The 45,642-nt window shown below is 35.4% G+C and carries 46 protein-coding genes and 1 riboswitch (1 of these 47 cut by a window edge); of the genes, 27 read left to right on the top strand and 19 right to left on the bottom strand.

Going from position 1 to position 45,642, the window contains the following annotated elements; translation table 11 throughout:
• From B9T31_RS06140 to B9T31_RS06115, 6 genes are all read left to right on the top strand, one after another.
• The coding region (locus B9T31_RS06140) for a host specificity factor TipJ family phage tail protein (protein WP_171264702.1) at positions 1 to 2,386 on the top strand (2,386 nt) is incomplete at its 5' end.
• Positions 2,387 to 2,442: 56 nt separating this feature from the next.
• The gene (locus tag B9T31_RS06135) at positions 2,443 to 4,098 is read left to right on the top strand and encodes a M14 family metallopeptidase (protein ID WP_086181071.1); all 1,656 of its coding nucleotides are present in this window, start codon (positions 2,443 to 2,445) and stop codon (positions 4,096 to 4,098) included.
• 3 nt (positions 4,099 to 4,101) lie between these two features.
• Entirely contained in the window at positions 4,102 to 4,863 is a 762-nt protein-coding gene (locus B9T31_RS06130; RefSeq protein WP_086181070.1) for a hypothetical protein, read from the top strand.
• A 73-nt stretch (positions 4,864 to 4,936) separates the two neighbouring features.
• Positions 4,937 to 5,323 carry a hypothetical protein gene (locus B9T31_RS06125; protein ID WP_086181069.1) on the top strand — a complete coding sequence of 129 codons (387 nt, stop codon included), beginning with the start codon at positions 4,937 to 4,939 and terminating at the stop codon, positions 5,321 to 5,323.
• A gap of 61 nt (positions 5,324 to 5,384) precedes the next feature.
• Positions 5,385 to 5,999: a lysozyme gene (locus B9T31_RS06120; protein WP_086181068.1), complete on the top strand. Its 615-nt coding sequence runs from the start codon at positions 5,385 to 5,387 to the stop codon at positions 5,997 to 5,999.
• Complete coding sequence (locus B9T31_RS06115; protein ID WP_086181067.1) at positions 5,996 to 6,478, top strand: hypothetical protein; 483 nt, start codon at positions 5,996 to 5,998, stop codon at positions 6,476 to 6,478. The genes B9T31_RS06120 and B9T31_RS06115 overlap by 4 nt, the downstream gene beginning before the upstream one ends.
• 41 nt (positions 6,479 to 6,519) lie before the next feature.
• On the opposite strand, the gene B9T31_RS06110 is transcribed toward B9T31_RS06115, so the two are convergent.
• From B9T31_RS06110 to B9T31_RS06090, 4 genes are all read right to left on the bottom strand, one after another.
• Positions 6,520 to 7,245, bottom strand: a complete 726-nt coding sequence (locus B9T31_RS06110; protein ID WP_086181066.1) for an outer membrane protein — start codon at positions 7,243 to 7,245, stop codon at positions 6,520 to 6,522.
• Between the two features lie 415 nt (positions 7,246 to 7,660).
• Complete coding sequence (locus B9T31_RS06105; RefSeq protein WP_086181065.1) at positions 7,661 to 8,437, bottom strand: alpha/beta hydrolase; 777 nt, start codon at positions 8,435 to 8,437, stop codon at positions 7,661 to 7,663.
• Between the two features lie 59 nt (positions 8,438 to 8,496).
• Complete coding sequence (locus B9T31_RS06100; RefSeq protein ID WP_086181064.1) at positions 8,497 to 9,852, bottom strand: MFS transporter; 1,356 nt, start codon at positions 9,850 to 9,852, stop codon at positions 8,497 to 8,499.
• Positions 9,853 to 10,319: 467 nt separating this feature from the next.
• A complete protein-coding gene (locus B9T31_RS06090; protein WP_086181063.1) occupies positions 10,320 to 10,883 on the bottom strand; it encodes a LexA family protein in 564 nt (187 codons plus the stop codon).
• Between the two features lie 813 nt (positions 10,884 to 11,696).
• Here B9T31_RS06090 and B9T31_RS06085 point away from each other — a divergent pair.
• A complete protein-coding gene (locus B9T31_RS06085) occupies positions 11,697 to 11,906 on the top strand; it encodes a cold-shock protein (protein WP_054582050.1) in 210 nt (69 codons plus the stop codon).
• Positions 11,907 to 11,998: 92 nt separating this feature from the next.
• Here B9T31_RS06085 and B9T31_RS06080 read toward each other — a convergent pair whose 3' ends face one another.
• Both B9T31_RS06080 and B9T31_RS06075 read right to left on the bottom strand, forming a co-directional pair.
• Positions 11,999 to 12,718 carry a UDP-2,3-diacylglucosamine diphosphatase gene (locus tag B9T31_RS06080; protein ID WP_086181062.1) on the bottom strand — a complete coding sequence of 240 codons (720 nt, stop codon included), beginning with the start codon at positions 12,716 to 12,718 and terminating at the stop codon, positions 11,999 to 12,001.
• Between the two features lie 118 nt (positions 12,719 to 12,836).
• On the bottom strand, positions 12,837 to 13,346 hold the full coding sequence (locus tag B9T31_RS06075; RefSeq protein ID WP_086181061.1) for a peptidylprolyl isomerase: 510 nt from the start codon (positions 13,344 to 13,346) through the stop codon (positions 12,837 to 12,839).
• A gap of 166 nt (positions 13,347 to 13,512) precedes the next feature.
• Between B9T31_RS06075 and B9T31_RS06070 the strand changes: the two genes are divergently transcribed.
• Positions 13,513 to 15,237 carry a glutamine--tRNA ligase/YqeY domain fusion protein gene (locus tag B9T31_RS06070; RefSeq protein WP_086181060.1) on the top strand — a complete coding sequence of 575 codons (1,725 nt, stop codon included), beginning with the start codon at positions 13,513 to 13,515 and terminating at the stop codon, positions 15,235 to 15,237.
• Between the two features lie 66 nt (positions 15,238 to 15,303).
• Here B9T31_RS06070 and B9T31_RS06065 read toward each other — a convergent pair whose 3' ends face one another.
• Positions 15,304 to 16,017: a glutamine amidotransferase gene (locus B9T31_RS06065; RefSeq protein WP_086181059.1), complete on the bottom strand. Its 714-nt coding sequence runs from the start codon at positions 16,015 to 16,017 to the stop codon at positions 15,304 to 15,306.
• A 179-nt stretch (positions 16,018 to 16,196) separates the two neighbouring features.
• On the opposite strand from B9T31_RS06065, the gene B9T31_RS06060 reads away from it, so the two are divergent.
• Positions 16,197 to 18,167, top strand: coding sequence for a gamma-glutamyltransferase family protein (locus tag B9T31_RS06060; RefSeq protein WP_086181058.1), 1,971 nt, complete (start codon positions 16,197 to 16,199; stop codon positions 18,165 to 18,167).
• A 132-nt stretch (positions 18,168 to 18,299) separates the two neighbouring features.
• Here the strand turns inward: B9T31_RS06060 and B9T31_RS06055 are convergent, their stop codons facing one another.
• Positions 18,300 to 19,811, bottom strand: coding sequence for an aldehyde dehydrogenase family protein (locus tag B9T31_RS06055; protein WP_086181057.1), 1,512 nt, complete (start codon positions 19,809 to 19,811; stop codon positions 18,300 to 18,302).
• Positions 19,812 to 20,083: 272 nt separating this feature from the next.
• On the opposite strand from B9T31_RS06055, the gene B9T31_RS06050 reads away from it, so the two are divergent.
• A complete protein-coding gene (locus B9T31_RS06050) occupies positions 20,084 to 21,262 on the top strand; it encodes a transcriptional regulator (RefSeq protein WP_086181056.1) in 1,179 nt (392 codons plus the stop codon).
• A 72-nt stretch (positions 21,263 to 21,334) separates the two neighbouring features.
• Here B9T31_RS06050 and B9T31_RS06045 read toward each other — a convergent pair whose 3' ends face one another.
• Complete coding sequence (locus tag B9T31_RS06045) at positions 21,335 to 22,297, bottom strand: alpha/beta hydrolase (RefSeq protein ID WP_086181055.1); 963 nt, start codon at positions 22,295 to 22,297, stop codon at positions 21,335 to 21,337.
• Between the two features lie 301 nt (positions 22,298 to 22,598).
• Between B9T31_RS06045 and B9T31_RS06040 the strand changes: the two genes are divergently transcribed.
• Entirely contained in the window at positions 22,599 to 24,314 is a 1,716-nt protein-coding gene (locus tag B9T31_RS06040) for an AAA family ATPase (RefSeq protein WP_086181054.1), read from the top strand.
• A 28-nt stretch (positions 24,315 to 24,342) separates the two neighbouring features.
• A complete protein-coding gene (locus B9T31_RS06035) occupies positions 24,343 to 24,714 on the top strand; it encodes a 5-carboxymethyl-2-hydroxymuconate Delta-isomerase (RefSeq protein ID WP_086181053.1) in 372 nt (123 codons plus the stop codon).
• 24 nt (positions 24,715 to 24,738) lie between these two features.
• Here B9T31_RS06035 and B9T31_RS06030 read toward each other — a convergent pair whose 3' ends face one another.
• Positions 24,739 to 25,278, bottom strand: coding sequence for a PadR family transcriptional regulator (locus B9T31_RS06030; protein WP_086181052.1), 540 nt, complete (start codon positions 25,276 to 25,278; stop codon positions 24,739 to 24,741).
• A gap of 129 nt (positions 25,279 to 25,407) precedes the next feature.
• On the opposite strand from B9T31_RS06030, the gene B9T31_RS06025 reads away from it, so the two are divergent.
• The 3 genes from B9T31_RS06025 (at position 25,408) to B9T31_RS06015 (ending at position 29,051) form a co-directional block, all read left to right on the top strand.
• Positions 25,408 to 27,432: an FAD-dependent oxidoreductase gene (locus B9T31_RS06025; RefSeq protein ID WP_086181051.1), complete on the top strand. Its 2,025-nt coding sequence runs from the start codon at positions 25,408 to 25,410 to the stop codon at positions 27,430 to 27,432.
• Positions 27,433 to 27,487: 55 nt separating this feature from the next.
• Complete coding sequence (locus tag B9T31_RS06020) at positions 27,488 to 27,889, top strand: nuclear transport factor 2 family protein (RefSeq protein ID WP_086181050.1); 402 nt, start codon at positions 27,488 to 27,490, stop codon at positions 27,887 to 27,889.
• Between the two features lie 70 nt (positions 27,890 to 27,959).
• The gene (locus B9T31_RS06015) at positions 27,960 to 29,051 is read left to right on the top strand and encodes a YheT family hydrolase (RefSeq protein ID WP_086181049.1); all 1,092 of its coding nucleotides are present in this window, start codon (positions 27,960 to 27,962) and stop codon (positions 29,049 to 29,051) included.
• A gap of 82 nt (positions 29,052 to 29,133) precedes the next feature.
• Here the strand turns inward: B9T31_RS06015 and B9T31_RS06010 are convergent, their stop codons facing one another.
• Together B9T31_RS06010 and dkgB are read right to left on the bottom strand one after the other, a co-directional pair.
• Positions 29,134 to 30,303 carry an MFS transporter gene (locus B9T31_RS06010; protein ID WP_086181048.1) on the bottom strand — a complete coding sequence of 390 codons (1,170 nt, stop codon included), beginning with the start codon at positions 30,301 to 30,303 and terminating at the stop codon, positions 29,134 to 29,136.
• 3 nt (positions 30,304 to 30,306) lie between these two features.
• Entirely contained in the window at positions 30,307 to 31,110 is an 804-nt protein-coding gene (gene dkgB / locus B9T31_RS06005; protein WP_086181047.1) for a 2,5-didehydrogluconate reductase DkgB, read from the bottom strand.
• Between the two features lie 111 nt (positions 31,111 to 31,221).
• Between dkgB and B9T31_RS06000 the strand changes: the two genes are divergently transcribed.
• Positions 31,222 to 32,112 carry a LysR family transcriptional regulator gene (locus B9T31_RS06000; protein ID WP_086181046.1) on the top strand — a complete coding sequence of 297 codons (891 nt, stop codon included), beginning with the start codon at positions 31,222 to 31,224 and terminating at the stop codon, positions 32,110 to 32,112.
• 78 nt (positions 32,113 to 32,190) lie between these two features.
• Here B9T31_RS06000 and B9T31_RS05995 read toward each other — a convergent pair whose 3' ends face one another.
• On the bottom strand, positions 32,191 to 32,637 hold the full coding sequence (locus B9T31_RS05995) for a hypothetical protein (RefSeq protein WP_086181045.1): 447 nt from the start codon (positions 32,635 to 32,637) through the stop codon (positions 32,191 to 32,193).
• A 225-nt stretch (positions 32,638 to 32,862) separates the two neighbouring features.
• On the opposite strand from B9T31_RS05995, the gene B9T31_RS05990 reads away from it, so the two are divergent.
• The 9 genes from B9T31_RS05990 (at position 32,863) to B9T31_RS05950 (ending at position 42,055) form a co-directional block, all read left to right on the top strand.
• Positions 32,863 to 34,503 (top strand): CTP synthase, encoded by a 1,641-nt coding sequence (locus B9T31_RS05990; protein WP_086181044.1) that lies wholly within the window; start codon positions 32,863 to 32,865, stop codon positions 34,501 to 34,503.
• 31 nt (positions 34,504 to 34,534) lie between these two features.
• Positions 34,535 to 35,392: a 3-deoxy-8-phosphooctulonate synthase gene (gene kdsA, locus B9T31_RS05985; protein WP_086181043.1), complete on the top strand. Its 858-nt coding sequence runs from the start codon at positions 34,535 to 34,537 to the stop codon at positions 35,390 to 35,392.
• A gap of 44 nt (positions 35,393 to 35,436) precedes the next feature.
• Entirely contained in the window at positions 35,437 to 36,726 is a 1,290-nt protein-coding gene (gene eno, locus B9T31_RS05980) for a phosphopyruvate hydratase (protein ID WP_086181042.1), read from the top strand.
• A gap of 14 nt (positions 36,727 to 36,740) precedes the next feature.
• Complete coding sequence (locus B9T31_RS05975) at positions 36,741 to 37,130, top strand: septum formation initiator family protein (protein ID WP_086181041.1); 390 nt, start codon at positions 36,741 to 36,743, stop codon at positions 37,128 to 37,130.
• Positions 37,093 to 37,827 (top strand): 2-C-methyl-D-erythritol 4-phosphate cytidylyltransferase, encoded by a 735-nt coding sequence (gene ispD / locus B9T31_RS05970; RefSeq protein ID WP_228145989.1) that lies wholly within the window; start codon positions 37,093 to 37,095, stop codon positions 37,825 to 37,827. The genes B9T31_RS05975 and ispD overlap by 38 nt, the downstream gene beginning before the upstream one ends.
• Before the next feature lie 92 nt (positions 37,828 to 37,919).
• Positions 37,920 to 39,059, top strand: a complete 1,140-nt coding sequence (rodA, locus tag B9T31_RS05965; RefSeq protein ID WP_086181039.1) for a rod shape-determining protein RodA — start codon at positions 37,920 to 37,922, stop codon at positions 39,057 to 39,059.
• Between the two features lie 132 nt (positions 39,060 to 39,191).
• A riboswitch (glycine riboswitch) is annotated at positions 39,192 to 39,279 on the top strand.
• 131 nt (positions 39,280 to 39,410) lie between these two features.
• Positions 39,411 to 40,652 (top strand): D-amino acid dehydrogenase, encoded by a 1,242-nt coding sequence (locus B9T31_RS05960; protein WP_086181038.1) that lies wholly within the window; start codon positions 39,411 to 39,413, stop codon positions 40,650 to 40,652.
• Between the two features lie 150 nt (positions 40,653 to 40,802).
• The gene (locus B9T31_RS05955) at positions 40,803 to 41,561 is read left to right on the top strand and encodes an SIMPL domain-containing protein (protein WP_086181037.1); all 759 of its coding nucleotides are present in this window, start codon (positions 40,803 to 40,805) and stop codon (positions 41,559 to 41,561) included.
• Between the two features lie 137 nt (positions 41,562 to 41,698).
• Complete coding sequence (locus tag B9T31_RS05950; protein WP_086181036.1) at positions 41,699 to 42,055, top strand: SseB family protein; 357 nt, start codon at positions 41,699 to 41,701, stop codon at positions 42,053 to 42,055.
• A gap of 24 nt (positions 42,056 to 42,079) precedes the next feature.
• Here B9T31_RS05950 and B9T31_RS05945 read toward each other — a convergent pair whose 3' ends face one another.
• From B9T31_RS05945 to B9T31_RS17985, 6 genes are all read right to left on the bottom strand, one after another.
• Positions 42,080 to 42,391 carry a TusE/DsrC/DsvC family sulfur relay protein gene (locus B9T31_RS05945; protein WP_086181035.1) on the bottom strand — a complete coding sequence of 104 codons (312 nt, stop codon included), beginning with the start codon at positions 42,389 to 42,391 and terminating at the stop codon, positions 42,080 to 42,082.
• Positions 42,392 to 42,403: 12 nt separating this feature from the next.
• Positions 42,404 to 42,682: a hypothetical protein gene (locus B9T31_RS05940; protein ID WP_086181034.1), complete on the bottom strand. Its 279-nt coding sequence runs from the start codon at positions 42,680 to 42,682 to the stop codon at positions 42,404 to 42,406.
• Between the two features lie 17 nt (positions 42,683 to 42,699).
• The gene (locus B9T31_RS05935) at positions 42,700 to 43,050 is read right to left on the bottom strand and encodes a hypothetical protein (RefSeq protein WP_086181089.1); all 351 of its coding nucleotides are present in this window, start codon (positions 43,048 to 43,050) and stop codon (positions 42,700 to 42,702) included.
• Positions 43,051 to 43,092: 42 nt separating this feature from the next.
• Positions 43,093 to 43,461 carry a sulfurtransferase complex subunit TusD gene (gene tusD, locus B9T31_RS05930; protein WP_086181033.1) on the bottom strand — a complete coding sequence of 123 codons (369 nt, stop codon included), beginning with the start codon at positions 43,459 to 43,461 and terminating at the stop codon, positions 43,093 to 43,095.
• A gap of 386 nt (positions 43,462 to 43,847) precedes the next feature.
• The gene (locus B9T31_RS05925) at positions 43,848 to 44,045 is read right to left on the bottom strand and encodes a helix-turn-helix transcriptional regulator (RefSeq protein WP_086181032.1); all 198 of its coding nucleotides are present in this window, start codon (positions 44,043 to 44,045) and stop codon (positions 43,848 to 43,850) included.
• A complete protein-coding gene (locus B9T31_RS17985; RefSeq protein WP_228145988.1) occupies positions 44,042 to 44,251 on the bottom strand; it encodes a hypothetical protein in 210 nt (69 codons plus the stop codon). Before B9T31_RS17985 ends, B9T31_RS05925 begins: the two co-directional genes overlap by 4 nt.
• A gap of 474 nt (positions 44,252 to 44,725) precedes the next feature.
• Here B9T31_RS17985 and B9T31_RS05915 point away from each other — a divergent pair, with 474 nt between their 5' ends.
• Both B9T31_RS05915 and B9T31_RS05910 read left to right on the top strand, forming a co-directional pair.
• On the top strand, positions 44,726 to 45,394 hold the full coding sequence (locus B9T31_RS05915; protein ID WP_086181030.1) for a response regulator transcription factor: 669 nt from the start codon (positions 44,726 to 44,728) through the stop codon (positions 45,392 to 45,394).
• Positions 45,385 to 45,642 carry the 5' end (the start) of a sensor histidine kinase gene (locus tag B9T31_RS05910; RefSeq protein WP_086181029.1) on the top strand. 1,035 nt of this gene lie beyond the right edge of the window, so 258 of the gene's 1,293 nt are visible here — the first part of the coding sequence; it begins with the start codon at positions 45,385 to 45,387; its stop codon lies beyond the right edge, outside the window. Before B9T31_RS05915 ends, B9T31_RS05910 begins: the two co-directional genes overlap by 10 nt.

The raw sequence follows: 45,642 nt of genomic DNA, 5'->3' as shown, positions 1-45,642 counted from the left end.
AAATGGGATTGAAATTGAAGAGTGTTTAATGGTCATTGGTCGTGGCTATTATCAAATTCATAACTGTAAAGATGGTGATACAGCCATTGAAGGGATTGAAGGCACATCGGTCAGTATCTATGATCCAAATAAATCTATTACTGGCAATGAAACTATTTATCGAACAGGTACTGCATTTACTTCAGCACCTCGCGCTGTCAGAAAATCAGATGCCATTAATGGACAGTCTTTGGTCAAGCCAAATGATTTAAGTCTTGAATCTAAAGCCCTCTATTTCATGACAGGTGGTGTGATTCGAAATACAGCAAATATCGATTTCACTCAGTCGTTTAAAGTCGGTGATGGTATCGCAATTACAGGCGCAGGATTTGGGATTAATGATGCTATTTTATCAGGTACTGCAGTATTAACACCGAGCTTTCAAGTCATTGTACAAAGCCCATTAGATATTGAAGCCTTTGCAGGATATAAAGGACTGCTTTTGAATGGCGCTTCATTTGAATACATCGTAGAAGAAATAATTGTTGATCCTGAAACAGGAGAATCAACAACAGTTGTTAAAGATCGTTTATTTCGTGATGTCTCTGGACAGTATGAAGTAAGTCGGGTCACACGCACATTGAGCCAAGATATTTACACCTATACGATCCAACTGGTGAATGCTAAGCAAGTGAACTTTAATTGGAATGATGTTGTAGAAGATCAAACAGTTAATGCAGGGATTACCCTGAATTTGAATGCAGATTCAATGACTTTAGATGGAATCTATTCAATCAGTGCGATTAGTTCAGCTCAAATCACTCTAGCGAATGCCAGTACCGTCAATGCGGAATGGTTGAAATTACCAAACATGTTTAATGGTAGCACTCAAGGTAAGTCAACCAATGTTGAACTTGAGATTGTGGCCAACAAGTGGGTGGGATGGTTTAACATTGAATTTGAGCAAGCAACACAAGCAGTTTTTAATGTCTATGCGCCACAAGGCATGTATGCAACAACAGATTCAGGGGGTGAGCGTCAAGCAGGTTGTACCGTCACAGTACAAATTCAAATGCTAGATGAGAATAAAAGACCTTATGGGCCAATCATTAATCATGACTGGAGCATATGGGCTCAAACCAAATCAAGTTTTGGTCGCACTTATCGTTACAACTTACCAGATAAAGGAAGCTTTCGTTTTCGTCTTGCTAAGACCTATGCCAAGGAAAATAACCGACCTGTTACAGAAGTGAAGATTAAGAGTGTATATGCCACCTATGCTTCACAGAAGCGTAATTACCCCGATGTTACTGTGGTTCGATTAAAAACCACGGCAACGGATGGTGCTTTGTCCGTCAAAGATCGAAAGTTAAATTGCTTAGTTACACGTAGACTTCGTGTGGATGGAACAGGGGCGTATGTTGCAACGCGTGATGCAGGACAAGCCCTAATTAACATGGCATTAGATCAATACATTGGTCGGCGTTCTGCGTCTGAGCTTGATATTGTTCAGATCAAAGCTGAAATTCAAAAGGTTAAAAACTATTTTGGGTCGGATGCTGCAACAGAATTTAATTACACCTTTGATGATGACAATCTGAGTTTTGAAGAACAGGCAGGCATGATTGCTTCAGCATGTTTTTGTGAAACACACCGTTATGGCAATAAACTTCGTTGGAAGTTTGAAGGGCCACAAGATCATTCTGTCTTGTTGTTTAATCACCGCAATAAGGTACCGGGTAGTGAGAAACGGACGATTAATATCGGCATCAATAAAGACTATGACGGTGTAGAACTTGAATACACTTCACCTGATGATGACATACGCACCACTTATTCCATTCCTGAAAATGGTTCGGCACGTAATCCGATGAAAATTACAACATCGGGTATTCGTAATCATGCTGTGGCTAAAACCAGGGCATGGCGAGAATGGAATAAGTTGCAGTATCAGAGTGTTAGTTGTGAATTCACTGCTTTGGATGAGTCTAATTTATTGATCAGAAATGATCGTATTTTAGTGGCTGACAATAGAAAGCTCAGAACCCAAGACGGGCAAGTTGAAGATGTGAGTGGTTTGACCTTAACACTCTCTCAAGATGTTGAATTAAAACCAAAGACAACATATTTCATATGTCTGCAGATGGATAGTGGCACGGTTGATATGATCAGTTGTGTGATGGGGAATAACCCTAATGAGGTTATTTTAAGTCGTGCACCATTGAAGCAACTGGTTGTGGATGAAGATCGATCTATCACGACTACTTATTTGATTGTCGAGGAACAAGATGCAAAGAAACAAGCATTTCTACTCACCGAACTCAGTCCAAATGATGAGCTGACGAATAATCTCACCTGTATCAATTACGATGCACGTTATTACGAAAAAGATCATTCATTTATCTAAGATTTAAACCGAATCAGGCACTCGAAAGAGTGCTTTTTTTATGCCTGGGGAAAAGCATGGCGATTATTACGATAGAAAAGCTTGAGAATGCTGATAAAGATGCGGACTCATTAGATGATTTTGTCAGTGGCAATGGCAAGAAAAAGGTAAAAACAAGACGTGGAGCTGAATATTTAACAGCACCAGGTGTTGAGCAAACATTGCTAGATAATGGGCTAAAGCGAGGTTTCGCTAATAAAGCTGCACTTGATAAATACAAGCCAAGCATTGAAGGTAGTCTTGCACAGGACATGGAAACCAAAAAGGTATGGCTGTGGGATGGCGCTAAGTGGAATGACACTGGGGCAAGTGATAAGGATTTGGCAAATCAATATACAGATGAAAAATCACTGCAGTTAAATAAAAAAATTAGCGATATTCAAACATTTGATTTTCATACTCAAGTAAGTGCGAATCAGGATAGTTGGCAAGGGCTTGATGCTATTGGGAATGTTTTAATTGCAGTAGATGCTGAAGGAAACTTCCAGCAAAACTACCATTATGATTTTCATATCAAACCTGAAAGTCCGTCATTTCAAATTGTAGATCGGAACTTAAACCTAATATTTGGAAATAGTGACTTATATTTACGAGACTTTTTCACTAAAAAAAATGAAATAGCATTCATTACGGTTGATCAAAATCTCAATATTCTTAACTCAAATAATCAGCAAGATACTGATCTAGATTTTTCCGAATTAAATTATAGTGCATTAAATCCGAATGCCTTAAAAAACAAAGAGCCATATTTAAATTATAGCAAGTTATGTGTACAGCAAGATTTTACAGATGATCTCTATATTAAAGATTCATTTGAAATCTTTAAGAAGCATACCGACGTTTATGATTTCTACGATGTATTAAAAGCACAACATCCTGATCGTGTATCTAGTGAAGTACTGGGATATGACGGTTTAAATAATGAAATTCGTCAATACTCATACACCCCCAAGTTGTTTGAAGATGATGGGACAAATGGTTGGACTAGTGCGGAGATGCAGCCAATTAAATTGGTTGTGACAACGGGTGTGCATGGGATTGAAAGAGATTCAGTACTGCAGTTTGCAGTATTGTTTAACGAAATTTTAAATCGTTCAAATGAAATTGAAGAAGCATCATTTTTAAGCCAATTTAGAATTGTCATCGTACCCATGATTTGCCCGAACGGTTATGACGCAAATACTCGAAATAATCATAACGGTGTAAATATTAATAGAAATGCCCCTGCAGGGTGGAGTAAATGGGCAAATGGGGAAGCAGGTCAAAAACCATTGGATCAACCTGAAACACAGGTTGCTTGCAGCCTACCGCAATTACATTCTGATGCCTCAGTATTTGTGGATTTCCATAACTACAACGCAGGAATCTATCGCTCAGGCTGGTATGGGACATCGAAGCTTGAAACGTTGAATGTTGTAAAGCGAATTGCAATGAAAATCCAAGCATCGATTCAAAAAGACTTTAATTACTTAAAGAAGAATCCAATCAGAATAGCAAAAAATACAGGTGGTACAACATGCTTAGATTGGCAGGAAACCTCTAAGAAAAAGGGCTATTTGTTTGAAACACCTCTATTTGGTGGGACTCGTCCACTATATGAAAATCGTCAATATGGTCTATTTGTGATCCGCACCGCACTTACAGAAATTATGAAACACGAGATTGGAGCTTAAATAATGCGTACTATTCAAAAATTATCAAATGTTGCTGTTGGAGCAACTTCGCTGGGTAAAGTTGAAATAACGAAAGTGGGTCAAGCGATTGCTCACATTCCCGAATTTAAAGCTTATTATGATGCTGAGTACTATACGCCAAATGCAAAAGAAATTTTAAATATGGCTAAAGGTACAATGTCTGAATTGCCTAACGGATTTATATCTGTAGTTAATGAAAAAGGGGAAAAAGCTCTTGAACGGATCTATGCAGGGAATAGTGTTTTTTATCCTGGAGATTTCGACATTGATCCAAACAATTTTACTTTCTTTGTTGTTTTGGATCATTATTTTGAAGCATCGCCAAGTGCTGCACGACATTTTAGATTTATTAGAAAGGTGATGGCAGATAGCTTATCTTCTATACATATTTCAATTGATAATGCAGGACCAAATGTCCGTATGCGCGGAAACTCAGAAGCAGATAATAATACGATTTTATCTGCAAATTATGGCACTTTACAAAATCCCGCTCCAAAACCATCTTTATTAGTTATTTCATACTCTAAAGGTATTGCAAAAATTCGAGTAAATGGAGCTCAAACAACAGGTGCTATGATTACACCACTAACTGGTTTAAAAGCAGGTGAGTGGGATTGGTTTAGAAACATGAATGGTAAGATATATGCATGGGGTGGTCTAAATATTGATTTAGCAGCGCCCGAGAATACAGAATACTTAAAGCAATTAGAAAGTTACTATAAGTCTAAATTTGCTATTCCATAACGCCCAACAAAGCTCAATCAACCTCGTTCTTTAATTAGAACGGGGTTTTTTATTACCAAAAATTAGGAAAAATATGGAACCAGTCTCTACAGGTAGTCTTACTGCCTTCTTAAAATTTTATGGCGCAGCGCTTGCAGTCACACTTGCTATCGCACTTGTGGCAACTGTTGTCATTATGATGAGATTTCCACGCTCACCTCAAGAATGGGCAGTGGGTTTGATTTGTACCATCGTTTCGAGTCTAGGAGGTGGAGCATTCATCATTGTTCGTTGGGGGTTGCATGAGTGGGTCACTGATATTTGGGGAATGATAGCCCTTGGGGGCTTTTTTTTCGTCTGCGGTTTACCAGGTTGGGCAATTGTACGGTGGACATTTAATTTTATTGACCGACAGGAAGGTAAAACCATTGTTGAAGTCATTAAAGAAGTTAAAAAAGCCAAAAAAGATATTCAAGGGTAATCCCTACTAATCTTATCAATGCCGCCACTAGGCGGCTTTTTTATATCAAAAGGAAAGTAAAATGAATATTGATCAATCACAACAAATTGCCCAGGCATATTCATGGCTTCGTGCTATATCTGGTGGAAAATTAACACAAGCGCAAGTAGATGCAGGTGATGTGATTATTGCAGCAAATGGACTTGAAGTATTTTCTAACCTAATAGGCTTTAAGCTTAATACTACTGTCACAGGCTTACGTGATATCTCGGAAAAAGGATATGCACTTATTCGTGAGTTTGAAGGCTTCCGAGCAAACGCATACTTAGATTCGGCAGGTATTTGGACGATTGGTTTTGGCACAATCAAAATTAATGGGAAACCCGTTAAAAAAGGAGATACATGCACCAAGGAACAAGCGGAACAATGGTTAAAGCTTGATTGTCTTTGGGTTGATGCGTGTTTAGATAAGTACATTACGATTGTTGTGACACAAAACCAATTCGATGCTTTAGCTTCTCTTGTTTACAATATTGGCGAGACTGCATTTAAGAGTAGTACTTTATTAACTAAATTAAATGCAGGTGATTTCAAAGCAGCAGCAGATAACTTTGATCGTTGGGTCAATGCAGGGGGCAAACGACTACAAGGCTTAGTGAATCGTCGTGCTAAAGAGAAGGAGTTATTTTTAAAATGAATTGGTACCTACTGTGGAAATATAAATACTGGATCGCAATCGCGGTCCTTTCTTTTATCTGCTTTGGTCAACTGGCTTATACCAATCATTTGAGTGGTGAACTGATTAAGGCAGAAGTTAAATACAAAACCGAAGTTGCCGAAGCTAAAGCCTTAACTGAACAAGCCAAAGCCGAAGCGAGATCCAAAGAAAAAGAATGGTCCGACAAACTTTTAGAAGCAGAGAAATATCACAATGCCAAAATGCAAGAAATCATTATTGATGTTAATCATGCTAAGTCCACTATTAATAGCATGTCAAAGCAACTCGATACAGCCACAAAGCGTATGTCCACAGCTTCCAAAGAAACCATTATTGAGTACGCCCATACCAATAGCGACATACTCCAAGAATGCATTGGACAATATCAATACGTGGCAGAACAAGCTGACAAACACGCAGCTGATGCACGGCGATTAAGTGATGCATGGCCTGAGTAAACAAAAGCCCTTAAATGAGGGCTTTTGAATATTAATAGCTATTAAAAATTATAACGAATACCTAAAGAGTAATCATTTGAATGTAATTTAACTTTAGTATCGAAGTTCCCATCTGGTACGTAGTTATTAAATTTAAACTTACCAGCATCTACATATTTATAGCTTAGATCAAGGGCAACATTATCTGTAACATTGTAAGCAATACCAACTCCAGCTGACCATGTGAAGTGAGTATCTGTAGAAGAGACGGAATCATTAACGGAAATTTCTGTCTGCTTGTTTTTTACTCTAGTAGCACCAATGCCTAAGCCCACATAAGGTGTAAATTTAGATGTATTTTTAAAATCATAATAACCATTAACCATTAAGGACTGGCTTCTTAGTGCATTATTGAATAATACAAATCCATCAGGAGCTTTTCCACTAAAGACATTGCTTCCAACTCGTGCAGTCACATTGTCTATTGTTGGTGAGAATGTCTCTTTATCCTTGTAAGTATATTCTAATTCAGCACGAGCATTAATTTTACTAATTTTACTAAAATCAAAACCTACTGCAGCTGAGATATTAGGGTATATAGATTTCGTCTGATCATTATTTTTAGCTTCAAGACTTAAAACTCCTCCATCAAAAACTCTTTTATCTTCACTATTTTTGTATTTAGTATCACTAATCCCGGCTTTTAGTGATGCATAAATACCATTATTTGCATTAGCCAATCCTGAAAATGATAATAAAATAGCTGATGTTAAGAAAAGGTGTTTCATGATTTTTCCTGATTAAATAATTAAATATTAATGTAATATTAATTAATTAAAAAATAAATTAATTTCTGATTAATAAGCAATTTTTTTTAAAATGAATATTTGTTTTAAATAACACAATTATATTTTATTGATAGATTTGTCATATTAATAAATATACTTCAATTTAATTTAGTCAAGGAACTTCTATAAAAGTATCAACTAATATCAATGTGCTGTGTAGGTTATATTAGTGATAAACGATTACAAGGTTAAGTTAATCGTAGAGCTAAAGAGAAGTGGGCTTAAAGTAATATTAAATCAAGACAGTAGTGTATTTTTTACAGAATTAGAAATATGATTCTAATACATTTATTGTGGCGAACTATATAAGCGCTAATAAGCACTTATATAGTTTACTGAATATTTATAATATATATTAGTGAGATGTATCTATGAAGTCTGTCACCAGATTGGTGTTAGTAAAAAGATGATCGAGAATTGAAAAATGATCTTCATTATCAATTATTGATGTCTCAAGCTGCCAATGCTCACTAGCTAAAACTGATTGAGCAATAAATTCAGGTAATTCATTACCACCTACACAAATAAATATATTTTTTTCCAATGATGAAAAGGTTAAACCAGGACTTAAATTCAAATAATCAAGTTGATTAATAAATAATTTTTCATCTGGAACCGTTTCAATAAGTGGCTCAAGATAATATAAACCACTTATTGCAACAATCGATTGAACTAAAGGGTGTTGATGGGACAAAATGGCTAAATGCGCACCAGCAGAATGACCAATCAAACATACAGGCTTAACTAGATTTTCATCAAGTGTTAGAAAGTCTAGAGCACTTTGAATTGATTCATTAATCTTATCAATTTTGTATTCTGGAGATAATGGATATCCCACCATATATACGTCGAAATCTTTATTAATGAGAGTTTCAGCAATGTAACTATAATCATTTTTACCACCTGCCTGCCAAAATCCGCCATGTATAAAGATAATACTACCCTTAGATGTCCCTTTTGCGCGGAATTTATCTATTTTTTGCCGATCATGTATTCCATAACTAAATGTTTCGTAATTATTTTTAAATTCAAAAATTTGACTTTTCTGTTGAAAGTTATTCAATATTTCTACAAAGTTTTCAAATGCTATTTTGTGATTGTAGTGACCAGTTAAGTTTTCATTTAAATCCATTTTAATACCTTCAGATGATCTAGAGTTGCGTAAAGTAATTTTGCTGATTCTGGGAGAGTTTAAGATTGACTATTTGGGACAGATTTTAATTGGAATGCTGATCGTTTATCGTTAACAAATATAATTGCAACCATCGCTATTATTGCTGGTATACAAATAGCTAAGAAGTAATACTCATAGCTTAAATTTAAAACAAGTATCCATCCGATTAAAATAGGTCCAAGGATTGCCCCAAGTCGACCAAAACCTAAGGCCCAACCAATTCCTGTAGTGCGAATATTTGAGGGATAATATTTTGTCATATAGGATGAAATGATGATTTGTGCACCGATAGAGGCCATCCCAGAGCAAGCAATTAAGATATAAAGAGCAATGATAGGGAGTTTAAATGTCATCAAATATAGGGAAATAGCACCTAATAAAAAAATAGTAATCAAAATATATTTTATATTATATCTATCAGCTAAAAATCCTCCTAAGATTGCACCTATCATTCCCCCGATATTTAAAGCAAAAAGAAAATATAAGCTTTTAGATAAATTATATCCTGCTTCAATCATAAGTTTAGGCAACCAACTTCCTAAGGCGTAAACCATTAGTAATGTCATGAAAATAGAAAGCCAAAACATGAGAGTACTAATTAAGCGTCCTTGGCTAAAGAGCTCAGAAACAGGGCTGTTCATTTTGTGGTTAATAGGCGTGTTGAGTATATATTGATGATAATCTTGATATTTATATTGAGGAGATATTTTCTGTAAATACTTTATAACATCACTTCTTTTTCCTTGCCTAACAAGCGACTCAATCGATTCTGGTAAGAATTTGTAAATAGGTATTAAAACTAAAAGAGGAACGCCAGCAATAAAAAATATAATTTGCCAACCATACATTGGAATAAGTGCTGAACCCAGTACAGCACCAAACATTCCTCCAATAGCATAGCCGCTGAACATTAGTGTAACAAAGAAACTTTTAACTTTTTTAGGTGCAAATTCGCCTACATGCGCAATCACATTTGGCATAACACCGCCAATACCTAGACCGGCAATAAATCGATAAATTGAGAACTCAATTGGGTTATCAGAAAAACCACACAGCATTGTAAAAAAACTAAATAACATAATGCAAATTATAATAATTTTTTTGCGAGTTACTCCTTTATGCTCGTATTTATCAGCAAGACTCCCAAAAAGAAAAGCACCGAACATCATTCCAACTAAAGCAACACTCCCAATAATACCTGCTGTAATTGAATCTATGGACCACTCTTGCATTAAGAGGGGTAATGCAACCCCATAAACAACTAAGTCATATCCATCAAAGATAATGATTAACGTGCAAAAAAAAATTAAAGACCAATGAAATTTATTCATTGGCGCTTCATCCACTATTTGACTTACATTTATCATATTCATTATATAAAATCCGTATTCCCTGTCATTAATCTTCATTCAAAAAACAGCAGCATCTATTTAATTTATCTTTAATTCCAGTAAATTAGATCATCAAGCGATAATAGTTTTTACTAATTTTTGACTTGTTTATGATTGAACGTCAAATTACTGAAATTATAGATTAACTACTAGTAATCCAAACTTAAAAGCATATCCCTATGGAGGGCTTGCTTGAATCAAGATAAAAGCATTAAATAAATTTTAGCCCTTAATGTTAAGGTCAGGCTATTTGATTTAAATATCCATATTTTCCTTTTTTTTATCCAAAATAATGTAGAAATGAAATATTTATACTTAGAATTTATTGATAGGCCATAATGAGGGAAAAGAATGACAGACGTTGTTCAGTTTAGGATTGCATACAAGCTCACAACTGACATAACAGTTATTAACATCAATGAGTGCATAGATCTTATTTTTATGTTTCATTATCTAAAATTCTTAATGACACGAGTGACAACACCCCAAATCACAAGTTCCTGACCATCCGTTAGGTGGATATCGGAAAATTCAGGATTCTCAGCTTTTAGCCAATATGTGCCACTTTCAATCATCAACCGCTTGACCGTGAAATCATTATCAAGGAGTGCAATGACAATATCACGGTGTTTTGCTTCTAAGCTTCGATCAACAATGAGTTCATCATTAATATCAATTCCAATGCCTAGCATAGACTGAGAATTAACACGTACAATAAAAGTCGCTTCAGCATTTCGAATTAAATGTTCATTTAAGTCTAATGTTTTATCAACGTAATCTTGAGCAGGAGATGGAAAGCCAGCAGCTACACGCTCATGAGCTAACTGTATTTGAACATGAGTCACTGGATCAACTTGACGAATATCAGATATATCGTCATGTCTTGATGTTTTCTTTAGATAGTTTTTAATTTCAACAATGCGCGACTCTGGAACTCTGAGCACCTTTGTTGGTTCATTGTAAATAAACTTTCTACCAGCGCCTTCGCGCTTTCCACCGTGATTATTTGACATATCATTTATTCGATAAAGTTACTCAATCAAATAGTATATGCTGGTTAAAATAAATTCAAATTTAAATGTTGTGGATAGTTTTTATGAAGTACTAGTAACATTGTTCATGGGAATTGTAAAATTTAGTCTTTCCACCCACTCACAATATCAGCCTCTATTAAGATTACTTCTTATTCGATTCTATTTTTAAATTACCATAATATTCAAATCAAGCTTGCATCATCTTTCTATATTTTAGGTACTTGTTTCCATTAGATGCACGGCGATTAAGTGAAGGGTGCTTGAATAAAACTGATGGTACCTTTATTAGTGAGGGTACCAATAAAAATGTAGACTGATTTGTAGACTGTTGAATTATAAATACAGACTGTTGTTGCTACTTAATGCGAAGTATTGGAAAATATATATACATTTATAAACAATGACTTATATTTATATACAGCCAATACAATTAAATGCAAAGTTAATATCACAGAATTAAGCGTTCTAAGTGATGAGGAATAAAAATAATACTCAATCGGGAAAAAATATATTCTGTGGTAGGGTAATGATTTAGTCTGGTTTTCCACCAAATGCTTTGAACATATGAAAATAGGAAGGTTGAGAAATATAAAGTTCATTTTTAAGGTGTATTTCGTCATAATTTTCTTGTATAAGTCAAAAAAGCCTGTATCATGAAAAATAAGTATAACAATTAAATTTTTGTAACCCAGAATCTTTTTTTCGTTGTCATCCATCTTCGTTTTTTAGATTTATTCCGTTTCAAATTTTGGATTGATTACTTAATTTTAAAAACTTTATTTGGAAATACATATGTCAAATATTTTAACTGGTACAGTTAAATGGTTTAACGAAACTAAAGGTTTTGGATTTATCGCTGTAGATAATGGTCCAGACGTTTTCGCTCACTATAGCGAAATTCAAACAAGTGGTTTTAAAGTGCTTAACGAAGGTCAACGTGTTCAGTTTGAAGTTGTTGATGGTAAGCGCGGTCCACAAGCAAGCGCAATTCGTCCACTATAAGTTGGATGAAAAGTTCATATAAGATTTGATTTTATATGAACAAAAAGAAGAGCTTTTGCTCTTCTTTTTTTATATGGGTAACTATTTAATAACTAATAATCCCAGTCTATCAGTTGTAATGTTGAAATGCCTGCTTCTGATGAAATTTCTAAGATTTTAGCCTGATGCTCTCGCCAATCTCCGAGTACAATTCTTTTCTTTTGATTGATTTGATGTATTTCAGGTCGATGTGTATGTCCATGAATGAGTAAATCAATGTTATCCATTACCTCAAACACAGCTCGTTGATTGACATCCATAATGTCATAGGCTTTAAGTTCTTTAGATTGAATACTTTTTTTACGAAATCCATTAACTAATTTTTTACGAAATGACAGCGGGGTTTTACGTAATATCGCAATTAGGAGAGGGTTTCTAATAATTTTTCTAAACCGCTGATAGGAAATGTCGTCTGTACATAATGCATCACCATGTTCAAGTCGAATGGTGGTTGAGCCAATATGAAGGTTGTAAATATCGGGCAGTAAATGTCCTGAAAATTGATTTAAAAAAGTCTGATTTAAAGCAAAATCACGATTACCCACTTGAAAATAAACTTGATTCCCAGCTTTGGTAAATATTCTTAAATGTTCAATAATTTCATCTAGCCAAGCTGCTGTATAGTCATCACCAATCCATGCATTAAACCAGTCTCCAAGGATATAAAGATGTGTGTTTTTATGCTGATAGCTATTTAATAGCTTTAAAAATCCTCGAATGAGTTGAGGATGTTCAGGCGATAAATGTAAGTCTGAGATAAACAGATAGGTCACAGCGCTCGTCCTTTATAAATCTTTAATACTTCCCCTAATCAATTAGAGGAAGTCGATCCATTTACTCTTTTTTATAAAGTCATACTTTATTCGTTCTAAATGGCAAAGAGAGTCGCTTTTATTCCGAAATAATTTTTGCAGATTCAATCACTACGTTTTCTAAAGGGACATCTGCATGATAACCACGGTTACCTGTACGAACGCCTTTAATTGCTTCTACAACATCTAAACCTTCTACCACTTTGCCAAATACTGCATAGCCCCAACCTTGAGCAGTTTTGCCAGTATGGTTTAAGAAAGAGTTGTTTTTAACGTTAATGAAGAATTGTGCAGAAGCTGAATGAGGTGCTTGAGTACGTGCCATCGCAATCGTACCCTCATCATTGCTTAGACCGTTATCTGCTTCATTTTCAATTGCATCACGCGTTGCTTTTTCTTTGAAGTTTTCATCCATACCGCCGCCTTGAACCATAAAGCTATCAATAACGCGGTGGAAAATTACGCCATCATAGAAACCGTCACGAACGTATTCTAAGAAGTTAGCAACAGTAATAGGTGCTTTTTCGCTGTTAAGCTCAAGAACAATACGACCTTTATTGGTGTTTAATTCAACTTGAGGAAAACTCATTGTGTAATCTCCTGATCATGGACATCAAAGCCATGGGTTTTATGGTTGTGAGAAGAATAAGCAAACTGTAAACTACAAGGCAAGTAAAAACGTTATTTTCTTTGTTAAAATTGAAGAAATGCGTTTTAATTGTCCTAAATATTAATTTGAAAGTGATTTTACTACTATGAAGTCAAATGATGTTGTTTCATCCCTGCCAAACCATCCGACAACCAATAATAATGTCTCTGTCGACGCCGTGCAGCAAGAACAACAACCAGGCTTAGACTTTATTCGCCAAGTGATAACAGATGATTTGGCTGCGGGTCGTACTCAAAAAGTGATTACACGATTCCCACCAGAGCCAAATGGTTATTTACATATTGGTCACGTTAAAGCTATTTGTTTAAACTTCGGTATTGCAAAAGAATTTGAAGGTTTATGTAATCTGCGCTTTGATGATACAAACCCTGATGCAGAAGAACAAGAATATGTTGATGGTATTGCCAATGATGTTCAATGGCTTGGTTTTAACTGGGATGGCGCTCCTCGTTATGCGTCAAGCTATTTTGATCAACTTCATGCATGGGCGATTCAATTAATTCAACAAGGTGATGCTTATGTAGATTTGCAATCTCCTGAAGAAATTAAACTGAATCGTGGTAATTTTAAGGAATTTGGTAAAAATTCACCGTATCGTGAAGCTTCAGTTGAAGAGAATCTTAAAAATTTTGAAGCAATGAATAGTGGCGGTTTGGGCGAAGGCAAGGCTGTACTACGTGCGAAAATAGATATGGCTTCACCGAATGTGCATATGCGTGACCCAATTTTATATCGTGTATTGCATTCAGTGCATCATCAAACAGGTGATCAATGGAAAATGTACCCAATGTATGATTATGCCCATCCATTGTCAGATGCAATTGAAGGGATTACACATTCATTATGTACTTTAGAGTTCCAAGATCATCGTCCATTTTATGATTGGGTTATTGAAAAAGTTAAATCTAATTCAGTTCCTCATCAGTATGAATCTAGTCGCTTAAATATTGACTATACCATTACATCTAAGCGTAAACTTCGTCGCTTGGTTGAGGGTGGTTTTGTTCAGGGATGGAATGATCCACGTATGCCTACAGTCGTTGGCATGCGTCGCCGTGGATTCACGCCAGAAGGTTTAAGAGATTTCTGTAAACGCGTCGGTGTGTCTAAGTCTGATGGTATTGTTGATGTCGCAATGCTTGAATATTGTATTCGTCAGTCTCTAGAAAATACAGCATCACGTGGCATGGCAGTACTGAATCCGCTTAAAGTCACGCTGACGAATTTACCTGAAGCACTTGATTTAACTCATGCACGTCACCCAAATGTTGATATGGGAGAGCGTGTAATTCCATTAACATCTGAAATATATATTGATCGTAAGGATTTTGAAGAAATTCCACCAAAAGGATTTAAGCGTTTGACCGTAGATGGAGAAGTTCGTTTACGTCATGCTTATGTGATTAAATGCGATGAAATTATTAAAGATGCTCAAGGTGAAATCATTGAATTAAAGTGCTCAATTGATCCTGATACTTTAGGAAAAAACCCTGAAGGGCGTAAAGTGAAAGGTGTGATCCATTGGGTTTCTGCTGTTAGTGGTGTACCTGCTGAAGTTCGTATATATGATCGTTTATTTACAGAATCTGACCCTGAAGTTGGGGAAGATTTTCTTGATAATTTAAATCCAGAATCTCTTAAAATTGTGCAAGCAATTGTTGAGCCTGCACTTGCATCTGCAAAACCTGAGGATCGTTTTCAGTTTGAACGTGAAGGATATTTTGTTGCAGATCAGTATGATCATTCACCAGAAAAACTCGTGTTTAATCGTATTTTGGATTTAAAGGATAGTTTTAAACCTGCGAAATAGCATTAACTGAAATATAGGGTTTATTTAAAAAGACATCATTCATTTAATGATGTCTTTTTTATGAATTTAAATTTCTAATTGATACATAAAGTTTTGAATAAGACGTTGCGCAGAAGACGCCAGTATTGGTGCATATTCTAAATTTTCGGCACGTAATTTTGGAATATCTATCTCAGCCTGACGCAATTCAACAGTATGTCCAATTAACCACTTTTCCATACGTTGTGTTTCGACTTCCAGATGAAACTGTAAAGCTAGAATATTTTTTCCAACGTGAAAAGCTTGATTGGGGTAAACGTAGGAGCTTGCCAGTAAAGTGGCATTTTCTGGTAAATGAAAAGTATCACCATGCCAGTGTAATACAGAAATATCAGTTAATGTTGATAGTAGATTATTTTCCGTCGGTAGAATTTTAAGTGCAGACCAACCAATTTCTTTTGCATGACCGGTATAAACTTGAGCACCTAGGGCATGTGCAATCAGTTGTGCCCCTAAACAAATTCCTAAAGTTGGCAGATTATTTTTTAAACGTACTTTAAGTAAGTCTATTTCATTTTGTAGGAATGGATAATCATGTGTTTCATAAACACCGATCGGTCCACCTAAAATAATGGTTAATCCATTGTGTTGGTAGGCTTGAGTTAAATCATCTACACCGGCTTCAAAATAACGAACACGAAAACCCAGCTGATAAAAAGTATCTTCTAAAGTACCTAAATCTTCAAAAGCTGAATGTTGTACAGCATATATCGTATCGGGTAAATTTATTGCGTTATGCATGATGAAAAGATCTCTATAATTTGTAATGATTGTACTGGTTTTTACTTTTCTATTTTATATTTATTCAATAGTATGTTATCTATTTATTGTTTATTTTTAATAATGTGATTTTATATATGCTTTATTAAATCAAAACAAGGATGGTATTGAAAATAATAAAAGAAATCGTGGAGTCAATCATGGAAAATAAAAAATATATTGTCATGGTATCGGTGGCAAGTCTATTTGTCTTAAATGGATGTAATGATCAATCTAATCGAGGTGGTATAAAAGTATCTTCTCAGCTTGAAGTCGATAACAATCCATATAGTTGTACAGCACAAACGAGTAATGGTTCAAATGTGGTGGTTGGTTCAGATCAGCAAGGTGATCCTGCATTTCCAGAACCTGCTTCTGGTTATAGGACAGGAATAAAAGCACAATACTCAGATAAATATATGGTGGTTGCTAATACACCTTTAGCAACGAAAGCAGGATGTGATGTATTAAAAGCTGGTGGTTCAGCTGTAGATGCAGCAATTGCTGTACAGGCCGTTCTAGGTTTGGTTGAACCGCAATCAAGTACGATTGCGGGGAGTGCATTTATGGTGTACTACGATGCTAAAACAAAAAAAGTAACGGCATATGATGGTCGTGAAACTGCACCAGCAGCTGCAACAGAGTATTATCTAATTCGACAAAATCAAGCTGATATAAATTCAGTTGAGCCTGCGCCTAATGCACGACGTAGTGGTCGTTCTATTGGTGTGCCAGGAGTAATGAAAATGTTTGATCTTGCGCATAAAGAATATGGGAAATTAGCTTGGAATCAATTATTTAAAGAAAGTATTTCGTTGGCATCTAATGGATTTAAAGTTCCTGGGCGGTTGGCTGATGCAATTCAAGGCAGTGCTCCATTTTTAAAATTAGATAAAGAAGCCACACAGACATTTTTTAAAGCAGATGGCACAGCATATCAAGTGGGTGAAACATTAAAAAATGCAGCGTATGCCGCAAGTATTCAGAAAATTGCACAGCAAGGTGTTCAGGCAATGTATTCTGGTGAAATGGCAAATAATATTGTCAAGAAAGCAGGGCAAACCGTGGGGGATGATGAAGCAAGAACCCCGATGACACCAAGTTTAATGACCGTACAAGACTTACAAAATTATAAAGCGATTAAAAGAGAACCAGTATGTACAACATATCGCAATCAATACTATGTCTGTACGATGCCACCACCATCTTCTGGAGGAGTTGCAGTGGCGCAGACTTTGGGTATTTTAGAAAATTTTGACTTGGCTACATTAAAGCCACAACAAATGGAAAATAATGGAGGGATTCCACAAGCTGCAGCGGTACATTTAATTTCTGAAGCGGAACGTTTGGCTTATGCTGATCGAGATAAATATGTTGCAGATACAGATTTTGTAGCTTTGCCAGCAAATGGTATTCCAAGTTTAATAAATAAAGACTATTTGAAACAACGAGCAGCACTGATACAAACTAATAAAAGTATGGGCGTTGCACAGGCAGGGAATTTTAATATAAGTGCTGGAAAAGATAAAACAGTTGAATTTGGAACAACCCAATTTACCATTGTAGATGCATATGGAAATATTGCTTCTGTTACTTCTACTGTTGAGTCTAGTATGGGATCTTTTCACATGGTTGATGGTTTTTTGCTGTCAAATCAATTGACTGACTTTTCAGCTCAACCAGTAGATAGTACTGGTTTAGCCATTGCAAATCGTATACAACCCAATAAACGACCAAGAAGTACAATGGCACCAACAATTGTATTTAACGGTACAAAAGCAGGAGATTTCTTTGCTGCGACTGGCTCACCAGGTGGTGGAACAATTATTCAATTTGTTGTCAAAACCTTAATTGGCATGATGGACTGGAACTTAGATGCTCAGCAGGCCACAGCCATGATGAATTTTGGTGCAACGAATAGTGTTATGACCAATATTGATAGCTCAAATACAACATTAAATTTAACTGGATTGATTCAAAATTTAGAATCTAAAGGGCATATCATTAATTTTGGTGCTCAAACCAGTGGTGTTGCAACCATTATGAAGAATGCACAGCATCAGTTGAATGCTAAATATGTCGCAGGCGTAGATCCGCGTAGAGAAGGGCTTGCTTTAGGGGATAGAAAATAAATTCAATTTATTTAAAGTAGATTGTGCGTTTTATTGAGCATAAAAGTTTAGCTAAAATAACTAGCAAATCTTAATTAAAGCAGAGATCAGATAAACGGATCTCTGCTTCATTATTTTATGGGTTAGATTGGATTAAAAGAAACCTGCAGGTTGTGTTGAATAGCTCACCAGTAAGTTTTTAGTTTGTTGGTAATGATCTAACATCATTTTATGGTTTTCACGACCAATACCAGACTTTTTATATCCACCAAATGCAGCATGTGCAGGATAAATATGATAACAATTTGTCCAGACACGACCAGCTTGAATAGCACGACCAGCACGATATGAAGTATGTGCAGAGCGTGACCAAACACCAGCGCCTAAACCATAAATAGTGTCATTGGCAATTTTGATGGCATCATCAAAGTCTTTAAAGGTTGTTACAGATAAAACAGGTCCGAAAATTTCCTCTTGGAAAATTTTCATGTTGTTATTTCCTTTAAAAATAGTCGGTTCAATATAGAAACCTGTACCAACTTCATGGCGTTCACCACCACCTGTAAGGATTTGAGCACCTTCAGCACGACCTGTTGCAATACAGCCAAGAATTTTATCTTGTTGCTCTTGCGATGCCTGAGCACCAATCATTGTGGTTGTATCGAGTGGATGACCTGTTTTAATTCGTTTAACACGTTCTACAGCTTTTTCCAAGAAGCGATCTGCAATACTTTCTTGAATTAAAGCACGAGATGGGCATGTGCAAACTTCACCTTGGTTTAGTGCAAACATTGCAAAACCTTCGAGTGCTTTATCTACAAACTCATCATTTTGATCTAAGATATCTTCAAAGAAAATATTAGGCGATTTACCGCCTAACTCTAAAGTGACAGGAATGATATTTTCAGTCGCATATTGCATAATTTGCTGACCAACTGCTGTTGAGCCAGTAAAGGCAATTTTAGCAATACGCGGATTTGTTGCTAGAGGACGTCCAACTTCTATACCGTAGCCATTGACAATATTCAAAACACCAGGCGGTAGTATATCTTGAATTAATTCAGCCAATACCAAAATACTTGTAGGAGTTTGTTCTGCAGGTTTAAGGACAATACAGTTTCCTGCTGCAAGTGCTGGTGCTAATTTCCAAGCAGCCATTAAAATTGGAAAATTCCAAGGAATGATTTGTCCGACAACACCTAAAGGTTCGTGAAAATGATAAGCAATGGTGTCTTTGTCAATTTCAGAAATACCACCTTCTTGACTACGAATACAGCCTGCAAAATAGCGGAAATGGTCAATACATAATGGAATATCTGCAGCTAAGGTTTCACGAATTGGTTTACCATTTTCCCATGTTTCTGCAACAGCGAGTAATTCAAGATTTTCTTCTAAACGATCTGCAATTTTAAGGAGAATATTTGAACGAATCGTTGGTGATGATGTATTCCACTGCGCTTTTGCGGCATGTGCTGCATCAAGCGCAAGTTCAATATCTTCTACAGTTGAGCGAGGTACACGAGTAAAGACCTCACCATTGACTGGAGAGAGATTATCAAAATATTCGCCTTTTACGGGCGCGACCCATTTGCCACCAATAAAGTTTTCATATTGTTTTTTAAAATGAACTTTTGCACCATCTGTATTTGGATCTGCGTAACGCATGATACTTCCCTCTAAATTAATTTTTCCTTTGTATAAATGAGCTTAGTAGAGATAAGGTTGGAAAAAGGTTGGTCAGTGAATCATTGAAAAATATAGACACTCAAATTGAGTAAGTTGAGTGGAAATTAATGATGAAATATTATAATTTAATTGGACAATTAGATGAAAAATAGGGTAAGTTACTCTGACTATAACGCATTCAGAGCTAAAAATAACGACAAAAATTGAATGTAAATTTCATATGGCTGACTGTAAAAAGCAGGATTAAAACCATGATAGGACATCGAAATTTAATTAAAATTCGTCAAAAAATTGAACGATTACGTGAGGGGAGTAGCCGTTCTGCACATCATGCATATCAAATTAGTCAAAGTATTGTAAGTTCTTGGGAAAGATCAAGTTCGGCAAATATTCCAGTTGAAAGAACATGTGCGCCTTTAGTTAAAATAGATAAAGGTCAATCTAATTTGTTAGCAAAAGCACTTGTTTTATGTCAAGACGAATTGGGGCATATCGCAGCACAATCTTCAATGGTTGTTGCAGTTGGTGATATGGGAAGTACAATTTTATGGACTGCATCTAGTAAGAAAATGCAAAGTGCTGCTGAAAATGCAAACTTTATTGAAGGTGGACAATGGAGTGAAAATACAGTCGGTACGAATGCTTTGGCATTGACCTTAAAAACGCAAAAATCGACCTGCGTATTTTCTAATGAACATTATCTTGAATCTATTCAAGATTGGGTATGCTATGCCGCACCAATCATTGATCCGTTTTCAAAACAAATCTTGGGTGTCATTGATTTATCAACAACATGGAAAAATCATAATAGTTTAGGACTGCTCGCTGTAGAACGCTGTGCATCTATTTTACAAAATAGTTTATTGGAAAGTCATCGACAATATTTACATCTTCGAACCTTTAATACACCGCAAGTTTTACTCAATGGAAGAGTTGTTGAACTCACACCTCGTCAAATAGAAATTGTCTGTATTTTGGCATTGTGCCCTCAAGGGGTTAATTTAGAAAACTTACATCAGGCCTTATATGGTGATCGCCCTGTGAGTATGGGAACATTGAAAGCCGAAATGTCTCAATTAAAAGATATTTTTGGACTGCATCTCACCTCAAGACCTTATAAATTTCAAATTGATATAGATGCAGATTTTATGCAGGTGGAGAAAGCCTTAGATGCAGGGTACATTGAAACTGCTCTAAAGCTGTGCCGAGGCGTTTTTTTGGTCAAAACTGAAAGTCCTTTTTTATGTGCCTGGCGTGATTGTTTGGAGTCTCGTTTAAGCGAAGCGATCTTTAATTCAAATAATAGTGATATCTTATTACAACATTTGTCTCACTCACCTGATGCAGTGGATGCTGTAGAACGACTCATGGAGCTTATTCCACAACATCATTTAGCACATCAAAATTTACTTAAATATCAAAAGTTATGAGTCAATAGGAAAAGATTTTTGTTCAAAGATTAATGGTTTAGCCTTATTAGGCTAAAGAGATGATCTGTAGTTTTAAATCAAATGTTGTAGTTTCAGCCATTGAAAAAGCTCGTTATATACAGTTTTTCTAGTTTCTGGTGCAGATAAGACTAAATCATGTATTCCATTTTTAATTTCACATAATGTGATGGGCCCCTTTAAACGATGGCCATATTTTTTTATATCTTTAATATTGAGAATAATATCACTATTTTGCGCACTTTCATTCCAATGTTTGGGTGAGCTTGATTGGCTGGAATACATGATTAAGGTAGGAATATTTAGATAAGGTCCTTGATGAATCACTTGATGTGCTTGGTAAATGGCGTGAATAAAACCAAGAGGTACAGTGGGAACCTCTTTTTTCTTCCATTCTAAATTAAAGTTCCATTCACCGTAATATATTTTATGAAGGCTAGGCACATACCAAGAATTCACGCGATTGGGAAAGTTGATTGTAGGAAATTTTTCACCTAATTGGCTTAATAAGCGCAGCGCATATTTTTTTTCTAAAGGTGATAAATTAAAATCGAAAAATGGACTATTGAGCCACAATGCCTTAAGTAGAGGATGATTTAAATGTTGATTGACAAATAAAGTGCTAATTAGTCCACCTGTTGAATGGCCCGCTAAGACAACGGTATCATGTCCTTCATTTTCAATTATTTGTAGTGCTTGTATAATTTCTGCATCATATTCAGATAAATTCCTAACATTATAAAATTTTTGATGCTTTAAATGAGATCGACCATATTTACGTAAATCGAGAGCATAGAAATCAAAACCAAATTGGTTGAATTGTTCAGCCATTTCTGTTTGAAAAAAATAATCAATAAAACCATGAATATAAAGTACGGCTTTTTTTGTTTTTTGCGGGGCTTGTTTCCGAATGAGTGTTGCAATCACTTTACCTTCATAATCATTTGGAAACCGTAATTCTGTAAATTGATATGTTAATCCTAAAATATCGGGCTGATACGTTGTGTAAATTGTCATTAGAATTCCTATCGTTAAACATCCTTGTATAGTGTAGTTGTAGCAAAAAAGAGGGGAGAATTAACAATGGAAAAGTGTAAATATCGTATATTGATTAAAGGATTGAGTGTAATGATATGAAATCATTGATTTAATATGATTAAAAAAATGATGAAATTCAGTGAATACTCAAAATAGCCTAAGCATGCATTAATTTTAAACCAAATTCTTTATTTCGAAAATAATAGTGCATTCGCCATTAAACTTAACTTTTTCGATAAAAAGCTGTAGGCTATAGCGGTTCTTTAATGGTATAGGTCGTATGAAACAGGAAACTGCACTTAAGTTACTCAAAGCAGGCGAAAATGTATTTTTAACAGGCTCTGCGGGTGCGGGAAAAACATACACATTAAATCAATATATTAATTATTTGAAAGCACGAAAAGTACCTGTGGCAATAACAGCTTCGACGGGTATTGCCGCAACGCATATGAATGGTATGACGATTCATACTTGGGCGGGCATTGGTATTAAAGATGCGCTTTCAGAAGATGATTTGAAGCGTATGAAGGAACGAAAATATCTAAAAGAACATTTAGAAAATGCACAAGTATTGATTATTGATGAAATTTCAATGCTTCATGCTAAACAGTTGAATTTGGTGAATAAGGTTTTAAAGTATTTTAAAGAAAGCGATGACGCTTTTGGCGGTATCCAGGTTATTGTTGCTGGTGATTTTTTTCAGTTACCTCCTGTTGGAAAAAATGATGAGCGTAATCGGGATAAATTTTGTTTTATGTCTGAAGCGTGGGTTGAGGCAAAATTTAGAGTATGTTATTTGACAGAGCAGCATCGTCAAGAAAATGATTATTTAAATGATATATTAAACGCAATTCGTCGCCAATCGATAGATCATGAGCATATCAAAGCATTAAAGCAAACGCGCCATCAAGATATTGGTGAAACATTTACACGTTTATATACACATAATATGGATGTTGATACGATTAACTTAAAGCATCTCAATGAAATTGACCAAGACATACGTCAATTTGATGCTCAATGTGATGGTAATGATAAGCTTATTGAAACGTTAAAATCTTCAGTAAGAGCACCAGAAACACTGGTTTTAAAGAAAAATGCTAAAGTGATGTTTGTCCGTAATAATTTTGATATGGGCTATATTAACGGTAGTTTGGGTGAAGTAATTGGTTTTGAAGAAGATGATGAATATGGTTGTTTACCTAAAGTTAAGTTAACGGATGGTACAACATTGGTGGTAGAGCCTGAAATTTGGTCTGTGGATAACGAAGCAGGTAAAACCATTGCAAGCTTTCAGCAAATTCCATTGAGATTGGCTTGGGCAATCACGATTCATAAGTCGCAAGGAATGACTTTAGAAGCAGCAGAAATTAATTTGAGTCATACCTTTGAAAAAGGACAAGGTTATGTTGCTCTATCTCGATTAAAAAGTTTAAACGGTTTACGGTTATTGGGTTTTAATGAGCAAGCTTTAGAACTCGATCACTTAGCCATTAAAGCCGACTGTCGTTTTCAAGAATTATCAAATGAAGCAGAAAGTAAATTTGAGACGATCGATTTAACAGTACAACACAAAGCATTTATTCGTCATTGTGGTGGCACGTTAAATGAAGCAGAAATTGAACGAAATGAAAAAAAGATGACGAAAAGTGGTAATAAAGCTAATTTTGCGACAGCAACTTTGGATGAAACACGCGCATTATTTGAGTCAGGCTATGAAATTCAAGATATTGCACATGAGCGTGGTTTAACACCTGCTACTATTATCAATCATTTAGGTCGATTGCATAAAGAACAAGCATTAGATATTTCAGTTGCAAGTCCTGGTGAGGACGTTGTAGAACAAATTCGTAAAATTTATAAACGCTTAAGTAAGCGCCAAGAGGCACAACATTTTAATGATGATGGTTCAATAAAATTGCGGCCCATTGTTGAATTAACCAGCCCAAAGATGGGCTATGACCAAGTACGTTTAGCACTCCTTTTTATTGAGTAGTGCTTAGGGAATCATATAGGAAAGTAAGATGCCACAAATGTTTGTTGACTATTCTGACAATATTAAAGCGTTAGATCGTAAAGCTTTATTACGTGGACTCAACCATGCTTTGTTTGATACAGGCTTGGTTGGTCATGAATATGATATTAAGTCTCGCATTAAAGCAGTTGAAGATTATTTAATTGGTCTGAGTGAAGATAATAATCAAGGATTTATTTTTGTTCGTTTACAAGGGCTAAGTGGACGTACAGAAGAGCAAAAAAATCTGATGACGTCTAAATTATTTGATTTTTTGAAATCCTTTGATGCTTATGTTGCAACAGGTTTGCAAATTCAATTGTGTGTAGAATTTGCAGAGATGTCGCGTGAAGTTTATAAAAAAGAATTTGTTCAAAAGTAATTTTTTTCTACCTGTTTATGTAAATTATGAACTAAAGTTTTTAAGGTGAGGGATGAGCTCTTCAAGCCATTCAATCCAATTTAGTTCATTTTTTATGCCAAGTTGTAAAATCATTTTATGAATATAAAGTGTACGATCATTTGAGCAAGATTCTGAAAAATCTTTTGCAAAAATAGTTTGATACGTCGCTAATTTTTCTTGATGTATGCATAAATGATTTTCCAACTCTGGTAAAATTGTATTACCTCCCAATTGTGCTTCAGCACGTAATCGAACCATCAATTCTTCTCGCAATTGTGCGGGTTCGCTATTTTTTAACATCCAATTTGCCAGTTCTGTGCGACCTAATTGTTCAACCTGATATGTTTTTTTTCTACTTTGTTGATTCGGTTCTATGAGAGTTGAAATCCATCCTTTTTGCTGCATTAAACTCAGTTCACGATAAATTTGTTGATGGGTTGCCCCCCAAAAAAAGCCCATTGAGCGATCGAAACGACGAGCCAATTCAATACCATTGCTTGGTTTTTCAATTAGGCTTGTTAATAAAACATGAGTTAAGGACATAAATAAAGATAAATAAAAAGTTGAGATTATTATGCAAGATGTTGCATAAAAAGCAAATCTAGAATATAAGTTATGCAACAAGTTGCATAAATATATCAATGCCAGCATTCAGCAAGCAAGAGAGGGATTATGTCTAATTATTCAAATTTACTCGCGCCGTTAGATTTAGGATTTACTACATTAAAAAATCGTGTATTGATGGGGTCTATGCATATTGGGTTAGAAGAAGCGCCAAACGGATTTGAGCGCATGGCTGCATTTTATGCAGAAAGAGCAAAAGGTGGGGTTGCATTAATTGTCACAGGTGGTATTTCTCCAAATGACCATGGCTTAACGCTTGCTGGTGGCGCAAAGTTAGAAACAAGAGCTGAGGCGGAACAGCATAAGATTGTCACACAGGCTGTACATGATGCGGGTGGTAAAATAGCATTACAAATTTTGCATACAGGTCGATACTCATATCAGGCAAAAAATGTTGCACCTTCTGCAATACAAGCACCGATAAATCCAGTTAAACCACATGCATTAAGTGCTGCTGAAGTTCATCAAACAATTGCAGATTTTGTAAATACGGCCAAACTTGCACAGTATGCAGGATATGATGGCATAGAAATTATGGGGTCAGAAGGCTACTTAATTAATGAGTTTATTGCAGAACGTACCAATCATCGGGATGATGAATGGGGTGGAAGTTATGAAAATAGAATTCGATTTCCACTAGAAATTATTAGAAGAACTCGCGAAGAAGTGGGGGAAAATTTTATTATTATTTATCGACTTTCCATGCTGGATTTAGTTGAAGGTGCTTCGACATTAGAAGAAGTCATTCAATTGGCTAAAGCAGTTGAAAAAGCTGGTGCAACGATTATTAATACTGGAATTGGTTGGCATGAGGCAAGAATACCAACCATTGCGACTAAAGTGCCACGTGCTGCATTTACATGGGTGACTCAAAAACTCAAAGGTGAGGTCAAAGTTCCATTAATTACGTCGAATCGAATCAATACCCCTGAAATGGCAGAATACGTATTGGCTTCAGGTCAAGCGGATATGATTTCAATGGCACGTCCAATGTTAGCTGACCCTGAATTTGTATTAAAAGCAGAACAAGGACGAAGTGATGAAATTAATACGTGTATTGCGTGTAACCAAGCCTGTTTAGATCATATTTTTGCTCATAAAATTGCAACATGTTTAGTCAATCCTCGTGCAAGTTATGAAACAGAATTGATTTTTAAAGAAGCTGTGCAATCTAAAAATATTGCAGTTGTTGGTGCAGGACCGGCAGGGTTAAGTTTTGCGATTCATGCCGCCGAACGAGGGCATCAGATTACTGTTTATGAAACTTCAAATGAAATTGGTGGGCAATTTAATATTGCAAAAACAGTTCCAGGGAAAGAAGAGTTCTATGAAACATTACGTTATTTTAAACGTAAAGTTGAATTATTACCGAATATTAAATTAATGTTAAATCAACCAGCAACGTATGATGATTTAATTCAAGCTTCCTTTGATGAGGTCGTGATTGCAACAGGTGTTACGCCACGAAATTTAGCAATAGACGGGATCAACCATCCTAAAGTTCTTTCATATCTTGATGTTTTAAAATTAAAAAAATCTGTTGGTCAACGTGTAGCCATTATTGGTGCAGGTGGAATTGGTTTTGATACAGCTGAGTTTTTATCTCAAGTTGGTGAAAGTGCAAGTTTAAATCCAGAAAAATTTTATGATGAATGGGGAATTGATCAGGCATATACAAATGCAGGCGGACTAAAAGCAGTTAAATTGGAGTCATCTGCACGTGAAATTTATTTATTACAACGTAAATCAACTTCAGTTGGTGTGGGATTGGGTAAAACGACGGGATGGATACATCGGGCTGGCTTAAAACATCGTAAAGTGAAAATGTTAGCGGGCGTAGAGTATGAAAAAATTGATGATCAAGGATTACATATTGTGCTTAATGGTCAAGAACAATGCTTAGATGTTGACCATATTGTTATTTGCGCAGGTCAAGAACCATTTACAGCTATGTATGAACAGCTGAATGAAAATGGTGTAAATGTTCATTTAATTGGTGGAGCAAAAGAAGCTGGTGAGTTAGATGCAAAACGTGCAATTCGCCAAGGTGCAGAACTTGCCGCAATCATTTAAGACATCATTATGGAAGTGTTAAGCACTTCCTTTTTTAATATCTGGGGAAAATATAATGCACAAAAATCAACAATCACTAAATAAATGGCATCTTATGTTGGCGCAAAGAGATATGAGTCTCTTGCAAGAGTTACTGGCGGATGATGTTGTTTTTCGCTCGCCTGTTGCAATTACGCCTTATGTGGGTAAATCGGTTGTAACTTTTATTTTAACGAATGTTATTCAGGTCTTTGAGAATTTTCGTTATCACCGTGAATTCTATACAGAAGATAGACAACATATTGTTTTAGAATTTTCAGCGAATATTCACGAAAAAGAATTAAAAGGAATCGATATGATTCAATTTAATGAAGATGGAAAAATACAAGAAATAGAAGTCATGATTAGGCCTAAAAATGGTTTAGAAGCACTTGCGCTACAGATGGGGGAGCGGATTAAACAATATTCGGGCAGTTAATGGTCGATTTGGTCAACATGGTATTTCGCTTAGCTCTAAAATTATTTTAACTGAATATAGGATCATGCTTATGAAAAAAATTGTGGCTAAGGTTCATCAGTTTACAGATCAATGGTTAGACCGTGCTATTGGTGCTGAAGAACCCAAATTATATTTTAAACAGCATGGCTTCTTTGATGAGTTATTTAATTCTTTACCTCAATTAAAGCGAAAGTATAAGCCTACACCGTGGTTAGCAAATTCTCACTTGCATATTTTTTATTTTGATGTTGTGAAGAAAAAAAATCATCAAATTGAATATGATGTCATTGAACAGTTAACCATGAGTGATGGTGGCGTGACTGCTATCGCTTGGGTTGGCTTGGATTTACCTGAGAATACGCCAACAATCGTGATTTTACATACATTGACAGGTTCTCCTGAAAGTATGGTTGAAATGGTACATGATCTTCATCAATATACAGGTTGGCGCATAGCTTTATGTGTTCGCCGTGGTCATGCCAATTTACCGATGACTGTGCCTAAGATTAATCTCTTTGGCTCACCAGATGATTTAAAAGAACAACTTGCACATATTCAACAAAGGTTTCCTGAATCAGACTTATATGCCGTTGGGTCTTCGGCTGGAACAGGGCTTTTGGTTAGATATTTAGGAGATGTTGGAAAAAACACACCGATTAAAGCAGCTTTTGCTTTGTGCCCTGGATATAATACCGAAACAGGCTTTAAGAATGTTCATCCTTTTTATAGTAAGATTATGGTCAAGAAATTATGTCAAAGATTTATTGAACCTTACTCAAAAGCATGGCGAGAAGAAGAAACAATAAAGGTGGTAACACGTGCGAAGAATTTAGCCGAGTTTGAGAAAGTTTATTATCGAATGGCGGGTTTTCATGATTATGAAAGCTATAGTAAAGCAACGAATCCAATTTATGTGTTAGATAATATTCATGTTCCACTATTAATTTTGAATGCAGAAGATGATCCCGTGTGTCATATTAAAAATTTTGAGCCTTATAAAGATGCATTACAGCAAAAGAGTAATATTGCTGTAATTACAACAAAAAAAGGAAGTCATTGCGGCTTTTACGAAGGAACATTTAATACTAAATCTTGGGCGAATCAATTAATTGCAGATTTTTTTAAAATACAGCGTAATTGAAAAGTCGTATAAAATTTTTAATCGTTAAAAAGCCTGTAAGATACAGGCTTTTTAACATAGAACAATTGAAATATTAGGTTTTTTAGCAATGATTTTCATGTGCTTTGAGTGGTGTAAGTTTCATTTGTATCAAAACTAACAAGAGTGCAATGAAACTTAAACCTGCACCTGTAAATGAGACAACACGATAGCTAAACCCTAAGTTTAAAACCATTGCACCAGCAAAAGCACCTAATGCATTTCCGAGGTTAAATGCACCAATATTAACAGATGATGCAAGACCAGGAGCGTCATAAGCCACAGACATCACTCGCATTTGTAGCGGTGGTACAACAGCAAAGGCCAGTGCACCCCAGATTACTAATGCGATTGAAGCACCTAAAAGAGTTTGAGCAAGTAATGGGAAAAGTAACATGATAATCATCAAGAGTGTTAAAAAACCAATCAGGGTTTTTTCTAATGAAATATCTGCAAATTTTCCGCCTAAATGATTTCCAATTGAAAACCCGATGCCAATCAGAACTAACATAAAAGTAATGACTTGTGGTGAGGTGTTCGCGAAGTCTTTTAGACTAGGTGCAATATACGTATATAAAGCAAACATTGCACCCGCACTCATTACGGTGGTTAACAAAGCGAGCACAACAGGCGCTCGGGTTAATACTTTTAGTTCTTTGCGAACATTTGGTTTGGTTGCACGGTCATTTTGAGGTAAGGCTTTCCATAAAAAGAACATTGTAATAATGCCTAAAATAGAAATCGTTGCAAAAGACATGCGCCATCCAATATTTTGACCCACCCATGTTGCAAGAGGTACACCACCAATATTTGCAATAGTTAGTCCCATGAACATCATGGCAACAGCACTGGCTTGTTTGTCTTTAGGAACAACACTGGCTGCAACGATGGAACCTAAACCAAAAAACGCACCATGATTTAAACTGGTAATTAAACGAGCACCCATTAGGCTCATATAATCAGGCGCAAATGTTGCACAGATATTGCCAATGGTAAAAATTGCCATTAATAAGATTAAGGCTGTACGTTTGGGAAAACGTGATAACCATAATGTCATGAGTGGTGCACCAATCATCACACCAATGGCATAGGCACTAATTAATAGTCCTGCTTGTGGAATAGATACAGAAAGATCATGAGCAATTTCTGGAAGAAAACCCATGGGCGAAAACTCTGTTGTGCCAATGGCAAAAGCACCAATTGCTAATGCAAGTAATGGGAAGTTAAATTTCATGAATTAATCCCACTCTGGTGCAAGTTCATCTGGATTAACCTCTCTGCCATTGCGATCAAGTGAGGCGATTGCTTGCATTTCCAGTTCTGTTAATTGAATATCTTGGGCTTGTAAGTTTGCAATAAGATGTTCACGTTGTGTAGACGATGGAATGACAGCATAGCCTTTTTGTAATGCCCATGCTAAAGCAATTTGAGCAGGGGTCACTTGGTGTTCTAAGGCAATATTATGGAGAACGGGATCTTTGAGCACTTTGCCATAGGCAAGCGTCATATAAGAGGTAACATCAATATTTTGCTGTTGGAGAAAACGAGCTAATTTTTGATTTTGTAAATAAGGACTAAGTTCAATTTGATTTGTCGCAATATTAACTTGACCAACACTCTCAATGGCCTGTTGGGTGAGTTCAATATTAAAGTTTGAAATTCCAATATATTCAGTTAAGCCGAGCTGCTTCGCCTCAAGTAATGTTTGCATTAACTCAGGAATTTGCACACCTAGTTTTGGTGCAGGCCAGTGTATGAGTGTTAAATTCACATGATCAGTGCGTAGTTTTTGTAAACTTTCTTTCAAACTTCCTATCAGTTTTTCAGCATCATAATGTACCGTCCAAATTTTAGTGGTTAAAAATAGTTCTGATCGAGCAACACCACTTTGAGCAATCGCTTGACCAATTTCAGCTTCATTTCCATAAATTTGTGCAGTGTCTATTGTGCGGTAGCCGACTTCAAGTGCAGTTTGAACAGATTGAATCACTGTTTCACCTGTTAAGCGAAAAGTTCCTAGACCAAATTGTGGAATAATCATAAGATTTTCATGTTTCAGTAAATGTATGGGCGCTATTTTGCAGAAAGTTCTCTTGATTAAATAGTCGTTAGTTTGCAAAATATTATTGACTAAAAATCAATAAATAAATCTATGAAATCTACGATTGAAGAATTAAGTGCCTTTGTTACTATTGTTGATAGCGGTTCAATTATGGCAGCTGCACAGCAATTAGATCAAACGACTTCGGGCATTAGTCGTGCTTTACAACGGCTTGAAAATAAGTTGAATGTGACATTGTTGGAACGCACGACACGAAAGCTGAAATTGACCTATGAAGGACAACAGTTTTTAGAAAAAGCACGAAAAATTTTATCAGACTTGTCAGAGGCAGAAGAATCTTTACAAAGATCGAATGCAGAAATGAGTGGACTTATTCGTATTGATTCTGCAACGCCTTTTATTTTACATGTCATTGTGCCCTTGGTTGCAGAATTTACGAAAAAATATCCGAATATTCAGATTGAGTTAACGAATCACGAACAGATTATTGATTTATTGGAACATAAAACAGATGTTGCAATTCGTTTTGGTGAATTAAGAGATTCGAGTTTGCATGCTAAATTATTATGTACCAGTCGATTATATATTGTGGCAACTGCAAACTATTTAGCTCAAGCAGGTATTCCGAAACATCCTGTTGATTTAATGACACATACTTTGCTTGGGTTTAGCCAACCTACCCATTTAAATAATTGGCCAATTCAAATTAATAATAAACCATTCACCATAGAGGCAAAAATTAAATCTTCGAATGGTGAAACGGTACGCCAACTTGCATTGCAAGGAGCAGGTATTGCCTGTTTATCACGGTTTATGGTTGGAGATGATTTGAAAGAAGGACGGTTTGTTGCATTATTGGAAGAGCATATTGAAATACAACAACAAAAAATACATGCTGTCTATTATCAGCAGAATCAAATTCCTAAAAGAATTAGAGTGCTTATTGATTATTTAGCAGAAAAATTACAAGACGATTTATAAAACAGTGTTCTTTTTATTGAAAAAAACCCAATTGATGATTGGGTCTTTTATCAGAAACCTAAATCAAAACATATTGATTTAATTTTTCAATGCTGGAGTTGCAGCTGCAATGGCTGCCGCAACGGCATCATCTTCGGATTGAGCATTGTTATTGCTTGCTTTTGCAGGTTGTTGTTGGATTTGAGCAGGTTTGTTTTCAACAGGCTTATTTTCAACAGGCATAGGTTTTGAAGGTGGTGGTGTAACAGATTCAACATTATTATATTGAGTTGCAGGTTGAGTCACCGCTGGAGTTTCAGTATGGCGAATTTCAGGTGTAACTACTTGAACTTCAGTTGTCTCTATAACTACTTGTGTTGGTGTTGTTTCTTCAGATGGGGTTGCTTCTAATGAATGAAATTCAGTAGGTTCAGAAACCGCTTGAGTTTGTTCAGGTTCGTGTTCAGTCGGTGATTCTTTTTTTACGCATGCTGTTAATAATAAACCCGTCGCAATAGCACCTAAGATCAAAAGTTTTTTATTCATAATTGCACAAAACAGTGTCATTAAAGGATAAAGTTATTATAACAGCAAAATAGATGAATAAAATGCTGTAAAAGCGTGAACTAAGAAAGAATGTTCGTTTAAAAAACAATCAAATGTGAAATGTTGTGAGAATTGATGCGGAATGACTTTGCTTTATGGGTGCAAGGTAAAGTAAAATCACACAACATTGTAAGCCGTATTAGGCTCGATTGTACGAGAAACCCAATGACCCATTTTATTTTCGTTACTGGTGGTGTTGTATCATCACTAGGTAAAGGTATTTCAGCTGCTTCAGTTGCTGCACTTTTAGAAGCCCGTGGTTTAAAAGTAACCATGGTCAAAATGGATCCATATATTAATGTCGATCCAGGGACAATGAGTCCATTCCAACATGGTGAAGTTTTTGTCACAGAGGATGGTGCCGAAACTGACTTAGATTTGGGTTATTATGAACGTTTCTTGCGCCGTGCGAAGATGACGAAGTTAAATAACTTTACTTCTGGTCGCGTCTATCAAGATGTCCTTAATAAAGAACGCCGTGGTGATTATCTCGGTGGAACTGTTCAAGTTATTCCACACATTACAGATAACATTAAAGAGCGGGTACTTCGTGCTGGTGAAGGTTACGATGTCGCAATTGTTGAAATTGGCGGTACGGTTGGTGATATTGAATCACTTCCTTTTATGGAATCTGTACGTCAGTTAATGGTCGAGTTAGGTCATAAACGTACGATGCTGATGCATTTGACATTATTACCTTATATTAATTCTGCAAAAGAATTAAAAACTAAGCCAACACAACATTCTGTTAAAGAATTATTATCGATTGGTATTCAACCTGATATTTTAATTTGCCGCACAGAATATGATGTCGATGCAGATACAACACGTAAAATTGCATTATTTACCAATGTAGAAGCACGTGCAGTCGTTGTATGTAAAGATGCTAAATCAATTTATCAAATTCCACGTACATTCTATGAACAAAATGTTGATGATTTAATTTGTGAACGTTTTGGTTATCATGATTTACCAGAAGCAGATTTAACCGATTGGGATAATGTTGTTGAAGCATTATTAAATCCTGAATACACAGTGCGTGTTGCAATGGTCGGTAAATATGTAGAGCTTCCTGATGCCTATAAATCTGTCAATGAAGCACTTTTACATGCGGGTATTCAAAACCGTGTAAAAGTTCAAATTGATTATGTCAATGCTGAAGAGCTTGAATCACAAGACGTTGCAGATGTATTGAAAGATATAGATGCGGTATTAGTCCCAGGCGGTTTTGGTGAGCGTGGTACTGAAGGAAAAATGCAAGCAATTCGTTTTGCGCGTGAAAATGGTGTGCCATTTTTAGGCATCTGTTTAGGCATGCAATTGGCTGTAATTGAATATGCGCGTCATGTTGCAGGCATTGCAGATGCGACATCTACGGAATTTAATCGTTCGACAAAATCACCATTAATTGGTTTAATTACTGAGTGGTTAGATGAGCGTGGTGAAGTTCAACAACGTAATGCAGATTCTAATCTTGGCGGAACAATGCGCCTAGGTGCTCAAAAATCTGAGTTAGTTGCTGGCACTAAAACTGCAATAGTATATGGTTCAGATGAAATTATTGAACGCCATCGCCATCGCTATGAGATGAATAATCGCTATATTCCTGTACTTGAAGAAAAAGGCATGAAGATTTCAGGCTATTCACCTGTGCAACATTTAGTAGAAACTGTTGAAATTCCTGCACATCCGTGGTTTATTGCAGTACAATTCCATCCAGAATTTACCAGTTCACCACGTGATGGCCATCCATTATTTGCAAGTTTTATTGATGCTGCAAAAAAACAGTATCAGAAAAAGCAATAATGGATAATTAGGACAAAACTAGGAAGTTTAAATGTCACAATTAAAACCACAGGAAATTGTACGTTTAGGCGATATACAAATGGCAAATCATTTGCCATTTGTACTATTCGGCGGCATGAATGTACTAGAATCTAAAGATCTTGCATTTGAAATTGCAGAAACATATATCGATATTTGTACACGTTTAAATATTCCTTATGTATTTAAAGCGAGTTTTGATAAAGCAAATCGTTCAAGTTTAAACTCATTTCGTGGTCCAGGCTTAGAAAAAGGACTTGAATGGCTGGCTGACATTAAAAAACATTTTAATGTGCCGATTATTACAGATGTGCATGAGCCTTACCAAGCTGGACCAGTTGCCGAAGTCGCAGATATCATTCAACTGCCTGCTTTTTTAAGCCGTCAAACCGATTTAGTTGAAGCAATGGCAAAAACAGATGCCATTATTAATATTAAAAAAGCACAATTTTTAGCACCTCATGAAATGCGCCACATTTTGCATAAGTGTTTAGATGCTGGAAATGACAAACTCATTCTTTGTGAACGTGGTTCAGCCTTCGGCTATAACAACTTGGTTGTTGATATGCTTGGGTTTGACATCATGAAGGAAATGAATGTTCCAGTCTTTTTTGATGTGACACATGCATTGCAAACCCCTGGAGGTCGTACAGATTCAGCGGGTGGTCGTCGTGCGCAAATCACAACCCTTGCGCGAGCAGGTATGGCAACAGGCTTGGCGGGTTTATTTTTAGAAGCACATCCTGATCCTGAAAAAGCTAAATGTGATGGCCCTTGTGCATTACGTTTATCACAATTGGAGCCATTTTTGGCTCAATTGAAAGAATTAGATACCTTAGTGAAAGGTTTCAAAAAATTAGAGACTCATTAATGCCATTAAACGCATTTCGTTATTAATCAACTGAGGAATTATTCATGAGCCAAATCGTTGACATTCGTGCACGTGAAATTTTGGACTCTCGTGGTAACCCAACCATCGAAGCAGACGTAATCTTAGAATCTGGTGTTGTGGGTCGTGCATGTGCACCATCTGGTGCTTCAACAGGTTCTCGTGAAGCTTTAGAACTTCGTGATGGAGATAAAGCACGTTACTTAGGAAAAGGGGTTAAAACTGCGGTTAACAATGTTAATACCTTAATTCGCGATGCTTTGGTGGGTAAATCAGTATTTGAGCAAAAAGATATCGATAACACGATGATTGCTTTAGATGGTACTGAAAACAAAGAAAAGTTAGGTGCAAACGCAACTTTAGCAGTATCTTTAGCAGTTGCTCGTGCAGCAGCGGATGAAAAGAAAATTCCATTGTTCCAGTATATCGCTGATTTACGTGGACAATCTATTTTGACAATGCCTGTGCCAATGATGAACATCATTAATGGTGGTTCACATGCAGATAATAATGTCGATATTCAAGAGTTTATGATTGAGCCAGTGGGCTTTAATTCATTCTCTGAAGCATTACGTGCTGGTGCAGAAATTTTCCATTCTTTAAAATCAGTATTAAACAAAAAAGGTTTAAATACGGCTGTTGGCGATGAAGGTGGTTTTGCACCAAATTTACGCTCAAATGAAGAAGCAATTACGGTTATTCTTGAAGCAATTGGTCAAACGGGTTACAAAGCTGGTTCTGACATTATGCTTGCACTTGATTGTGCATCTTCAGAATTTTACAAAAATGGTCAATATGTACTTGCAGGTGAAGGCAACAAAGCATTCTCAAGTAATCAATTTTCTGATTATTTAGCAGGTCTTGTTAACCAATATCCAATTATCTCTATTGAAGATGGTTTAGATGAATCAGATTGGGAAGGTTGGTCTTACTTGACTTCTATTTTAGGTGACAAAATTCAATTGGTTGGTGATGATCTTTTTGTTACGAATCCTAAGATTCTTCAACGTGGTATTAATGAGAAAGTGGGTAACTCTATTTTGATTAAATATAATCAAATTGGTACTTTAACTGAAACTTTAGATGCAATTTATCTTGCGAAAGCAAATGGTTATTCGACTGTAATTTCACACCGTTCAGGTGAAACTGAAGATTCGACAATTGCAGATCTTGCAGTGGGTACAGCAGCAGGTCAAATCAAAACAGGTTCATTATGTCGTTCTGACCGTGTTGCAAAATATAACCAATTACTTCGTATTGAAGAATTGACGAATGCTGCATATCGCGGTAAAGCTGAATTTAAAGGTTTAAATTAAGCGATCGCATTTAAATGTTAAGCATTTTTAGCTCAACCATGAGCAAAGTATTATTGGGCCTTGCGATCATTTTGATCGCAGGGTTTCAGTACCTCTATTGGTTTGGTGAAGGTGGATATTTTGAACACCAGAAACTCAATCAAAAAATACAGCAACAAGCTGAATTGAATAGTGAATTAAAAGAACGGAACCGCATTTTGGCGGCAGAAGTTTATGATCTCAAAAATGGTATTGAAGCCATGGAAGAGCATGCAAGATTAGACTTAGGTTTAATTAAACCGCATGAAACATTTATACAAATGAGTACAATTAGTACGCAATATAAGCCTGTGTATGTGAATCCATATGCCAATGATTTAAGAACCAATGAACAAGAACCCAATGAACTTCCACCAGAACAATAAAATTTGGGCAATTATACCTGCTGCTGGTTCGGGTTCAAGATTCTCCAAAACAGAGTTAAAGCAATATCAATTAATTCAGAATAAAACTGTTTTACAACATACGGTAGAGCGAATTAATCAATTAGATTTAGCAGGTTGTGTGCTTGCAGTGAGCGAGCAAGATGATTTTGTAAAAACTTTAAGTTTTGAACATGCAACAAAAATACATTTTTGTCTTGGTGGTCGAGAACGGGTAAATTCTGTTTTAAATGCTTTAATCTATTTAAGTCAAATCGCATCTCAAGAGGATTGGGTCTTGGTCCATGATGCAGCGCGCCCATGTGTTGATGTCGCTTCGCTAGAAAAATTAATCACCTCTGCAATCTCTAATAACCAGAATGCTATTTTAGCAACGCCAGTACGAGATACCTTAAAAAAAGAAAAAGTGCATGCAGTTATTGAAAAAACAGTAGATCGTCATTTAATGTGGCAAGCACAAACCCCTCAAGTGAGTCGAATTGGTATATTAAAACATGCCATAGAAGAAGCATTGGCAGCGAATATAAATATTACCGATGAAGCAAGTGCTTTAGAGTTTATCGATGAAGCGGTTATGCTGGTTCAAGGGCGAGCAGATAATATTAAAATTACTTATCCAGAAGACTTAGTGCTTGCCAAACTTATTTTAGAATCTCAAAAAGAATCGTTATTGTATTAAAAAGAAACAAGAGTATGGTTTTTAATGATTCACACTTTCTAGCTTTAATTCTATAATTCAGGCTATATTTTTTAATATGAAAATTGAATGAAATGATACCTTCCCAGCAGTATCGTTTTTTACGTCATGCATTGCGTGATGGTAGAAGCATGAAAAGTGATGTGCCAAGCAGATGGGCAAAGCTACATTTAGATCCATGGCTTTTATGCTTTTTAATCTTGAATTCAATTTTAGGTTTAATGGTTGTCTATAGTGCGACAGCAGAAGATTCGGGTATGCTCATTCGCCAATCCATTAGTTTTGGGGTCGGATTTATTGCATTATTTATTTGTGCACAAATTCCGCCTAAAGTTTATCAATCTTTAGCACCATATTTATATCTCATTGCAACATTACTTCTATTATTAGTGCTGGTCATTGGCGAAAAGCGGTTAGGCGCGAAGCGATGGATTAGTTTACCTGCTATTGGAAGTATGCAACCCAGTGAGTTTATGAAATTTGCTATGCCTTTAATGATGGCATGGTATTTTTCATTAAAGCCATTTCCACCTAAATTTATGCATATTGTTATTGCATTTCTACTGATGATGATTCCTTTTATTTTGGTGGCATTACAACCCGATTTAAATATTGGTTTAATTATTCCAGGAATCTTTGTTTTATTTTTAAGCGGAATGTCTTGGCGATTAATTTTAGGTGCGTTAACTGGTTTTGCAATTATTGCGCCTGTGCTCTGGATGTTTGTTTTGCAAGAATATCAAAAAAAGCGTGTATTAACTTTATTTGATCCAGAATCTGATGCCTTGGGAGCAGGTTGGAATATTATTCAATCTAAAATTGCCATTGGTTCTGGTGGTGTAGTTGGAAAAGGTTTCACAGAGGGAACACAATCTCATTTGGGATATTTGCCTGAACATCATACTGATTTTATCATGTCAACTTATGCTGAGGAGTTTGGTTTTGTTGGCGTATTTTTACTTATCAGTTTATTTGCAGCCATTATTATTCGTTGTTTAATGATTGGAATGAACTGTTTTCATAATTTCGGTCGTTTGTTTGCTGGTGCAACAGGCTTAACATTCTTTTTCTTTGTTTTTCTGAATTCAGGTATGGTGAGCGGAATTTTACCTGTGACAGGAGATCCTTTGCCTTTAATGAGTTATGGCGGAACGGCTGTGATTGTACTCTTGGCAAGTATGGGAATTGTAATGTCTATTCATACGCATCGCTAAGTATGAAATTAAAAGTACTACATGATAAAAAAGTTTTAAAAAAATTGAATATCTGGCATAGTCATTGAATAAGTACAAACATTGAGTAAAATGCAAAAAACTGGAATGTTTTTTGCATAATAAAACAAATAAGCAATTATTGCAGGAGAGAAACACAATAGTGTTCGCCGAAGGAGCAACAGCCCCGGAAACTCTCAGGCAAAAGGACTGTAATAATTCAAAAATCTGGAGAGAAGTATTTTTTATACTCACCGAAGGGGAAGGTTAAATGATTAAGTTTAATCGAAGCTCTCAGGTAACAATGACAGATGGGGTAAACACAAGAATATAAAATATTCTTAGGGAGTGTTTATGTCACATATTATTATCATTGGTGCAGGCATTACGGGTGTCACATCTGCGTATGAGTTGATTAATTTAGGTTATCAAGTCACAGTTTTAGATAAACATTTATATCCAGCAATGGAAACTTCATTTGCAAATGGTGGACAATTGTCTGCGTGTAATGCGGAGGTTTGGAATCAAAAATCGACCGTATTTAAGGGCATTAAATGGATGTCGCAAAAATCTGCACCCTTATTGCTCAATCCTTCTTTTAGTGTGCATAAGTATACATGGCTAATGGAATTTTTAGGTCAGATTAAAAATTATGAAATGAATACTCGAGAAACAGTTCGCTTGGCATTGATGGCAAGAAATCGGTTATTTGAAATTGCAACACAAGAAAATATTGAATTTAATTTAGAAAAAAGAGGAATTTTACATTTTTATCATAATCAACATGACTATGATGACGCCATACGAGTAAATCAATTATTAACCCAAAGTGGTTTAGAACGATATGCAGTATCACCACAAGAAATTAAAAGTATTGAACCTACATTGACGGAGGAATATTTCGGAGGATTTTACTGCCCCGCAGATGCAACTGGAGATATTCATAAATTTACCGTAGGTTTGGCCGGAGTTTGTAAAGACAAAGGCGTGAAATTTTTATTTGGTACAGAAGCTTTAACTGTTCAACATTATGAGCATGGCATTGAATTGATTTACCGACATAGTAAAGAAAATATCAGAACAGATTTTGGCGATGAAAAAATCTCTGCTGATGCTATTTTAGTATGTGCTGGTGTGGGGAGTTATCAGTTGGCAAATATGCTAGGAGATCGCATTAATGTTTATCCTGTAAAAGGCTATTCAATCACAGTGAATATTAATGATGAACGTTCGATAAAAAATACGCCTTGGGTGAGCTTATTAGATGAGAGCAGTAAAATTGTCGCTTCACGCTTAGGTATGCATCGCTTTAGAGTTGCAGGAACTGCTGAATTTAATGGTTATAATCGAGATATTCGAGCAGATCGTATTCAACCATTGATTGATTGGACCAACAGACATTTTGATATATGTACTGAACATGTTGTACCTTGGGCAGGTTTAAGACCTATGATGCCGAATATGATGCCAGTGATGAAACAAGGCAAGAGAAAACGCATTTTTTATAATACAGGGCATGGGCATTTAGGTTGGACACTGGCGGCTGCAACTGCAGCAATCATAGGACAAGAAATTTTTAAAAAAATTCCAATTTAGTGATATTGTTTGATGTTAAGAACCTAAAATGATAAACATTGATGTTGGATTGCTTGTGTAAGACTTGAAATTTATGTTTAACCATATTTTTTATATCATCAAGTTTGATAATTAAGTAAAAAAGCATTTATTATTTTAAGAGTGTGCATGATGGAAAATAAAGATATTTCAGCTAAAACATTTTGGGTTTTTGCATTAATTTTAAGTTTAGGATTAGCGCTTTCTGCGGCTATTATTGGGTATTCATTTAAACAACTCAATACCACAAAAAACTCGATTACAGTAAAAGGCTTAGCGGAAAAGCCAATCCGTGCAGATACAGCACGCTGGGAAATTCGTCTTCAGACCCAACATGCATCTGAGAATGTTTCACAAGCCTATGAATTAATTGATCAACAAATGAAGTTATTGCAAAACTTCTTTATTGAACATGGAATTAAAGCCACAGAAATTCAGTTGGGCAATAAAAGTTCACAATCATATTATGAAGATGTGGATATTGGCGAGGGACGTACGACACGAGAGTTTCGAGGTTATCTTGCAACTCAGCCTTTAGTAATTAACACACGAGATATTCAAAAAATTGAAAAGGCAGCAAAAGATGCATATTTATTGGATGAAAAAGGAATTAGTATTGAACAGAACCCTGCGTATTTAGTTTCTAATTTAGAAGAAATAAAAATGTCTTTAATTGCTAATGCAACTAAAAATGCGCATAGCCGTGCGAATGAGTTTGCTAAAGTTGGAAATGTTAAAGTTGGTGCTATGCGTTCAGCAAGTCAAGGTGCATTTTATATTTTACCTGAGAATGGTTCCGATGATGGCAGTGATTATGGTGGAGCTTATGATAAAGAAACGATTAATAAAATTGCTCGTGTGGTCGTGACCATTAATTATTCAATTGAATAAACGATTAGTCTTGATGGTGTTGGTTGTATCATTTTTAATTCATTAATTAAGAAGATCGCAAGGAATAAAGTAGAGAGATAAATTTATAAGATAGATCTACTTTATTCTTTATTTATAAAATAATATGAAGAGAATATATGAGTCATTTAGAGCAACTTTTTCAACAAACTCAAAGGCACTATAATTTAATCCCAGATTTTATTGAACAATTACTTGTTGCTGATATTTATTGTATTGCGCAACAAAATAATGCCAATGAAATACAGTTCAGAGTTTTTGAAACATCTGAAGGGGAACAAGCGATTCCCTTTTTTCTGACTTTGGCACAAATTCATCAGGATATAGGAATAGAAACAGAATATATTTTGCTAAAAACTAAAAAATTATTTGAAATGACGCAAGGAGCGATACTTATTCTTAATCCAACATCAACTTTACACAAGGTATTTCAGCCAGAAGAAATTCAAATAATTTTGGACATGCATGCAACATAAATGTTGGAAAAAGATTGAATAAATTTATAAGCAATTAGCAGGTTTAGGAATACCCGCTAATCGACTTAAATGTCGTGCAACCAAACCAGTATTAAATTTTTCTTGCAAAATTGCATTATTTATTTCGGGGTGAATGGTTTTCATCAAAAATTTAATCAAGGGACGTGTCGCGGGGGAGTGACCATATTGTTGATAAAACTGACGCACTGCATTTAAAATTTCAAAATGCCATGGGGTCAATTCTAAAGAAATTGTATTGGCAAGTTCTTGCGCGACATGTTCATTCCAAATGGTGTAATCGAGTAAATGCCCATCTTGATCAAGTTCTAAAGTCATAAAAATCTCAAATTATTTTAAACTAATACAGCGAGTGTGTTGTATGCACAGTTTTGCAAAATCTTGATATTGAATAATTTCAATATTTTTTATATCGAGATTCATTAAGGTATCGCAGTCTGTCTCAAGCAAATAAATTTTGTTTAAAGTTTGAAGAAATGCATCTGTAATAAATTGTACCGCTTCGCCCATTAAAATAATAAAATCATCTTGCATATATAAAGATTGTAATTTATTCAAGATATGTGGTGTAGCAGCAAAATCTGACTGAATTAAAAAAAGTGTCGACATAATGTCATTCTCAAAATTTACCAATATAAAACATGATCAAATTGTTTGATGAATTGTGAATTAAGTTCAATAAATTCAATATCTGGATGGTTTTTGAATACATCTAAGTGAGATTGTTGGTGTTTTTCCAGATAAATTGGGCTTAAATCATAAAATTCAAAACTATCGACCAAATTAGACGCAAGCTTAAAAGCATGTTTTAAGGAATTAAATTGTAGTTCTGATTTTAATAAATTTAATGCTGCATCTTGTAGGAGAACTTTTACGTCACAACCAAATGTTGCAAGTACCATGGTTGCAGACAAACTTTCATATATCTGTAAACTATTTAAATTGGATTTAGTTAAGATAACGAGTACAGATTTCACATCATTCACCTTTTAAAACGCCAGGCATTACCAAATAAAAAATTAAAACTGAATTAAGCGATCTGCAGTTTGTACTGCATCTGCAAGCTCGCCAAGTCCCACTAATTCAAAGCCACAAGCTAAATTATGTTGGCTAAGTTGGTGTCTCTTGGCATTTTCAGCATCTGTAATTCCTCGGTTTAATGCAGCACTCACACAAACAGGCAAGCGAATAGATAAGTTTTGCCACTCATTTTTTAAATTACGTTGGTCATCTGGTACCCACTGTAAATTATTTGCGATATAAACACCATCTTGATAGAAAAAGACACGAAATTCTTCATTCATATTTTTGAGTGCTTGAGCTAGTCCAAATGCATGCCAAGCATGAATCGAAGTCGGTGCAGATGTAATTAATAATAGGGTACTCATCGATATTCACTAAATAGAGCTATCAACTCTAGAGATATATAAATTCTGAAAGAAGCACCATTATACAATGATTTTAGGTGTCATCTAAATAAATTAATAAGACCTATCGATAGTATTTTACCAATAATCTGATTAAATCAAATGATTAAGCAATATCTAGTATCTTAAAATTATTCAACTTTTTTAATCTAAAACAAATTTTCCAACCAATTAATTTTTTGTTTCAGTGTAAATAGATTGATGACATGATTTTTTTTGTATGATATTGAACATTATTATATGTATGTGAAATTGCAAAAGCCCTCATATGAGAGCAATTGAACGTATTTTGTGATTAAGTCTTGGAACGTTAAATGCTAAAAAGGATAGGATGAAAATCAAGCCGCTTAATTTGATTCATCTTGGAAAATTGTCTCAATCGATAGATTAAAAATCTTTGAAAGTTTGAACGCTAAAGGCAGACTAGGGTCATAGCGTCCTTTTTCAATCGCATTAATAGTCTGGCGGGATACACTTAAATATTCAGCAAGTTGTTGCTGCGACCATCCCTGTTTATTTCTTAATTCGGAGACAATATTTTTCATCGATAACGCCAAACACCAATTGCAACGCCAACGCCCCATAAAGTAGCCATTACAGGCCATATGACAAACATTGATAATTGAGGGAAGCCTATGTTTTCTAAAAATCCATAACTAAAACTAGCGAATGCCGTGGCAGTAAAAGCAAAGGCAAGTGCATATAATTGAATTTGCCGTTGTAATTCATCCAAGCGGGTAATAAGTCTCACAACACTAACTATAGTAAGTAAGCAGGGTAAAACAGGTAATAAAGTAACAATAATCTGTACAGTGTAATCTATTTGATCTCGTTTAAGATAGTTTAAAGATAATATCAGTACGATCAAATATAGGACTAAACTTACACCTAATTCTAAAGGATATCTAAATTTTTTCATATTGCTCAAATGTAAAGGAAACTTTACAAATAATAGTGTATTAAATTTTCAATGTAAAGGAAACTTTACTTTTTAAACATAAAATAATCATGACCTAACTTCAATGAGTTATTAAAGCTAAAAAGTCAGGACATCTTTAGAAGACAAAGAGAAGGCAGAATGATTTTAATACAATCAAAAAATGAATGAAGAGAGTATTCTTATTCCATTAATATGAAATATATAAATGCGTTAAGATTTATTTAATAGTGTTATTTTTATTACAAAATATTATAATAATCATTCTCACTTTGTAATGAAAAATGTATGCATATCTTGATGGTTGAAGATGATCTTGATATTTTAGAAAATATTTCTGAATATCTTGAAGAAAAGAAGTACATTTTAGACTTTGCAACGAATGCAATTCAAGCTTTAAATTTATTACAAAAGAATAATTACTCATTGATTCTATTAGATATTAATTTACCTAGAATGAATGGCTTTCAATTATGTCAGCGTATTAAGGAGCAACTACCCAATATTCCGATTATTATGATTTCTGCACGTGATCAGCTACAAGATCGTTTAGATGGCTTTTCATATGGTGCAGAGGACTATCTAGTTAAACCTTTTGCTTTGTCCGAATTACATGCACGAATAGTTGCGCTTTTAAAACGATGTAATCAATTAAATTATCCACAAGTTTTACAAGTGGCTGACCTTAGATTAGACCTAGGAACTCGAAAACTAACCCGTGATCAGCAAATATTACATTTACCTCCAATTGCACTGGCTGTACTTGAAAAATTAATGAAAGAAAGTCCAAATGTTGTATCAAGACAAGAGTTAGAAAGAAATCTCTGGAAAGATGAAGTGCCGAATAGTGATAGCTTACGCACACATATTCATTTGATTCGTCAAGTTATTGATAAACCTTTTAACGGTACTTTGTTACAGACTGTACATGGTGTCGGTTTTAAAATATGCGGATAAAAAAATTGCCTGTGCAAAAGTTAAAAACACAATTGATCATCTTATTTGTCAGTTTTACTTTATTTATGAGCAGTATTTTTATCGCATTGAGTTTTGCGGGATTAAAACAAATTGAACAAGAATTACAAAATATTGATATGGGACTGGCACTCGATCGGATTCGTCAGCAATATTTACATGGTGAAGATGTTGGTCGTAAAAATCGATTCTTCCATGGATTAAAACAACAAAATGATTTCCCAGATTGG

The organism is Acinetobacter sp. ANC 4558, from assembly GCF_002135375.1.
Taxonomy (GTDB): Bacteria; Pseudomonadota; Gammaproteobacteria; order Pseudomonadales; family Moraxellaceae; genus Acinetobacter.
Note: the sequence above shows the minus strand (reverse complement) of the source record. Positions and strands in the feature narration are given on the sequence as shown.

Coding starts and splice junctions, on each gene's coding strand:
- B9T31_RS06135 (WP_086181071.1), top strand. CDS start 2,443: ATGGCGATTATTACGATAGAAAAGCTTGAGAATGCTGATAAAGATGCG.
- B9T31_RS06130 (WP_086181070.1), top strand. CDS start 4,102: ATGCGTACTATTCAAAAATTATCAAATGTTGCTGTTGGAGCAACTTCG.
- B9T31_RS06125 (WP_086181069.1), top strand. CDS start 4,937: ATGGAACCAGTCTCTACAGGTAGTCTTACTGCCTTCTTAAAATTTTAT.
- B9T31_RS06120 (WP_086181068.1), top strand. CDS start 5,385: ATGAATATTGATCAATCACAACAAATTGCCCAGGCATATTCATGGCTT.
- B9T31_RS06115 (WP_086181067.1), top strand. CDS start 5,996: ATGAATTGGTACCTACTGTGGAAATATAAATACTGGATCGCAATCGCG.
- B9T31_RS06110 (WP_086181066.1), bottom strand. CDS start 7,245: ATGAAACACCTTTTCTTAACATCAGCTATTTTATTATCATTTTCAGGA.
- B9T31_RS06105 (WP_086181065.1), bottom strand. CDS start 8,437: ATGGATTTAAATGAAAACTTAACTGGTCACTACAATCACAAAATAGCA.
- B9T31_RS06100 (WP_086181064.1), bottom strand. CDS start 9,852: ATGAATATGATAAATGTAAGTCAAATAGTGGATGAAGCGCCAATGAAT.
- B9T31_RS06090 (WP_086181063.1), bottom strand. CDS start 10,883: ATGTCAAATAATCACGGTGGAAAGCGCGAAGGCGCTGGTAGAAAGTTT.
- B9T31_RS06085 (WP_054582050.1), top strand. CDS start 11,697: ATGTCAAATATTTTAACTGGTACAGTTAAATGGTTTAACGAAACTAAA.
- B9T31_RS06075 (WP_086181061.1), bottom strand. CDS start 13,346: ATGAGTTTTCCTCAAGTTGAATTAAACACCAATAAAGGTCGTATTGTT.
- B9T31_RS06070 (WP_086181060.1), top strand. CDS start 13,513: ATGAAGTCAAATGATGTTGTTTCATCCCTGCCAAACCATCCGACAACC.
- B9T31_RS06065 (WP_086181059.1), bottom strand. CDS start 16,017: ATGCATAACGCAATAAATTTACCCGATACGATATATGCTGTACAACAT.
- B9T31_RS06060 (WP_086181058.1), top strand. CDS start 16,197: ATGGAAAATAAAAAATATATTGTCATGGTATCGGTGGCAAGTCTATTT.
- B9T31_RS06055 (WP_086181057.1), bottom strand. CDS start 19,811: ATGCGTTACGCAGATCCAAATACAGATGGTGCAAAAGTTCATTTTAAA.
- B9T31_RS06050 (WP_086181056.1), top strand. CDS start 20,084: ATGATAGGACATCGAAATTTAATTAAAATTCGTCAAAAAATTGAACGA.
- B9T31_RS06045 (WP_086181055.1), bottom strand. CDS start 22,297: ATGACAATTTACACAACGTATCAGCCCGATATTTTAGGATTAACATAT.
- B9T31_RS06040 (WP_086181054.1), top strand. CDS start 22,599: ATGAAACAGGAAACTGCACTTAAGTTACTCAAAGCAGGCGAAAATGTA.
- B9T31_RS06035 (WP_086181053.1), top strand. CDS start 24,343: ATGCCACAAATGTTTGTTGACTATTCTGACAATATTAAAGCGTTAGAT.
- B9T31_RS06030 (WP_086181052.1), bottom strand. CDS start 25,278: ATGTCCTTAACTCATGTTTTATTAACAAGCCTAATTGAAAAACCAAGC.
- B9T31_RS06025 (WP_086181051.1), top strand. CDS start 25,408: ATGTCTAATTATTCAAATTTACTCGCGCCGTTAGATTTAGGATTTACT.
- B9T31_RS06020 (WP_086181050.1), top strand. CDS start 27,488: ATGCACAAAAATCAACAATCACTAAATAAATGGCATCTTATGTTGGCG.
- B9T31_RS06015 (WP_086181049.1), top strand. CDS start 27,960: ATGAAAAAAATTGTGGCTAAGGTTCATCAGTTTACAGATCAATGGTTA.
- B9T31_RS06010 (WP_086181048.1), bottom strand. CDS start 30,303: ATGAAATTTAACTTCCCATTACTTGCATTAGCAATTGGTGCTTTTGCC.
- dkgB (WP_086181047.1), bottom strand. CDS start 31,110: ATGATTATTCCACAATTTGGTCTAGGAACTTTTCGCTTAACAGGTGAA.
- B9T31_RS06000 (WP_086181046.1), top strand. CDS start 31,222: ATGAAATCTACGATTGAAGAATTAAGTGCCTTTGTTACTATTGTTGAT.
- B9T31_RS05995 (WP_086181045.1), bottom strand. CDS start 32,637: ATGAATAAAAAACTTTTGATCTTAGGTGCTATTGCGACGGGTTTATTA.
- B9T31_RS05990 (WP_086181044.1), top strand. CDS start 32,863: ATGACCCATTTTATTTTCGTTACTGGTGGTGTTGTATCATCACTAGGT.
- kdsA (WP_086181043.1), top strand. CDS start 34,535: ATGTCACAATTAAAACCACAGGAAATTGTACGTTTAGGCGATATACAA.
- eno (WP_086181042.1), top strand. CDS start 35,437: ATGAGCCAAATCGTTGACATTCGTGCACGTGAAATTTTGGACTCTCGT.
- B9T31_RS05975 (WP_086181041.1), top strand. CDS start 36,741: ATGTTAAGCATTTTTAGCTCAACCATGAGCAAAGTATTATTGGGCCTT.
- ispD (WP_228145989.1), top strand. CDS start 37,093: ATGAACAAGAACCCAATGAACTTCCACCAGAACAATAAAATTTGGGCA.
- rodA (WP_086181039.1), top strand. CDS start 37,920: ATGATACCTTCCCAGCAGTATCGTTTTTTACGTCATGCATTGCGTGAT.
- B9T31_RS05960 (WP_086181038.1), top strand. CDS start 39,411: ATGTCACATATTATTATCATTGGTGCAGGCATTACGGGTGTCACATCT.
- B9T31_RS05955 (WP_086181037.1), top strand. CDS start 40,803: ATGGAAAATAAAGATATTTCAGCTAAAACATTTTGGGTTTTTGCATTA.
- B9T31_RS05950 (WP_086181036.1), top strand. CDS start 41,699: ATGAGTCATTTAGAGCAACTTTTTCAACAAACTCAAAGGCACTATAAT.
- B9T31_RS05945 (WP_086181035.1), bottom strand. CDS start 42,391: ATGACTTTAGAACTTGATCAAGATGGGCATTTACTCGATTACACCATT.
- B9T31_RS05940 (WP_086181034.1), bottom strand. CDS start 42,682: ATGTCGACACTTTTTTTAATTCAGTCAGATTTTGCTGCTACACCACAT.
- tusD (WP_086181033.1), bottom strand. CDS start 43,461: ATGAGTACCCTATTATTAATTACATCTGCACCGACTTCGATTCATGCT.
- B9T31_RS05925 (WP_086181032.1), bottom strand. CDS start 44,045: ATGAAAAATATTGTCTCCGAATTAAGAAATAAACAGGGATGGTCGCAG.
- B9T31_RS05915 (WP_086181030.1), top strand. CDS start 44,726: ATGCATATCTTGATGGTTGAAGATGATCTTGATATTTTAGAAAATATT.